At 41.2% G+C, this 57,671-nt stretch carries 60 protein-coding genes, 1 riboswitch and 2 other annotated features (1 of these 63 running past the window's edge); of the genes, 13 read left to right on the top strand and 47 right to left on the bottom strand.

What is annotated here, in order from left to right:
- The 4 genes in view from CEF22_RS09720 to trpE are tightly spaced (at most 10 nt apart) and all read right to left on the bottom strand, a layout consistent with a single transcriptional unit that may run on beyond the window.
- On the bottom strand, positions 1-478 hold the 5' portion of the coding sequence (locus CEF22_RS09720) for a phosphoribosylanthranilate isomerase (RefSeq protein WP_100402707.1). 134 nt of this gene lie to the left of the window's left edge; 478 of the gene's 612 nt are visible here — the first part of the coding sequence; the start codon lies at positions 476-478; its stop codon lies beyond the left edge, outside the window.
- 10 nt (positions 479-488) lie between these two features.
- Entirely contained in the window at positions 489-1,268 is a 780-nt protein-coding gene (trpC, locus tag CEF22_RS09715) for an indole-3-glycerol phosphate synthase TrpC (RefSeq protein ID WP_100402706.1), read from the bottom strand.
- On the bottom strand, positions 1,265-2,878 hold the full coding sequence (locus CEF22_RS09710) for a bifunctional anthranilate synthase component II/anthranilate phosphoribosyltransferase (RefSeq protein WP_100402705.1): 1,614 nt from the start codon (positions 2,876-2,878) through the stop codon (positions 1,265-1,267). The genes trpC and CEF22_RS09710 overlap by 4 nt, the downstream gene beginning before the upstream one ends.
- On the bottom strand, positions 2,875-4,251 hold the full coding sequence (trpE, locus tag CEF22_RS09705; protein ID WP_100402704.1) for an anthranilate synthase component I: 1,377 nt from the start codon (positions 4,249-4,251) through the stop codon (positions 2,875-2,877). Before trpE ends, CEF22_RS09710 begins: the two co-directional genes overlap by 4 nt.
- Before the next feature lie 66 nt (positions 4,252-4,317).
- Positions 4,318-4,523, bottom strand: a binding site (T-box leader).
- A 35-nt stretch (positions 4,524-4,558) separates the two neighbouring features.
- Positions 4,559-4,805: a binding site (T-box leader), on the bottom strand.
- A gap of 381 nt (positions 4,806-5,186) precedes the next feature.
- On the opposite strand from trpE, the gene CEF22_RS09700 reads away from it, so the two are divergent.
- On the top strand, positions 5,187-6,416 hold the full coding sequence (locus CEF22_RS09700) for an EAL and HDOD domain-containing protein (RefSeq protein WP_100402703.1): 1,230 nt from the start codon (positions 5,187-5,189) through the stop codon (positions 6,414-6,416).
- On the opposite strand, the gene panF is transcribed toward CEF22_RS09700, so the two are convergent.
- From panF to CEF22_RS09670, 6 genes are all read right to left on the bottom strand, one after another.
- Positions 6,413-7,852: a sodium/pantothenate symporter gene (gene panF / locus CEF22_RS09695; RefSeq protein ID WP_100402702.1), complete on the bottom strand. Its 1,440-nt coding sequence runs from the start codon at positions 7,850-7,852 to the stop codon at positions 6,413-6,415. The two genes, CEF22_RS09700 and panF, sit on opposite strands and share 4 nt — an antisense overlap.
- Positions 7,849-8,121 carry a YhdT family protein gene (locus CEF22_RS09690; RefSeq protein ID WP_100402701.1) on the bottom strand — a complete coding sequence of 91 codons (273 nt, stop codon included), beginning with the start codon at positions 8,119-8,121 and terminating at the stop codon, positions 7,849-7,851. The genes panF and CEF22_RS09690 overlap by 4 nt, the downstream gene beginning before the upstream one ends.
- A gap of 109 nt (positions 8,122-8,230) precedes the next feature.
- Positions 8,231-8,989 carry an alpha/beta fold hydrolase gene (locus CEF22_RS09685; RefSeq protein WP_100402700.1) on the bottom strand — a complete coding sequence of 253 codons (759 nt, stop codon included), beginning with the start codon at positions 8,987-8,989 and terminating at the stop codon, positions 8,231-8,233.
- Between the two features lie 87 nt (positions 8,990-9,076).
- On the bottom strand, positions 9,077-9,970 hold the full coding sequence (thrB, locus tag CEF22_RS09680) for a homoserine kinase (protein WP_100402699.1): 894 nt from the start codon (positions 9,968-9,970) through the stop codon (positions 9,077-9,079).
- Entirely contained in the window at positions 9,967-11,025 is a 1,059-nt protein-coding gene (gene thrC / locus CEF22_RS09675) for a threonine synthase (RefSeq protein WP_232726194.1), read from the bottom strand. Before thrC ends, thrB begins: the two co-directional genes overlap by 4 nt.
- Positions 11,025-12,326, bottom strand: coding sequence for a homoserine dehydrogenase (locus CEF22_RS09670; RefSeq protein WP_100402698.1), 1,302 nt, complete (start codon positions 12,324-12,326; stop codon positions 11,025-11,027). Before CEF22_RS09670 ends, thrC begins: the two co-directional genes overlap by 1 nt.
- A 293-nt stretch (positions 12,327-12,619) precedes the next feature.
- Here CEF22_RS09670 and CEF22_RS09665 point away from each other — a divergent pair, with 293 nt between their 5' ends.
- The 3 genes from CEF22_RS09665 to CEF22_RS09655 all read left to right on the top strand — a co-directional run bounded on the left by CEF22_RS09665 (position 12,620) and on the right by CEF22_RS09655 (position 15,892).
- Positions 12,620-12,844, top strand: coding sequence for a hypothetical protein (locus tag CEF22_RS09665; protein ID WP_095479241.1), 225 nt, complete (start codon positions 12,620-12,622; stop codon positions 12,842-12,844).
- A gap of 294 nt (positions 12,845-13,138) precedes the next feature.
- Positions 13,139-14,689, top strand: a complete 1,551-nt coding sequence (locus tag CEF22_RS09660) for an AbgT family transporter (protein ID WP_100402697.1) — start codon at positions 13,139-13,141, stop codon at positions 14,687-14,689.
- A gap of 30 nt (positions 14,690-14,719) precedes the next feature.
- Positions 14,720-15,892, top strand: a complete 1,173-nt coding sequence (locus CEF22_RS09655) for a M20 family metallopeptidase (RefSeq protein WP_100402696.1) — start codon at positions 14,720-14,722, stop codon at positions 15,890-15,892.
- A gap of 43 nt (positions 15,893-15,935) precedes the next feature.
- Here the strand turns inward: CEF22_RS09655 and CEF22_RS09650 are convergent, their stop codons facing one another.
- Both CEF22_RS09650 and CEF22_RS09645 read right to left on the bottom strand, forming a co-directional pair.
- On the bottom strand, positions 15,936-17,708 hold the full coding sequence (locus CEF22_RS09650) for a helix-turn-helix domain-containing protein (RefSeq protein ID WP_100402695.1): 1,773 nt from the start codon (positions 17,706-17,708) through the stop codon (positions 15,936-15,938).
- A 97-nt stretch (positions 17,709-17,805) separates the two neighbouring features.
- Positions 17,806-19,254 (bottom strand): N-acetylmuramoyl-L-alanine amidase, encoded by a 1,449-nt coding sequence (locus CEF22_RS09645; protein WP_100402694.1) that lies wholly within the window; start codon positions 19,252-19,254, stop codon positions 17,806-17,808.
- Positions 19,255-19,456: 202 nt separating this feature from the next.
- Here CEF22_RS09645 and CEF22_RS09640 point away from each other — a divergent pair, with 202 nt between their 5' ends.
- On the top strand, positions 19,457-19,636 hold the full coding sequence (locus CEF22_RS09640) for a small acid-soluble spore protein H (RefSeq protein WP_095477767.1): 180 nt from the start codon (positions 19,457-19,459) through the stop codon (positions 19,634-19,636).
- Positions 19,637-19,690: 54 nt separating this feature from the next.
- On the opposite strand, the gene CEF22_RS09635 is transcribed toward CEF22_RS09640, so the two are convergent.
- Both CEF22_RS09635 and CEF22_RS09630 read right to left on the bottom strand, forming a co-directional pair.
- Positions 19,691-20,494 carry an ABC transporter permease gene (locus CEF22_RS09635; RefSeq protein WP_232726094.1) on the bottom strand — a complete coding sequence of 268 codons (804 nt, stop codon included), beginning with the start codon at positions 20,492-20,494 and terminating at the stop codon, positions 19,691-19,693.
- A complete protein-coding gene (locus CEF22_RS09630) occupies positions 20,472-21,251 on the bottom strand; it encodes an ABC transporter ATP-binding protein (protein WP_100402693.1) in 780 nt (259 codons plus the stop codon). The genes CEF22_RS09635 and CEF22_RS09630 overlap by 23 nt, the downstream gene beginning before the upstream one ends.
- A 128-nt stretch (positions 21,252-21,379) precedes the next feature.
- On the opposite strand from CEF22_RS09630, the gene CEF22_RS09625 reads away from it, so the two are divergent.
- On the top strand, positions 21,380-22,387 hold the full coding sequence (locus tag CEF22_RS09625) for an ABC transporter substrate-binding protein (protein WP_100402692.1): 1,008 nt from the start codon (positions 21,380-21,382) through the stop codon (positions 22,385-22,387).
- A gap of 54 nt (positions 22,388-22,441) precedes the next feature.
- Here CEF22_RS09625 and CEF22_RS09620 read toward each other — a convergent pair whose 3' ends face one another.
- From CEF22_RS09620 to CEF22_RS09605, 4 genes are all read right to left on the bottom strand, one after another.
- Complete coding sequence (locus CEF22_RS09620) at positions 22,442-23,170, bottom strand: YqcI/YcgG family protein (RefSeq protein ID WP_100402691.1); 729 nt, start codon at positions 23,168-23,170, stop codon at positions 22,442-22,444.
- 144 nt (positions 23,171-23,314) lie between these two features.
- Positions 23,315-24,343 (bottom strand): CapA family protein, encoded by a 1,029-nt coding sequence (locus tag CEF22_RS09615; protein ID WP_442857404.1) that lies wholly within the window; start codon positions 24,341-24,343, stop codon positions 23,315-23,317.
- A gap of 219 nt (positions 24,344-24,562) precedes the next feature.
- The gene (locus CEF22_RS09610) at positions 24,563-24,826 is read right to left on the bottom strand and encodes a transporter suffix domain-containing protein (RefSeq protein WP_100402689.1); all 264 of its coding nucleotides are present in this window, start codon (positions 24,824-24,826) and stop codon (positions 24,563-24,565) included.
- A 28-nt stretch (positions 24,827-24,854) separates the two neighbouring features.
- Positions 24,855-26,516 (bottom strand): glycosyl hydrolase family 28-related protein, encoded by a 1,662-nt coding sequence (locus CEF22_RS09605; protein WP_332849168.1) that lies wholly within the window; start codon positions 26,514-26,516, stop codon positions 24,855-24,857.
- A gap of 71 nt (positions 26,517-26,587) precedes the next feature.
- On the opposite strand from CEF22_RS09605, the gene CEF22_RS09600 reads away from it, so the two are divergent.
- Genes CEF22_RS09600 through CEF22_RS09590 form a run of 3 tightly spaced genes read left to right on the top strand, consistent with a single transcriptional unit; the run spans position 26,588 to position 30,496 of the window.
- The gene (locus CEF22_RS09600) at positions 26,588-27,580 is read left to right on the top strand and encodes a glycosyltransferase family 2 protein (RefSeq protein ID WP_100403966.1); all 993 of its coding nucleotides are present in this window, start codon (positions 26,588-26,590) and stop codon (positions 27,578-27,580) included.
- Entirely contained in the window at positions 27,528-27,917 is a 390-nt protein-coding gene (locus tag CEF22_RS09595) for a GtrA family protein (RefSeq protein ID WP_332849167.1), read from the top strand. Before CEF22_RS09600 ends, CEF22_RS09595 begins: the two co-directional genes overlap by 53 nt.
- Positions 27,914-30,496 carry a YfhO family protein gene (locus tag CEF22_RS09590; protein ID WP_100402687.1) on the top strand — a complete coding sequence of 861 codons (2,583 nt, stop codon included), beginning with the start codon at positions 27,914-27,916 and terminating at the stop codon, positions 30,494-30,496. Before CEF22_RS09595 ends, CEF22_RS09590 begins: the two co-directional genes overlap by 4 nt.
- A 163-nt stretch (positions 30,497-30,659) precedes the next feature.
- Here CEF22_RS09590 and CEF22_RS09585 read toward each other — a convergent pair whose 3' ends face one another.
- Positions 30,660-30,842, bottom strand: coding sequence for a hypothetical protein (locus tag CEF22_RS09585; protein ID WP_100402686.1), 183 nt, complete (start codon positions 30,840-30,842; stop codon positions 30,660-30,662).
- A gap of 125 nt (positions 30,843-30,967) precedes the next feature.
- On the bottom strand, positions 30,968-31,504 hold the full coding sequence (locus CEF22_RS09580) for a helix-turn-helix transcriptional regulator (RefSeq protein ID WP_100402685.1): 537 nt from the start codon (positions 31,502-31,504) through the stop codon (positions 30,968-30,970).
- A gap of 329 nt (positions 31,505-31,833) precedes the next feature.
- On the opposite strand from CEF22_RS09580, the gene CEF22_RS09575 reads away from it, so the two are divergent.
- Positions 31,834-32,553 carry a CBS domain-containing protein gene (locus tag CEF22_RS09575; protein WP_100402684.1) on the top strand — a complete coding sequence of 240 codons (720 nt, stop codon included), beginning with the start codon at positions 31,834-31,836 and terminating at the stop codon, positions 32,551-32,553.
- Positions 32,554-32,616: 63 nt separating this feature from the next.
- Here CEF22_RS09575 and CEF22_RS09570 read toward each other — a convergent pair whose 3' ends face one another.
- The gene (locus CEF22_RS09570) at positions 32,617-33,243 is read right to left on the bottom strand and encodes a hypothetical protein (protein ID WP_100402683.1); all 627 of its coding nucleotides are present in this window, start codon (positions 33,241-33,243) and stop codon (positions 32,617-32,619) included.
- A 323-nt stretch (positions 33,244-33,566) separates the two neighbouring features.
- On the opposite strand from CEF22_RS09570, the gene CEF22_RS09565 reads away from it, so the two are divergent.
- Positions 33,567-34,124 (top strand): DUF4240 domain-containing protein, encoded by a 558-nt coding sequence (locus CEF22_RS09565; RefSeq protein ID WP_100402682.1) that lies wholly within the window; start codon positions 33,567-33,569, stop codon positions 34,122-34,124.
- A gap of 121 nt (positions 34,125-34,245) precedes the next feature.
- Here CEF22_RS09565 and CEF22_RS09560 read toward each other — a convergent pair whose 3' ends face one another.
- The 25 genes from CEF22_RS09560 to CEF22_RS09440 all read right to left on the bottom strand — a co-directional run bounded on the left by CEF22_RS09560 (position 34,246) and on the right by CEF22_RS09440 (position 55,261).
- Positions 34,246-34,749, bottom strand: a complete 504-nt coding sequence (locus CEF22_RS09560; protein WP_157843209.1) for a hypothetical protein — start codon at positions 34,747-34,749, stop codon at positions 34,246-34,248.
- A 55-nt stretch (positions 34,750-34,804) separates the two neighbouring features.
- Complete coding sequence (locus tag CEF22_RS09555; RefSeq protein WP_100402680.1) at positions 34,805-36,100, bottom strand: sensor histidine kinase; 1,296 nt, start codon at positions 36,098-36,100, stop codon at positions 34,805-34,807.
- Positions 36,093-36,773: a response regulator transcription factor gene (locus tag CEF22_RS09550; protein WP_100402679.1), complete on the bottom strand. Its 681-nt coding sequence runs from the start codon at positions 36,771-36,773 to the stop codon at positions 36,093-36,095. The genes CEF22_RS09555 and CEF22_RS09550 overlap by 8 nt, the downstream gene beginning before the upstream one ends.
- A 62-nt stretch (positions 36,774-36,835) precedes the next feature.
- Positions 36,836-37,363 carry a ferric reductase-like transmembrane domain-containing protein gene (locus CEF22_RS09545; RefSeq protein WP_100402678.1) on the bottom strand — a complete coding sequence of 176 codons (528 nt, stop codon included), beginning with the start codon at positions 37,361-37,363 and terminating at the stop codon, positions 36,836-36,838.
- Positions 37,360-38,286 (bottom strand): FAD:protein FMN transferase, encoded by a 927-nt coding sequence (locus CEF22_RS09540; RefSeq protein WP_100402677.1) that lies wholly within the window; start codon positions 38,284-38,286, stop codon positions 37,360-37,362. Before CEF22_RS09540 ends, CEF22_RS09545 begins: the two co-directional genes overlap by 4 nt.
- Positions 38,287-38,288: 2 nt before the next feature.
- Positions 38,289-38,585 carry a hypothetical protein gene (locus tag CEF22_RS09535; RefSeq protein WP_100402676.1) on the bottom strand — a complete coding sequence of 99 codons (297 nt, stop codon included), beginning with the start codon at positions 38,583-38,585 and terminating at the stop codon, positions 38,289-38,291.
- A complete protein-coding gene (locus CEF22_RS09530; protein ID WP_100402675.1) occupies positions 38,572-39,222 on the bottom strand; it encodes a copper amine oxidase N-terminal domain-containing protein in 651 nt (216 codons plus the stop codon). Before CEF22_RS09530 ends, CEF22_RS09535 begins: the two co-directional genes overlap by 14 nt.
- 80 nt (positions 39,223-39,302) lie before the next feature.
- Positions 39,303-40,124 (bottom strand): energy-coupling factor ABC transporter ATP-binding protein, encoded by an 822-nt coding sequence (locus tag CEF22_RS09525; RefSeq protein WP_100402674.1) that lies wholly within the window; start codon positions 40,122-40,124, stop codon positions 39,303-39,305.
- A gap of 16 nt (positions 40,125-40,140) precedes the next feature.
- On the bottom strand, positions 40,141-40,914 hold the full coding sequence (gene cbiQ, locus CEF22_RS09520) for a cobalt ECF transporter T component CbiQ (RefSeq protein ID WP_100402673.1): 774 nt from the start codon (positions 40,912-40,914) through the stop codon (positions 40,141-40,143).
- Positions 40,914-41,204 carry an energy-coupling factor ABC transporter substrate-binding protein gene (locus tag CEF22_RS09515; protein ID WP_198508050.1) on the bottom strand — a complete coding sequence of 97 codons (291 nt, stop codon included), beginning with the start codon at positions 41,202-41,204 and terminating at the stop codon, positions 40,914-40,916. The genes cbiQ and CEF22_RS09515 overlap by 1 nt, the downstream gene beginning before the upstream one ends.
- Before the next feature lie 2 nt (positions 41,205-41,206).
- Positions 41,207-41,959, bottom strand: coding sequence for an energy-coupling factor ABC transporter permease (locus CEF22_RS09510; protein WP_100402672.1), 753 nt, complete (start codon positions 41,957-41,959; stop codon positions 41,207-41,209).
- A 4-nt stretch (positions 41,960-41,963) separates the two neighbouring features.
- Positions 41,964-42,749, bottom strand: coding sequence for a uroporphyrinogen-III C-methyltransferase (cobA, locus tag CEF22_RS09505; protein WP_100402671.1), 786 nt, complete (start codon positions 42,747-42,749; stop codon positions 41,964-41,966).
- 2 nt (positions 42,750-42,751) lie between these two features.
- On the bottom strand, positions 42,752-43,381 hold the full coding sequence (locus CEF22_RS09500; RefSeq protein ID WP_100402670.1) for a precorrin-2 dehydrogenase/sirohydrochlorin ferrochelatase family protein: 630 nt from the start codon (positions 43,379-43,381) through the stop codon (positions 42,752-42,754).
- Positions 43,359-44,762, bottom strand: coding sequence for a cobyrinate a,c-diamide synthase (locus tag CEF22_RS09495; protein WP_100402669.1), 1,404 nt, complete (start codon positions 44,760-44,762; stop codon positions 43,359-43,361). Before CEF22_RS09495 ends, CEF22_RS09500 begins: the two co-directional genes overlap by 23 nt.
- 12 nt (positions 44,763-44,774) lie before the next feature.
- Complete coding sequence (locus CEF22_RS09490; protein WP_100402668.1) at positions 44,775-45,902, bottom strand: cobalt-precorrin 5A hydrolase; 1,128 nt, start codon at positions 45,900-45,902, stop codon at positions 44,775-44,777.
- Complete coding sequence (gene cobM, locus CEF22_RS09485) at positions 45,902-46,672, bottom strand: precorrin-4 C(11)-methyltransferase (RefSeq protein WP_100402667.1); 771 nt, start codon at positions 46,670-46,672, stop codon at positions 45,902-45,904. The genes CEF22_RS09490 and cobM overlap by 1 nt, the downstream gene beginning before the upstream one ends.
- Positions 46,669-47,370 carry a precorrin-2 C(20)-methyltransferase gene (cobI, locus tag CEF22_RS09480; protein WP_100402666.1) on the bottom strand — a complete coding sequence of 234 codons (702 nt, stop codon included), beginning with the start codon at positions 47,368-47,370 and terminating at the stop codon, positions 46,669-46,671. Before cobI ends, cobM begins: the two co-directional genes overlap by 4 nt.
- The gene (cbiE, locus tag CEF22_RS09475; protein ID WP_100402665.1) at positions 47,367-48,575 is read right to left on the bottom strand and encodes a precorrin-6y C5,15-methyltransferase (decarboxylating) subunit CbiE; all 1,209 of its coding nucleotides are present in this window, start codon (positions 48,573-48,575) and stop codon (positions 47,367-47,369) included. Before cbiE ends, cobI begins: the two co-directional genes overlap by 4 nt.
- Positions 48,568-49,671 carry a cobalt-precorrin-5B (C(1))-methyltransferase gene (locus CEF22_RS09470; RefSeq protein WP_100403965.1) on the bottom strand — a complete coding sequence of 368 codons (1,104 nt, stop codon included), beginning with the start codon at positions 49,669-49,671 and terminating at the stop codon, positions 48,568-48,570. Before CEF22_RS09470 ends, cbiE begins: the two co-directional genes overlap by 8 nt.
- A 2-nt stretch (positions 49,672-49,673) precedes the next feature.
- A complete protein-coding gene (locus CEF22_RS09465; RefSeq protein ID WP_100402664.1) occupies positions 49,674-50,321 on the bottom strand; it encodes a precorrin-8X methylmutase in 648 nt (215 codons plus the stop codon).
- 15 nt (positions 50,322-50,336) lie between these two features.
- Positions 50,337-51,104, bottom strand: coding sequence for a precorrin-6A reductase (gene cobK / locus CEF22_RS09460; protein ID WP_100402663.1), 768 nt, complete (start codon positions 51,102-51,104; stop codon positions 50,337-50,339).
- Complete coding sequence (locus CEF22_RS09455) at positions 51,101-52,012, bottom strand: sirohydrochlorin chelatase (protein ID WP_100402662.1); 912 nt, start codon at positions 52,010-52,012, stop codon at positions 51,101-51,103. Before CEF22_RS09455 ends, cobK begins: the two co-directional genes overlap by 4 nt.
- Before the next feature lie 15 nt (positions 52,013-52,027).
- Complete coding sequence (gene cobJ / locus CEF22_RS09450; RefSeq protein ID WP_100402661.1) at positions 52,028-53,614, bottom strand: precorrin-3B C(17)-methyltransferase; 1,587 nt, start codon at positions 53,612-53,614, stop codon at positions 52,028-52,030.
- Positions 53,615-53,626: 12 nt separating this feature from the next.
- Entirely contained in the window at positions 53,627-54,013 is a 387-nt protein-coding gene (locus CEF22_RS09445) for a (2Fe-2S) ferredoxin domain-containing protein (protein WP_100402660.1), read from the bottom strand.
- 132 nt (positions 54,014-54,145) lie between these two features.
- Positions 54,146-54,340, bottom strand: a riboswitch (cobalamin riboswitch).
- Positions 54,341-54,418: 78 nt separating this feature from the next.
- Complete coding sequence (locus CEF22_RS09440) at positions 54,419-55,261, bottom strand: GHMP family kinase ATP-binding protein (RefSeq protein WP_100402659.1); 843 nt, start codon at positions 55,259-55,261, stop codon at positions 54,419-54,421.
- 254 nt (positions 55,262-55,515) lie between these two features.
- Here CEF22_RS09440 and CEF22_RS09435 point away from each other — a divergent pair, with 254 nt between their 5' ends.
- Positions 55,516-56,085, top strand: coding sequence for a biotin transporter BioY (locus tag CEF22_RS09435; protein ID WP_100402658.1), 570 nt, complete (start codon positions 55,516-55,518; stop codon positions 56,083-56,085).
- A 33-nt stretch (positions 56,086-56,118) separates the two neighbouring features.
- On the opposite strand, the gene CEF22_RS09430 is transcribed toward CEF22_RS09435, so the two are convergent.
- A complete protein-coding gene (locus tag CEF22_RS09430) occupies positions 56,119-56,889 on the bottom strand; it encodes an NRDE family protein (protein WP_100402657.1) in 771 nt (256 codons plus the stop codon).
- Positions 56,890-56,990: 101 nt separating this feature from the next.
- On the opposite strand from CEF22_RS09430, the gene CEF22_RS09425 reads away from it, so the two are divergent.
- A partial coding sequence (locus tag CEF22_RS09425; RefSeq protein ID WP_232726093.1) for an iron-containing alcohol dehydrogenase occupies positions 56,991-57,671 on the top strand: 681 nt, incomplete at its 3' end.

The following is a 57,671-nucleotide window of genomic DNA, read 5'->3' as shown; positions in this document are numbered from 1 at the left end:
CAGGATGAAGTCCCCCCGCTAAAATAAGCCTTGTACGATCGAAGGTTTCACTTGTAAGCAAACTCCAATTAAATGTCGTCCCATTTCCTCCTCGATATGGCCCTTTGGCGCTATCTAACAAAATCAAGTCTGCTGGGTAAGCAAGTACCTCTTTCATTGAAAGCTGCGGTGAATAACTAAAAGCTTTCATGACTGGGCGCGTTAATTTTCTGGCGTATTCTGGCGACTCATCTCCATGTAGCTGAATGATATCGAGAGAAGCGGCTTCAGCGATTTCTTCTACTCGTTTGACGTCTTCATTGACAAACACGCCTACTTTTAACGGACCTTTTTGTAAACGATCTGATATGGCAGCTGCTTGTTCAGCAGACACTTGCCGCTTGCTTTTGGCAAAGACAAACCCGATATAATCCGTCCCTATTTGCTGGGCGTGTAATGCGATGTCCACGTCTTGAATTCCGCAAATTTTCACCTTCACCTTACTCACCTCACAGCCTAATTTTTAACTCCTCGATCGTACGAGGAATGTCACTACTTTTCATCAAGGTTTCACCGACTAAAATCGCTTTAGCCCCCGCATCTCGAACACGCTCGACATCTTCCTTCGTTTGAATCCCACTTTCTGATACGAACACAATGTCTGGCTGATGATATGATTGAAGCAAGCGTTCAGTTGTCGCTAACTCAACTTGAAATGTATTTAAATTTCGATTATTAATACCGATGATCTTTGCGTTGATTGCTAGTGCTCGTTCCATTTCTTCCTCATTATGCACTTCAAGCAGAATATCCAGTGCTCTTTCTGTCGCATACTCATATAGTTCCTGAAGCTGTTGTTGATGAAGGGCTGCCGCAATCAATAAAATGACGTTCGCACCTGCTTGTTCCGCTCGATCGATTTGAATCGGATCGATGATAAAGTCTTTACAAAGAATCGGTACATTCACCTTGGCACGAACGCTTCGCAGATCGTCCATCGTCCCTTTAAAAAATGGTTCATCGGTTAAAACGGAAATGGCATCTGCTCCACTACTTTCATACAGCTGTGCCTGTTGTTGTGGATTGACATTTAAATTGATCGCTCCTTTCGAAGGAGAAGCTCGTTTGATTTCGGCAATTAGATTCATTGTGGAAGATTGCCTACACGATTCATACAAGGAATACTTTCTTCTATTTGAAGGATTCACTTGTCTTTGAACATTCCCTTTCAATTGTTCAACTTCCTCTTTCTTTTTCGCCAATATTCTGTCTAATATAGTGATCGTCATCCTGTAATCCCCACTTTCTGCTGACGTTTTGAATGCTCAATTAAAAAGTGTAATTTGGATAAAGCCGCTCCTGAATCGATACTTTCCTTCGCCAACTGAATACCTTTTTGAATGGTTGACACCTTTCCGTTCGCAAACAATCCAATCCCTGCATTTAATAATACGGTATCGCGTGTAGCTCCTTTTTCTCCTTCTAGCACTCGCTTTAAAATATCCGCATTTTCTTTTGCTTCGCCACCACGAATCGCTTCTAGGCTATATGTTGGCAATCCCACATCTTCTGGAGTAATGATCATTTTTTTCGTTTTTCCTTCTTCTAACAGCATCAAATGATTTTCACCAGCGAGCGAGGCTTCATCCATAAACCCTGCTCCATTAATGACCACTGCTCTTTTCCGCCCAAGACGATCGAGAACACTCGCCATCATATCAAGCATATCCCGGCGATAAATGCCTAGTAATTGCGTATCGAGTTCGACTGGATTCGTTAACGGCCCAATCAAATTGAAGATTGTTGGGATTTTCAAATCTCTCCGCACCTTCATTACTCGCTTTAACTTTGGATGAACATGAGGAGCAAACAAAAAGGCGATCCCATTTTCCTCTAATAAGTAATCGGTCTCTCCTTCTAAATAATCGAGAGAAATTCCTAAATGTTCGAGCACATCGGCGCTCCCGGTTTTACTAGAGACGCTGCGGTTTCCGTGCTTCGCGACTTTCACTCCTGCCCCCGCAAGGACGAACGCGGACGTTGTGCTAATATTAAAGCTTTGCGAGCCATCGCCTCCCGTTCCACAGTTATCCATCACATTCATGAAGCGTTTGCTCGTTCCAAGAGAATTTTTTCTAAGGACATTGACTAAAGAAGCGATTTCATCGACTGTTTCACCCTTTGATTTTAATGCGACTAGAAAAGCGGCGATTTCTCCTTCCGTTGCATCATCTTGTAAAATCTCTTCGATCGCATTCATCATTTCTTCTTCCTCAAGCGCTTGCTGATCTGCCAATTTGAGCAAATAGTTCTTCATGTTTTTCTCCTTTCTGTACTGTTGAAAAAATTGCTGAACAAGCTCGCTGCCTACTTTTGTCCCGATTGATTCTGGATGAAATTGCAGTCCATACACTGGATACTCCTTATGACGAATCGCCATGATTTCTTCATCATCCGTAGAAACAGCCAGTACCTCTAACTTTTGCGGTAAGGTCGCTTTCTCGACAGACAAGGAATGATAGCGCATCACCGATATCGGGCCATTAAACGAGGAGAAAATATCTTTCCCTTCGTGCTTAATCAATGACACTTTCCCATGCTTAATCGTTTTCGCTTGCACGATATCCGCTCCAAAAGCAGCCGCAATCGCTTGGTGTCCAAGACAAATACCTAAAATCGGAATGCGATGATAGAAGCTACGAACGACTTCCATACAAATCCCCGCTTCTTTCGGTGTACCTGGACCTGGTGAAAGCACAATCGCTTCCGGCGCCATCTTTTCAATCTCTTCAAGCGTACATTCATCATTGCGAATCACTCGTACATGCTTCCCTAAAGAAGCAATTTGTTGGTATAAGTTATACGTAAAAGAGTCGTAGTTATCAATTAATAAAATCATGATTTAACCTCCAATAATGCTTTCGCTTTATGCATCGTTTCTTCATATTCTGCTTCCGGGATAGAATCATACACAATCCCTGCGCCCGCTTGGACATATGCTTTATTTTCTTTGACAATCATTGTTCGGATCGCAAGGGCGAAATCTAAATCGCCATTGGATGAAATATAACCGACCGCTCCGGCATATAATCCACGTTTCACACCTTCAAGTTCATTAATGATTTGCATCGCGCGAATCTTCGGAGCCCCTGAAACTGTACCAGCCGGTAAACAAGAGGATAATGCTTCTACTGGGTGAATCTCCGCTTGAAGCATGCCACTGACTTCTGAAACGATATGCATCACATGTTTATATTTTTCAATCTTCTGATATTTAGTTAAATGAACGCTTCCAATTTCGCATACTTTCCCGAGATCATTTCGACTTAAATCTACGAGCATACGGTGTTCAGCTATTTCTTTTTCATCGTTGAGAAGCTCGGTTTCAAGCAATCGATCCTCCTGCTCATTCTTTCCTCTTCGTCTTGTACCGGCAATTGGATTTGTGACGACCTTTTGACCTCTCACACTAATTAAACTTTCTGGAGAAGCGCCGAGCACTGTATAGTCTTTAAAATCTACGAAAAACATATAAGGAGAAGGATTCGACGTTCTTAGCTTTCGATATAAAGAAAAAGGATTGCCAGTAAATTCAGACGATAATCTTTGTGATAACACCACTTGAAAAATATCACCGCGAATAATATGATCTTTCGCTTGATTCACCATTTCGCTAAATTGTTGTTTCGTCAAATTACCTTGGAACTGCAGCGACCCGATCGCCTCTATCGAAGGAGGGTTTGCCTGTACGCTAATCATTTGTTCATACTCGTTGATGCCTTCTTCTAGCTCTGCTTCACTACGATCACCAAAAAGATCAACGGCGACAATCGTCACTTTTTGCAATAGATGGTCATATACCAAAAACGTCGAATAAAACATAAAATGAACATCTGGCATCTGTAGCTCATCTGTTAGCACATCACCGATCACTTCATCGAGAAACATGACATCGTAACCGATATAACCAACTGCTCCGCCGAAAAAAGGAAAAGGCTGCGCTTCGTTTTGCACTTGTAACATCTCTTTTAGCTGTTTCAAGCTATGCCCTTGGAATTGTTCGATCATTTCTGTTTGATGGTCGATGACCTCAATCGCTGTCCCCGTTGCTCGATATTCTTTCGTTGGATTCATCCCTAAAAAAGAATAGCGCCCACTTTGCTCATGCTTATAAGAGCTTTCTAGTAAAAACTTTTTCTCACCTTTCATTTGATGATAGAGCATAATCGGAGTCAGCATATCTCCTTCAAGTTCTTTTAATTTATACATCATCGTCTTTCACCTCATTAAATATTTGAAAATAAAAAAGTCCTCCATAGTCATGCAGTTTTCATGACTATGGAGGACGATCATACCGCGGTGCCACCTCACATTGGAGCAATATTGCTCCCTCTTTTACATTCCTGTTAACGGTGGAAACCGGGTAGTCATTTCCTTCTACCACTCACAAGTCCATTCAGTCAGCTTTCGCGTACCGGCTCTCACCTACCCCGGCTCTCTGTTACGCATCTATCTAACTTACTCTTCTTGATCATCGACTTAGCATTATTTATTTTTAAAAACACAAAAAGCCCCCATCGCAAAGGACGAGAGCCGTGGTGCCACCTTTATTGATTGTTTTCACAATCCACTCAATCTGCATCGAAGCAAAACGCTTATAATGCATGTCTTTTGTAACGATAAGACATTCGCTAGAGCCTACTGCCAATCAGGGTTCGGTCTAGAAGCTCGGAAGGCCATTCACTATCACTCCTGCACTGGTTCTCACCAACCACCAGCTCTCTGAAGCATTCATGATAACTACTCTTCTTCGTCAACGCTCATTTCATGTACGATCAAATTGTTGAAATAATCATATTACATACACATTTAATAAGTCAACTGTTTTTTTAATTTTTTTCAGAATGATAGACCAAAAATATAGATATTTTATATGATAGACCAATAAATTTGCACTCATTAAAAATTTAATAATTGGATCTTTTTCCAACCCAAAAAATCCTTTATAATGGAAAAGCCAGATACTTTTGTCCTAATGAAGAAAAGGAGGTATAAGGTAACCATCCCGACTATTCTCTTATAACTAGAAAATAATTAAAGTTAGGTATGATATCAGGTGAGATGAAAGCAGGAAAGTTTCAGACGTTTTTATACAACACCATTGAACCTTGATAGTAAAATAACTCTTGTATAAGTGGGGTATTTATATGACAGTTTATGTCGCTAGGCAACCAATATTTAACACCGAAGAAGAAACTGTTGCCTATGAATTACTTTACCGTAATCAAAAAGGACAAACATTTGCAGACATCACAAACGGTGATCAAGCCACCTTAGAACTATTAAAAAACAGCTTACTCAACATTGGAATCGATCGATTATCTGAAGGCAAGATGCTGTTTATTAACTTCACTGAAAATTTATTGTTGATTGACCCGCCTGCATTTTTAGAAAAGCATAAGATTGTCATCGAGATTTTAGAAGATATTGAATCTTCCGAAAAACTCATTCAATCTTGCCAAAAACTAAGAAAAAAAGGCTATACGCTTGCTCTTGATGATTATGTATTACATAAAAAAAACAAACAATTAGTTCCACTAGCTAATATTATCAAAGTCGATTTTTTGCAAACACCAAAACATGAACGTCAACGAATGATGAGAGAACTACAAACATATAATATTCGGTGGCTTGCTGAAAAAGTGGAGACGAGAGAGCAATTCCAACAAGCAATAGAAGAAGGCTTCTCTTTGTTTCAAGGCTTTTTCTTTTCCAAACCTGCCTTACTTAGTGGAGATTCGATACCAGAATTTTATAATAATTACGCGGTGATTTTGAATGAAATGACTGCTCCTTCACCTAATATCCTGAAAGTTGCTCGGCTCATTGAAGGAAATTTATCGCTATCTTATCAGCTTCTTAAACTATTAAATAAAACAGCTTTCATTCAAAGGGAAAAAGTTAAAACGATTCATCAAGCGATTATGCTCATTGGGTTAGACGAATTAAAAAAATGGATTACTTTTATCATGATGAATACAAATAAACGAACATGTTCAGAAGAGGTGATGCGAACCTCTCTCGTTCGAGCCAAAACACTCGACCAATTAGCTAGGCACTATTTTCCGGATCAGCTAGCTTCACAATTTTTCCTGCTCGGTATGTTCTCCATGATCGACGCTCTTTTAGAGAAACCGATGGAAAGTATTTTAGCAGAATTGCCGATCGACCTCGAGATAAAAGAAGCTTTATTGTTAAAAGAAAACCCTTTCTCTAGTGCGCTACTATTAATTAAGTCGATAGAAACCGCCAATTGGTTATTAGCGAGTGACTTTTGCTCACAGCTACAATGGGAGGAAGACGTACTGTTCAACTGTTACAATAAAGCGATCCGATGGAGTGATCAATTATTAGAAAAAACACCAAGCTCAAATTAAGCTCGGTGTTTTTCCTGCTTCATTGTAGTAAAAAACGTCACCGCAATAAAGACAATGAATGAAATAAGAATAGGTAAAACAACAGTATGCATCCCTAATGCATTGGGATAAAAGGAGTGAAACAAAATGTAAGAGAGCATCCCTGAAATCATCGAAGCGACCGCTCCTGCTCCGTTAGCTCTCTTCCAATACAACGCAAAAATGACCGGCCAAATAAAGACCGCTTCTAATCCACCAAATGAAAATAAATTTAACCAAATGATTAGATTAGGTGGATTCAAGGCAACAAAGAATATGATGATACCGATGATCGCTGTTACCCACAAACTAAGCGTTTTGATCTTCTTTTCTTCTGCATTTTTATTGATGAAATGCAAGTATAAATCTTTAATAATCGCTGAAGAAACGAGCAACAGCAAAGAATCAACGGTTGACATAATCGCAGCCATCGGAGCGGCAAGTACAATTCCTGCTAGCCAATCCGGCATAATGGTCATCGCCAACTCCGGCATGACTTTATCACCGACTGTAATTCCTGGAACGATCGCCCGAGCCATCACTCCGATTAAATGCATCCCTAACATAATGACACCAACGACAATCGTTCCGATGATCACTGCTCGATGCATCGCCTTGGCATTTTTATAACTCATCGCTCGAACCGCCACTTGTGGGAGACCGACAACCCCAACGCCGACTAAAATCCAAAATGAAGAGATAAACAGCGGCGTTAAACTTTGATCATGCCCATAAGGAGTTAATAGATTCGGATTCTCCGCTCGAAGCGTCCCCATAATATTCTCCATGCCACCACCTGCTTTTAAAGCCGCAATGAATAAAATGAGCGTTCCTACAACCATGATCACTCCTTGAACCATATCTGTAATCGCTACCGCGCGAAAGCCACCGATAATGACATAAATTAATACGGAAACCCCAAAAATGATTAACGCGGTCGTATACGAAAGGCCCGTAATCGATTCAACTAACCTAGCACCACCAATCCACTGAGCCGCCATCGCCGAAAATAAAAAGACAATAATACTAACAGCCGCTAATACAACGACGAGTTGGCTTTTATAGCGAGCATAGAGAAAATCGACCAGTGTAACTGCCTGATATTGTCGGGCCATAATCGCAAACTTCTTCCCTAAAATCATCAGCACAAAATAACCAGTAGCTACTTGACTCATCGCAAGAAGCACCCAAGCTAACCCGTAGTTATAAGCCGCTCCTGGACCGCTTAAAAAACTGGAGGCACTTCCATACGTCGCCGCCATCGTCATTGCCAAAATAAACCCACCAAGCTCTCTGCTTCCTAGAAAATATTCCTGAACAAACGAAGATGAGCTTTGTACATATTTAGATGCATAAACACCGATGAAGAAAATAATAATTAAAAATAGTAATAAAGGTAAAATGACCGCCATGTTCACAGTCGATCACCATCCTCATCGAAAGGTACTTCTTTAAAGAATACCTTTACAACAATTGTGACAAGCACCACCATTAGCACAAGTCCGACGACACAGCTATAAAAAAACCAAGCTGGTAATCCTAATACATATGTATACTCCTCAACTGGTGCTGCCCCAAGCCCGAACGCAAAGCCATACCACCAAATGAAGTTAATGACCACTAAAATAATACCAATCCAAGCCTCTTTTTTAGCGATCACAAAACGTGGATCTTGTCTATTCTTCAATCCGTTTTCCCCCTTTTTCTCTCTAAAACAGTATGGATGACAACCCTTTGTTTACCTTACGATAAGGATTTGTAGGATGCAATACAGTTTTTTTAAAACGGAAAAAAATTCATCTCCATCGCTCGACAAATTCTGTAAGTAATGGATTTAATTCCGTCGAAAATTTCGATGGTAGCTGGTGAGTGGCTTGTTTAATTAATACGACCCGGCTGTTTGGCATCGTTCGGTAATAGTGACTGTACTTATTGACGACCGGTGATTTTCCTCCATATAGCGATAATACAGGCAACTGCCAAGAGGACAATTGACCCGTAAAGTCACTATGTAAAGACAATTGATAAAATCGTTTCCATATATGGCGATCCGCTTTCATCATCGATTGATACATTATCTTCTTCTCTTCTTGCCTCTCAAAATGGCTACTTGAAATCATTTTTGCGAGTACTGAAGGAGCCTTTTCCGTCAACTGAATACCTGTTTGATGTTGAACTTTAAATAAAAGAGCATCCACTTTTGGGTAACTACTAGCAAGGATCACTCCCTTCAATTTATCCGGATAAGCAAGGGCATACTGTTGAACGATCGTGCCTCCTGCTGAATAACCAAACAAAAAGATTTTCTTTTCTTTCACCGCAGATTGAACGGCTGAAATATCTTCTAAAAAGCTATTCATATCGCCTAATAAAGAGGATTCACTATTGCCGTGCCCATTTAAATCGATCAAAATGAGCTTCATTTGCCTCTTTAAAGGATACTGTTTACAAAAAACAAACTGACTCATACCTGGTGGGTGAACGAAAAGAACAGCAGGTCCCTCTCCTGCTGTCTCATAGTAAATTCGGCGGCTTTCGCTTTCAGCATAAGGCACACAACACACACCCTTTCCTTTTCCCTTAGTATGAACGTTGCTTGCTAGACTATGCAAAAAAGGAAAAGCCCTGTGGACTTTTCCTTTTTACACGTATTGAACGCCATGCTTTTCGATTTGTAATTGTTGAATATCGCAATGTTGAAACGCTTGACCGAAGATGCCAGCGATCTGTTCCCCTTTGCCGACTGGCGCAAAAGTTAAAATCGTCGGGCCTGCTCCACTAATCACCGTAGCATAAGCCCCAGCCTCTCCCGCTAATTTTCTAGCATCTGGAAACTCTTTAATGAGGACTGTCCGATAAGGCTCGTGAAAAAGATCTTTTTCCATCATCTGACCAGCTAATGGGTAGTTTTTAACGAATAAGGCCGCCAGCAATACATTAGCGACTGCACTTGCCTCCACAGCTTGCGTTCTTGTAAAGGAATCTGGAAGCACACGACGAGCATCCTCTGTTTTTAATTCATACGGAGGGATAATCACGACAAGATCCATTTCTGGTGCAGGAAGATGAACGATCTCTGCTTCCTCGTTAAAAGATACACCTGCCACCATGCCACCAAATATAGAGGCACCGATATTATCTGGATGCCCTTCAAATCGATTGCCGATTTTTAATTTCTCTTCTTTTGATAGCTGCAAGTTCGCGTAACGATCAGCAATTTCAATCCCAGCTGCGATCGCTGCGGCACTACTTCCTAACCCGCGAGCGAGCGGGATTTCACTTTCCATTACAATATGTAGCGGCGGTAAAGTAGCTCCATATGTATCAGCCGTTTGTTTTGCCACTTGATACACTAAATGGCTTTCGTCGTTTGGAAGGCCCGCTAATATGTCGGAGCGATGTTCAAACGACCATGTCTCTGATGGGGTGATATGAAGGGTTAAATAAAGATTGAAAGCAAGGCCGAGGGAATCAAACCCCGGCCCTAAGTTAGCCGTGCTAGCCGGCACCTTCATCGTTACAGGTGCTACACTCATGCACGAACCACTCCTTCAATATAATCAAACACAGCTTTTTCATCGTTTGGAAGGACAACTGGTTTTTTCGTAATGCGCTCAATCGCTGTTTGTGGGTCCTTTAAGCCGTTTCCAGTCAACACTGCCGCAATTGTTGCACCAGCTGGTATTTCACCAGATTTACGATGCTTAATGATGCCTGCAATCGATGCACAAGAAGCAGGCTCTGCGAAGATTCCTTCTTCTTTTGTGATCATTTCAAATGCTTCTAAAATTTCCGCATCCGTCACTAAATCGATTTTTCCGCCAGATTCATCGCGCGCTGCCACCGCTTTATCCCAGCTTGCAGGATTTCCGATACGAATCGCTGTTGCAATTGTTTCTGGTTGCTCGATGACCATGTCTTTCACGATCGCCGCTGCTCCTTCTGCTTCAAACCCGTGCATTTTCGGAAGACCTGTGCCAAATTTTTCGTGATATTCTTTAAAACCTTTCCAGTAAGCCGTAATGTTTCCTGCATTTCCAACTGGGATCGCTAAAATATCAGGTGCTTTTCCTAATTGGTCGCAAATTTCAAACGCCGCTGTTTTTTGTCCTTCAATACGATAAGGATTCACAGAGTTTACTAGTGTAATCGGCGAGTTTTCGCTAATTTGACGCACCATTTTTAATGCTTCATCAAAGTTGCCTTCAATTGAAACAATCTCCGCTCCATACATCATCGCTTGAGCGAGTTTACCCATCGCAATTTTCCCTTCAGGAATGACGATGATCGCACGCATACCAGCACGAGCCGCATAAGCGGCTGCCGCAGCCGATGTATTTCCTGTTGAGGCACAAATGACTGTATTGCTACCTTCTTCTTTCGCTTTCGCAACTGCCATGACCATCCCGCGGTCTTTAAAAGATCCTGTTGGATTCGTACCTTCTGTTTTCACATAAATGTTGACATCTAATTTTTTTGAAATATTCACTAGCGGAATTAATGGTGTATTTCCTTCCATTAAAGATAACGCTGGTGTGTTTTCTGTTACAGGTAAAAATTCTTTATATTTTTTAATTAAGCCTTCCCACATCATTTTGCACCGTTCCCTTCGACTCTGTAAAAGCTCTCAAGTGATTGTACTACACCTAAATCATTCATTTGCTCTAATACATTTTGATAGTTTTCCATAGAAGCTTTGTGTGTAACAATCACAATTTCTGCCAAACCTTCTTCCTCAAGCGGTAATTGAAGAATTTTCTCAAAACTGATGGAGTTAGAAGAGAATAGCTTCGTTAATTCTGAAAAAGCACCGACTTCATCGCGTACATGTAAACGAATGAAATACTTGGCAAAGCGTTCATTCGATGTTTTCAGTTGTTTTTCAAATTGTGGTGCCAACGCACTATGTCCATTCACACCAAGACGCATGTTTTTCACAACAGCCACAACGTCACTTACAATAGAAGTCGCTGTCGGAAGGCTTCCGGCACCCGGTCCGTAAAACATCGTTTCACCAACAGCTTCTCCATATACATACACCGCATTATACTCATCATTAACGGAAGCAAGCGGGTGATCATTTGATAAAAATGTTGGCTGTACACTAACTTCTGCGCGAGATTGGTCTTGATCAGCGTAACCAATTAGCTTCATTGTATAACCAAGTGTGTTTCCATATTTTAAATCTTCCTTGGACACACTAGAAATACCGCTCACTGATACATCATCAAGCTCAATATTCATCGAGAAAGCTAAGCGAGCTAAAATCGCCATTTTACGTGCAGCATCTAGCCCTTCCACATCAGATGTCGGATCCGCTTCGGCAAACCCTAAATCTTGAGCATCTTTTAACGCTGTCTCGTACGCTAACCCATCTTTCGTCATTTTCGTTAAAATATAGTTTGTCGTCCCGTTGACGATTCCCATAATTTTTTGGATCTTATCTGATGCCAAACCATCAGCTAACCCTTTAATAATCGGAACGCCACCAGCAACACTCGCTTCATAAAATAAGTCGCAACCATTTTCAGCAGCTACTTTTTGCAATTCAGAACCGTAAAGAGCAATTAAATCTTTGTTTGCCGTTACAACTTGCTTCTTCGCATTTAACGCATCAATGATATATTGGCGAGTTTCTTCCACTCCACCCATTACTTCTACGATCACATCGATGTCTGAATCATTGATTACTTCATATGGATCAGTTGTGAGGAGAGTTCGATCTAATTCTACATCACGAGATTTCTCGATGTTTTTGACTAATACTTTTTTAATGGATACAGGGCATCCTACTTGGTGAACAAGTTGCTCTTGATGATGTTGAATCATCTTCACTACCCCTGTTCCAACTGTACCTAATCCTAATAAGCCTACCTTTACGTTGTCTTTCACTATTCCTCACCTCTGTGTATTTTTAAAGTGTACATTTGTTTTTGTATAGTAGACATTATATATGGATTACCTACCTTTGACAACCTATTATTTCAGTAAAATATAATATTTTGCTTTTTTCTAAATTTTATAGAAAGAACATTGGAGATTCAAGTTATTTCTAGCTAGTTCTATCACGTTTTTCACATGATATTGATGATTCTCTTATTTCCTCAAAATGGATTTAATAAAATAGAGGCGCACGGACAATATAAAAGCGTACGACGACTACTTTCACAAAGGGGAAATGACAAATGCCACAACAGCAAGCACAAATCGATATTAATCAACTGAAGCAAGCGAAAGCGAATGTCACACTAACACAAGAATTACTGACACAAGCAATTGAAAAATCCTCCTCTGACGAAATATTAGCTCAAGAAGCGCTAAAACAAGCCGCTACTGAAATTGCTCAAGCTCAAACGGCCGTCAGCCAAGTGCAAAGTGCCATGCTAACTCAGTCAAAATCAAAATCTTAATACTTCCGTCCGGCGCCTTTTTCTAAAAAGGCGCCGGACGATGTTTTTTCCTCTTTCAACCTTCTAACTATTATAATCTCCTGATCAAATTGTTAGTAATGAATAAACTAACAACGAACCCACATTCACAATCAAATGAAACATGGAATAAGAAATTGAGTACAAAACATATATAATTGTGTATTATTACTAAAAAACACCTTTATTTTTGTATAAATCTCCATAGAATCGAGGAAAATACAGACTTATAATTTAAAAAATTCTTAAAATTTAAACATCACAGGAGGTTATGCAATGAATGTTCTAGAAAAAGATAGGCAAGAGGTTACGTTAGTAGAAGGAAAGAAAAAGTTATCTGATAGGTTCTTAGATATCATTGAACGATCAGGCAATAAACTTCCTGATCCGGTTACATTGTTTGTTATCATGTCTTTCATCATTTTATTTGCTTCTTATTTTTTATCGAAATTAGGTGTTTCTGCTGTTACACCTGGTAGTGGTGAAGTGATTGAGGTGGTGAATTTATTAAATCGCGAAGGGCTTATTCAAATACTAACTAACATGGTTGGAAACTTCACATCTTTCCCACCTTTAGGTTTAGTAATTGTCATTATGCTTGGGGTAGGGCTCGCTGAATCAACTGGACTTATTTCGGCCTTAATGAAAAGGACCGTACTAAGTGCTCCTCCTTCTCTTATTTTACCTGTCATTGTATTTACAGGGATGATCGGTAATATTGCTGTAGATGCTGCATTCATCGTTCTTCCTCCGATCGCTGCCTTGATCTTTATGAGCGTTGGCAGAAACCCGATCGTTGGACTAGTTGTAACATACGCTTCTGTAGCTGGTGGATATAGCGCTAACTTGTTAATCAACTCCCTTGACGTTTTACTAGCAGGATTGACCGAACAAGCAGCCAAAATGGTTGACCCTAATTATATAGGCAATGCTACGATGAACTATTATTTCTTAATTGCCTCTAGTTTCTTCTTAGTCATTATAGCTACATGGGTAACTGTTAAATTCGTAGAACCTCGGTTTGGAAAATTTACAGGAACTGTAGAAAAGCTTGAAGAAATTACTTCGGTAGAAAAACGCGGTTTAAGGTTTGCAGGAATTTCGTTTATTGTATATATCAGCCTTATATTAGCTTTAGTTGTTCCAGAAAACGGATGGCTTCGTGACGCTGAAACGGGCTCACTGCTAAATTCACCGTTTATGTCATCACTTGTGCCAATTATGTTGTTCTTCTTCTTTATTCCAGCATTAGCTTATGGCATTGGGGCAAAGACGTTAAAAGGTGATAAAGATGTCGCTGAAAAAATGTTTAAATCAATTGCTGATTTAGCTCCTTTTATCGTACTAGCCTTTGTCGCGGCTCAAATGATTGCTTTCTTTAGTTGGAGTAACTTGGGGCCAATCATTGCTATTAAAGGCGCAGAGCTTCTACAAGCGATGAATTTTACAGGTTTACCTATGATCATCGGTTTCATTATTATTTGCGCATTTATTAATCTACTTATTGCTAGCGCTTCTGCTAAATGGGCTTTATTAGGACCTATTTTCGTGCCGATGTTTATGTATTTAGGTTATAGCCCGGCATTTACCCAAATGGCTTACCGAATTGGTGATTCTGTCACCAACCCGATTACTCCTATGCTAGCTTATTTTGCTATTTTACTAGCATTTGCACGAAAGTTCGATAAATCGATCGGCATGGGAACGTTAATCTCCGCCTTATTACCGTACTCTTTTTTCTTTGCCATTGGCTGGATCATCATGTTTGCCGCTTGGTACTTGTTAGGGTTACCGGTAGGACCAGGAGACCCAATTTTCTTAAAGTAAAAATGATAGATAAATGAAAGAGGGATTATAATGGAAAAATTAACTTTATTATTAGAACAACAATATGATGAAATGGTCTCGATTCGCCGTTATTTGCACGAAAATCCAGAACTATCTTTTCAGGAAGTGAAAACACCTGCTTACATCGCTGAGTATCATCGTCAGTTAGGTCATGAAGTGAGAACAGAAGTAGGCGGCCGTGGAGTCGTTGCGACCCTTCGTGGAGGAAAACCGGGGAAAACAGTTGCTTTACGAGCGGATTTTGATGCCCTTGCTATTCAAGAAGCGAATGATCTTCCTTACAAATCTAAAGTGGATGGTGTCATGCATGCGTGTGGTCACGACGGTCACACCGCTACTTTATTAGTACTAGCCAAGGTACTTAACCAATTGAAAGACGAGCTTGAAGGCACAATTGTGTTCATTCATCAACATGCAGAAGAAGTTGCCCCAGGTGGAGCGATTTCCATGATCGAGGACGGCTGTTTAGAGGGCGTCGATGTGATCTTCGGCACCCATTTATGGGCAACGGAGCCAACAGGAAATATCATGGTCAAAAGTGGACCGATTATGGCTGCCGCAGATGGATTTGAAGTAACAATCCAAGGAAAAGGTGGTCATGGATCAGAGCCACATTTAACAAAGGATGCTGTCGTTATCGGTTCTCAGTTTGTCACGAATGCTCAACAGATTGTGTCACGACGGGTCAATCCTCTACATCCAGCGGTCGTATCCATTGGACACTTCGAGGCATTAAATCCTTTTAATGTGATTGCAGATACAGCTTATTTAAAAGGAACCGTTCGCACATTTGACGAGGAAGCAAGAAGCCTTATTGAACAAGAACTTGAAAAAGTGTTACAGGCTGCTTGTTTGGCAACGGATGCTACTTTCGACTTCCATTATAAACGCGGGTATCCTGCTGTCGTGAATCATCAAGAAGAGACGGACTTTTTAATGGAAATAGCCAAAGATGTCGTTGAAATAAAAGAAGTTCGCGTATGTGATCCTTTAATGGGAGGAGAAGATTTTGCTTATTACTTACAGCACGTAAAAGGAACGTTTTTCTTTACAGGTGCTTGTGATCCACAATGGCAAGAAATCTACCCTCATCATCACCCGAAATTTAATATTGATGAGCGAGCGATGCTAATTGCAGCTAAAACATTAGGTTTAGCCACCGTTCAATATTTAACAACATAATGATTGAAGCGACCAATCCTAATTAGGATTGGTCGCTTTTCAATTACGAATTGTCGATCATGTTTTTCCATTCAAGTAGAAAGAGTGCAGCTTGGATGTTAGTTAAGTCATTTAAGTTATCAAAACTACAATTTAATTTATTTTGTAATTGTTGCAAACGATAGTACACCGTATTTTGATGCAAATGTAAACGCTCGGCAGTGAGAGCAACATTTTTATGACTCTCGAAGTAACTACGCAAAGTATTCAATAACTCATTTTGTACTTCATGCTCTGAATCCGGCAAGACTGGACCTAGAATATCTTCTATAAAATAGTCTCTGCTCTCTTCATTTAAAGTCATTAAATAACGCTTAAAGCCTAACTCCTTAAAAGTTCTTATTTGTGCTTGCTCCCTCTTGTAACCTTCTTCCATAACTAATAATTCAACATCTTTATGAGAAATAGATACATGTTGCAACGTGCGAACGGATCGCCCAATAAATAATTTAGAATTCGGATAAACAAGGAGCAATCGATCAGCTAACAAAGTAATTTGATCAAGGCGATCTACTCCTTCTTCATTTTTTGCCCCAAGAAGAACAAATATCGCTTGATCATGAGGAAAAGTAACAACATAATAACCTTTAGAAAAAAGCTCTGTCATTACTTGTTCAAAAGCGGCTATATGATGAACGGCTTCAATCCCAATATTTTTGTTTTTAACAGCTAAAAAACGATATGAATGCGCTTTTAAAATACCAAATTTCCTCAAAGAGAATTGGACATCTGATGTTAAATTTTGTTGGAGCAACTCAACTAGTAATTTCCCTTTCTCCTCCTTCTCATATTTAAAATGTTCTTGAAACTTCATTTGCTCAATAGCAATAATAGAAGCGGCATGCTTAATTGTAAGTTCCTTTACTATATCTAAAGATGAGGTATGACCCTCGATCACTAAGTATCCAATCGGACCAAACGAAGATTGAATCGATAAGGCATAGCCTCTTTTTTGCTCATCGCTGACAATAGGGAAAAGGTGTTGGGAAGTATTGAGCACCTCACTATGATGACGAAGCCACTCTTGAAAGAAAGGAACATCCTCATTCGAACGAGAGTAAGCTAGTTCTATTCGGAACAATGGATCAAAGTAGTAAATACGACTTTGTACAATTTTAGCTAATCGCTCGACTAGAGATTTTAATCCATTGCCTTTCAGAGCCGCTTCATTTAATTGATTGTGAAGGGTCAAAGTCGTTTCTAACTGCTTTGTTCGAAGCTGTTTTTCATAAAACGTTCGAGCATTCACTATCGAAATGGCAATTTGACTGCCAATCGCTTCAAGGAAGCTCAAATCATCTTGAGAGAAGAAGCCATTATTATGAAAATTATCAATCGTTAACACACCAATTTTTTTCTGTTGATGAATCAGCGGAACAGAGACACAGCTTTTAGGGATAAATGCATGAACAGTTGACTTTAAATAGTACTGAAAAGTTTTGTTTCGCATATTTGACATCGCCGCTTGAATGTTGCTTTCCCCATTAATTAATAAGCTCTTTCCTGTCGCAAATACCGTTCCACTAATGCCCTCACCCGAAAGCAACTTATTATTTAAATACATTTCCTCTTTAAAATTAACAGCGGCTTCAATGTTTAACAATTGTTCTTCTTCATCCCATAAAAGCAAAAAACCTGCATCTGCTTTGTCGATCGCTTCAATGACCTCTTCAATAATTTCTTGGATTAATTGTGTTAAACTGCGATTGTTCGTGATATTTTTAGATACTTGGATGAATGTATGCAGCTGACGTTCTAAATTGTTACTATTTTTCATTTTTCAAGCCTTTCCAAGTTAGTTTACTATTATTATATCTTTACGCAAAAAAAACAGAAAGACCAATATCGTCTTTCTGCTACTAATTTCCACCACTTTATTTCCCTACTTGGTAAAGAGCCTTTACATCATAGCCTTTCGCCGCGTAGTAATCTAATACACCATCGTACATCGCTTTCGCCATAACGTTTTGCCAGTGAGCAGACTTTAACATATCATTTTCTTTCTTATTTGTGATAAAGCCTAATTCAACTAAAGTAGCTGGCATTTTATTGTTGGTTAAGACACCTAAATTTCTTCCTAGTTGTTCGGTACTCTTAATGTCACGATCTCTTGTTTTCAATGCCGCAATTAAACGGTTTTGAATTTTCGATGCTAACAGCTTACTATCAGCCACATAAGGGTTCCCTTTCGCCGCATGATAAATCGTTTCTGTTCCATTCGCCGAAGAACTAGATGCAGCGTTCGCATGAATACTCACAAATGTATTCCCTTTATTATTAATCGCATACGATACGCGATCATTAATTTTAATGTAACGATCATCTGAGCGAGTCATTTTCACTTTAAATGGTGTTTGTTTGAATAATTGATTCAATTTCAAGCTAGTTGATAATACAACATCTTTCTCTCTTAATCCAAAACCAATCGCTCCTGGATCATGGCCACCGTGACCAGGATCAAGAATAATCGTTTGATTTTTTAAGCGCGAATCAACATCCCCTTGATCTGGCTGTTCTGTGTCTGGGTTATTACTTCCATCTGCTGAGCCGTCTTTTAAATAACTCGTGCTTACAAATCCGACAGTATCATCAGATTTGATGTACGTCCAGCCACCCACTTCATGGGCAGCAAGCACTTTGTCATTAGCTTGAATTTTCCCTTTAACCGAATAAGCCGTTGACGGGCCGGAGCGAACGTTTAAGTCATTCGCTTTAGACCAACGCGTGTCATTGAATTGTACAGACGTGTGCAAACGAAATTCTGGTTGAATGGCACGAGCAAGGAACACAGCGAAATCCGCGCGACTAAGAGTCACATTGGAACCAAACGTACCATCCGCCATTCCATTGGCGATCCCACGAGACATTAACGCTTGTTCTGCTCCTCGTAAGGAACCATCAAATGAATAACCAAATGCCTTCGTAATCATCAAAGCCATTTCACCGCGAGTAACAGATTTATTCGGTAAAAACGATCCGTTGCCATTCCCTGAGATAATCCCTTTGTCTACAACAGATTGGATATACCCAGAAGCAAAGCTACTAGCATGTACGTCTTTAAAGTCTGTTGACCGTTTTTCTCCATTTAGCTGTAGCGCTCGTCCGATAAAGACAGCAGCCTCCACCCGGTTCACGGTTTTGTTGGTACCGAACTCGGTTGGTGAAGAACCTTTAGCGATTCCCCCTTCAGCTAAAAAGTTAACTTCCTTTAAGGCTCGGCTTGGCACATCAGTAAAACCTGCCGCTTGAGCAGACGCATTTACTCCAAACAAAGAAATAATTAAAGAAAATGCTAAAGCGACAATAAATGAACTTCTTTTCACTACTTTTCCTCCATTCTCAATAAATAACGAGCTTTCTAGACTTATACATTCATTATTTTACATCTATTTTTTTACTTTGCTAGGATTTCGCATATTTTGTAATATTTTTGTTATATTTGTTATTTGATGAAATATACAATGGTGCATGAGTTTCTTCTTGTTGGTCATAATAAAAAGTGTTCATACAAAAGGAGGAGGAAACATGAATTCACAGCGAGCCAAAGAAATTACTGCTTCACCAGAAATGATTCACGTCACATACAACGGTGTACCAATCTACATTCAAAATGTAGATGCCAAAAATGAAACCGCAAGAATTTATCCACTCGATCATCCGGATAAAGAGCAAACCGTTCCTCTGCAAAGCTTATTGGAGCAATAGCATACAAAAAAGACCTAAGTGTATAAAAAACAACAACTTAGGTCTTTTTTTATATTATTTCTCTCGGATTAGCTTTCGTTCTAATAGCTCGACAAGCTGGTACATAATGGTCGCTAAGGCGGCAATAATGACAAGGCTGAGAAGAACAAGTGTAAAATTAAAGACTTGGAAGCCGTAAATGATCATATAGCCAAGTCCTTGTTTTGAAACGAGGAATTCTCCGACAATCACCCCTACCCACGCAAGCCCGACATTGACTTTTAACGTCGAAATAATGGTCGGAAAGCTCGCCGGCAACACCGCTTCTTTAAAGCAATGAAATTTTGATCCCCCAAATGTTTGAATGACTTTCACATAGTTAGGCTCGACATTTTTAAAGGCCGAATAAATGACAATTGTTGTAATGATGACGGTGATTAAAACGCCCATCCCCAAAATCGATTTAAAGTTCGGTCCAAGGGTGACAATTAAGATCGGACCAAGAGCGATTTTGGGCATCGCATTTAAAATAACTAAGTATGGATCTAACACTCTAGAAAGAAAAGAATTCCACCATAATAAAGCTGCTAGCAATGTACCAAATAAGGTGCCTAGTAAAAAGCCACAGATCGTTTCAAAGAGCGTGATGCCCACATGAGAAAACAGACTGCCATCCCCCACTTTTTCAATAAATAAAGCAGTTATTTGTTTAGGCGAACTGAACAATAACGGATTGATCCATTCCTGTCTAGAGGAGATTTCCCAAAGAGCGAGAAACACCACAAACATCAATATCTGGACCGTTCTTACTCGTCGTTTTTCTACTTTGATTTGTTGAAGAAATTCTTCATGTGACTTATTTACTTTCCTTTTGTTCAATGCGCTCCAACTCCTCCCATATTTGTTGGAACAACACCGAGTACTCTGGATGTTGTCTGGCGGCAAACGGGTGAAGATTTCTCAATGCTTCAGGCACGAGAAAGATCCGTTCAATACGCCCCGGATTTCTAGAAAAAAGAATAATTTTTTCACTCATCGCGATCGCTTCACCAATATCATGCGTTACGAGAATAGCTGTTTTGTTTCGTTCAAGCAGTATTTTAGACACAAGATTTTCAAGTTTCAGCTTCGTCTTATAATCTAGTGCGGAAAATGGTTCATCTAACAATAAGATTTTCGGGTCGGTAGCGAGTGTGCGAACAAATGCCACACGCTGCCGCATGCCTCCTGACAGCTGACTTGGATATTGATTGATCACATGATCTAATCCTACTTCTTTCAATAGCGCTAGCGTATATGCCTTATACTCCTCTTCCTTCATGCCTCTTAATTTTAATCCAAGAAAGATGTTTTCCTTCACCGTTTTCCATGGAAACAAATAGTCTTGCTGTAGCATATAACCGACTTTCGGATGAGGTCCCTCAATCAGCTCTCCATTTAAAACGACGGTGCCTTTTGTCGGAGGTAACAGCCCGGAAATGATCGATAACATCGTCGTCTTTCCGCAGCCACTGGGACCAAGAAAAGAAATGAACTCTCCTTCTTCTACAGTTAAATGAATATTTTGTAATGCCTTTGTCGCCGATTGCTTCGAAAAGTACGTTTGACTGACAGACTGCAACTTTAAAAGGACCACACCAAACCCCTCCCTTATTTATTCAATATATTGTAAAAAGAAAAAAAGGTGAATTTGGTGGACAAAACAATTTATGATTCTTCCTTTCATATATATAGAAAGATAAAAATCCGTTCTTCAAGGAGGGAATGAGGATGAAGAAGGTATCCTTTTTATTGATCGCTTTAGTCGTAGCGGCTGTAGGCTTTTTCATTGGGTGCTCCCCTGCAAAAGAGTCTGAAAAAATGGAAACCGTTCGCGTTGCGGAAGTCACCCGATCGATTTTTTATGCCCCACAATATGTAGCGATTGAAAAAGGCTTTTTTGAAGAAGAAGGAATTACGGTCGATTTAAAAACAACTTGGGGCGGCGACAAAACGATGACGAATTTATTATCCAATAGTGCTGATATCGCTCTCGTTGGTAGTGAAACATCGATTTATGTAGAAGCCCAAGGAGCGAAAGATCGCGTCATTAACTTTGCTCAACTCACACAAACCGATGGAACCTTTCTCGTCGCAAGAAAGAAACCTGAGTTTTTTGCGTGGGAACAATTAAAAGGAAGTACTTTTTTAGGGCAAAGAAAAGGTGGCATGCCGCAAATGGCGGGAGAATTCACATTAAAGAAACACGGGATTAATCCACACAAAGATTTAAATCTCATTCAAAATATTGATTTCGCCAACCTTCCAAGTGCTTTTGCTTCTGGTTCAGGGGATTACGTCCAGTTATTCGAACCACAAGCGAGCCTCTTTGAAAAAGAAGGGATTGGGCATATCGTCGCTTCTTTTGGAAAGGAGTCAGGAAAACTTCCATATACGACCTTCATGGCAAAAGAAAGCTATATTAAAAACAATAGTGAAACACTCGAACACTTTACAAAAGCCATCTACAAAGGACAACTGTTTGTCGATACGCATTCAGCGGAAGAAATAGCGAAAATTATTGCTCCTTATTTTGATGATACGCCTGAAGAGCTGATCGCTACCGTCGTCGATCGTTATAAATCACAAAATAGCTTTGCGACAAACCCTTTATTAGATGAAGAAGAATGGGAGAACTTGCAAGCGGTGATGAAAAGTGCTGGTGAACTTCCACAAACAGTCGATTATTCGATATTAGTCAATACCGACCTAGCAACGAAAGCGATGAAGTAACGAGTAAAAGGCTTTCCATTGGCAGACTATCGCCCTTCGGAAAGCCTTTTATCATTATTTTGGTTGAAACGGACATTTTCCGGTAATCGGGACGATGTCATCTCCAATAAAATATTGCTTCCACTCCCGATGATTAAGGTCACCGTAATGACTAATGTTTGGATGTTTCGGGAGTTGATCCCATTTTTCTACGCGGGCTCGTACTTTTTCTCTCGATAATTGCCCATTCATTGACGTTCCTTCTAGACCGTCAAAGATTCGTCTTGGCTGAAACCCCAGCACAAGGCTGTTGCCTAAATCTCTCGTTTTTCTTTGCTTATAAGCGGGAGCATTGCCGAAGACGAAGAATGGCTCTCCAGCAAAAGAAAAGGCCCATAACGGATGATCAGGATCTTTTGGATAATTGGCTGGCCACGGCTTTGGATCGACTTCATGTAAATACTGCAACAACGCCCAAAAGTAATGGCGGTAATACGTGAGCGTTCTCTCTTCTTCTTCGGGTTCAACAAATAAGAAAAAGCCATGGCGAACAAGCGGCTTGTCAGGATCAAATAACTCAATAAATGACTCTAACGCTTGTGGCAGTCTCGACCAATCATCATGCGTAATATAGGAGTAGCGTAACTCCCCTTTTTTCTCCGCTGTTAAGCCAAATGTACAAGGGAAAGTGCGATCCGTTACCACTTGGTGAAAATGTTGATATTCATTTACAACCCATTGTGGTACGAATTTCTCATTATTCATATCTCCCTGAGTTAATAAACTGTGCGTAGAAACACGCATGTCTCTCACCTCCAACAAATGAGATCAAGTGCTGCTCTATCATATCTATTAATGAAAGTTGAGAAACATGCGGGATAAAATTTTTATGGATTAACATGTAGCTAAAAAGACGTTTCAGCCTGGTCGCGAAACGTCTTTCTTCGATTATTGCACTTCATATTTGGTCCAATCAGACCCTTTAATCTGATTCGATACATCGATAATTTTATTTTTGACTCTTACCGCTTCGTCTCCAGTTAATAATTTAGGCTGATAATTATTTCTCTCAGAAACAGAAGAAATCGAAAATGGCACCACTTTAATTTCCTTTTTATCAGTTAATTGACCGTCTGTTAAATGGAATGTTTGTTGGAATACATAGGTGTCCTTATCACTTGGATTTCTATTTCCACCAAACATAAAGTTACCGAGGCTGTAGACGATAAACTTGCCATTGTACTCTTCAATCCCTTGAACTACATGTGGATGGTGGCCAAGGACTAAATCAGCTCCACTATCGATCGTAAAACGCGCCAACGTTTGCTGTGATGAAGTTGGGACATATTGGCGTTCAATTCCCCAGTGGAAATGAACGATAACTATTTCCGCTCCTTGATTCTTCACCTCTTCAATCCCAGCCTTCACTTTCGATCGCGTTTCTTCGGTGTCATCCCAGCCTTCATAGCCGATCACACCGACTTTCACATCTTTAATCGTTGTCACATATGTATGTTCATAGCCAAAATAACCAATCTTATTCTTTTTTAAGGTAGCGATCGTATCATCATATCCCTTTTGCAAGTAATCAAATGTATGGTTATTCGCTAAATTGACTGATTCAATTCCTGCGTATTGTAGAATTTGGGCGTACGAAGGATCTCCCTTAAATCGAAACTTCTTCACCGCTTTTTCAGTCGCATTTGTCAAAGTTGTCTCTAAATTGACGGTAGATAAATCATCTTGTTTAAACACATCGCCAAGCTCAGCAGCAAAATAAGGCAGTCCATTTTTCTGTGCTTCATCAGGAAATGACCCTGCATATGTAAAACTCTCATCCGTTCCTAACGTGAAATCCCCTGCGGCACTAATTTTGATCGTTGTTTGTACAGGCTCTTTTTTAGGAGCATCTACCTTTTGAGTTTTTTCTTTATTTTCTGTTTCTTTTGTGTATGTTTTATCTGGTTTGATCGTCAAATTATAAAAAACAAACCCTACAATCAAGACACACCAAACAATGAGTACATTCCGAATAGGCTTTTTCAATCGTCTACGCTTCTTTCTTTCTAGTCGACTAGGCACTTCCCACGCCTCCCCTCACCTGTTTATTACAAATATCACCATTATATTACTATGAAGTTACTTTACAGTCAATCTACCAAAAAAGAAAAACTGCCTCTATATGAGACAGTCTCTTTACTCTTTGCTTCTTTTCCACCTTCGAACACTTCTTGACGACCTGAACTTCATCGCCGCCTCTTTTCCAACGAGCAACAGCCCTAGCCAAAAAACGATTTCCGCACAGATGAGTGATCCGGTAATCAACGCGGCTTTCATTGTCGTTGTGACAGATAGGAAGGGAATAATAAATGGAAAAATCCAAAAAACAGCAGAACCCATAATTAGACCCATCCCTATTTTATAAAGAAGTGGATGTGTTTGTTTCTTCGGTTCGCTCATAGAAACCTCCAACGTTTCTGTTTTCACTTTATCGTTTAGTATACACATCTTTGTATCCTGTCGCAGTAATATTTTTCATGTCAACGTTTGGGCTAGCTAAGTGACAACCGCACACTCCGTTAACATGGAGTGCGATGACATGATGAATAAGGATACGTTGAATGTCAGGTCCGACAGTTAAAGCATTAGCAGCTGAATTCTTCATATATATACGACGAATTTGCACATCATCCGCTCGTTGCTCTCCACCAAAAATTTTAATATCACTGCCTGCCGTTTGAAAACCTTGAATGTTCACATGATTTAACAACACGTTTCGCGAACGATATTGCACAGCAATCACAGGTTGATTTTGATAATCATACTCCGGATCGCCAATAACGCGAAACTGGTTAATGACCACATTTTTATAGGCAGAGACGACTAATGCTCGCGGGTGAGAGTCGCGATATAAGTCCGTTCGAACAGGAGCAATTGCCACGATTCGTGAAGCCGTAATATTATAGGCTGTTTTTGATTCAGGGTCCTGTTTCTGATGATGACCAATGTGACGAAAATTGAAGGAGCGATTATCATTCATCGATAAATGACCGACAATATGCACATTTGTCGCCGCTGAAGAGTTATGATGCGCTTTCACTTCCACTCCGCCGAAACAACGTGCCGTTGAATTGTTAACGAGCAACACATTTTGCGACCCGTCATCTACTTCAATGCCATTTGAGTTAGAGTAGCCTTGTTTATGGGCTTTTCCACTAGGATCACACATATGAGAATTGGAGATCCATATGTAATCACTATGATGAGTCGTAATGCCGTCATCCCCGAATCCATAGCCATTTAAGCCATCGAGCCAAATATACTTGCTACCCCCGCGTGCCCGGTAGCCATCACCAGAATAATTGTACAGTGTCGATGATACATCAAAGCAGTGAAGCCCAGGGTTGATCGCTTCTACGTTTTTGACCCAGCCATAAGTAACATTCGCATACGTTAAACAGCTCGCACGATTGCCGCCTACGCTCGTTTTTTCGACTTCCCCAAGCCGCTCCACATGCCAATCAAGACTCATCTCTTCTACAAACAAATGGTGATTCCCTTTCTTATGATCGCTATTCGTCACTACCCAGCTGCTTTTAGATGCGCCTGGATGCAGCTTCAATATCGTTTTCCCCTTACCTTCACCAACGAGCCAAGTCCAGGACGGCAGTTGAAGACCTTTGACAATATACGTTCCTGCTGGGATGATCACTTTCACCTTCCCGTTTCCGATCGCTCGTTGAAATGCTTTCGTGCAGTCCGTTTTCCCATCTCCTACAGCACCAAATTCGGTCACCTGTACTTGGCGAACGTTCTTTTGAAGCTGACGAAATTGTTGCTCCAATCGGCCCTTCCAATCCGGGGATACCATTCCTTGCTCATCTACTGTAATGCCTACATCTCTCGGTGGCTTTCCTTGTTTCTTCGGCATAAATATTCCAATCAAAAAAGATTTCATTTGCTCTAATAAATAAGCGAATGACCAAGGATGACGCTTCTCTTTCCTATTCGGTCGAGGATACCGATGCTTATGTTCATTGAACAAAGCCATCGTTTCTTCAACGACTTCGTTGGTTGGTCGTTTGAAAAATGAGTCAATTAGCTTCTCATTTTGCTGAGGATTGTGTTTATCGCTTAATTCGATTTTCAATGTTTATTCGCTCCTCTCCCTGACTACAATAGAATGAAAGCTATGCTTTAAATACGCTCAAGAAGGTGTTCATCAAGATGAATCAAATCTCTATCATCATTCCGTCCTTCAATGAAGAAGAAAATATTGCATTAATTTATGAAAGTATAAAAAAAGAATTCGCTCATCTCGCCTATGATATGGAAATCATCTTTATCAACGATGCTAGTACAGATCGAACGTTACAGCAAATCAAATTCCTTTCTGCTAAATCAGCGAAAATCAAATATATTTCATTCTCGCGTAACTTCGGCAAGGAGGCGGCGATCTTCGCTGGTTTGCGACATGTAAGCGGGAAAGCCGTCATTATTATGGATGCAGACTTGCAACACCCTCCTCATTTAATCCCTTCACTCATTCAAGGATGGGAAGAAGGCTATGACCAAGTTATTGCTCGCCGCAATCGAAAAGGAGAGCAGCGCCTTCGAACGATTCTTTCCTGCATGTACTACCGTCTGATGAATAAAGTTGTCGATGTGAAGCTTGAAGACGGGGTTGGCGACTTTCGTTTACTTAGTGAACGAGCGGTGACGGCTGTTTTATCATTAAATGAAGGACAACGTTTTTCAAAAGGGCTATTTTCCTGGATTGGCATGGAACAGAAAATCATTGACTACGAAAATATTGTGCGTAAAAATGGGCAAACGAAATGGTCCTTCACTAAATTAATGAATTATGGTCTAGATGGATTAGTCTCCTTTAACAACCGACCGCTCCGCCTATGCTTTTATTCGGGTGCCTTGATTCTTTCGCTGTCTGTTTTATATAGTATCATCACCTTTATTCAAATAGTAAAGAATGGAGTTGCTGTCCCCGGCTATTTCACGATTATTACGGCTGTTCTACTTCTTGGAGGAATCCAATTAGTAAGTCTTGGTGTGATCGGTGAATACATTGGCCGTATTTACTATGAAACAAAAAAACGGCCTCCTTTCTTAATTCAAGAAACCAATATTCGAAATGGAGTTACTTATGAGAAAAACCGGCCAAGAGTTTATCAAGTTCGCCATCATCGGGGGAATTAATACTCTTCATTACTATGCTATTTACTTACTGCTTCATTCTTTATTGCACCAGAATTATATGCTGTCACATATAATAGCTTTCCTGATGAGCTTGGTCATCTCTTTCTTCTTAAATTGTTACTTTACCTTTCAAGTAAAACCGACGTTATCGAAGTTTTTCACCTTTCCTTTGTCGCAATTGTTCAACTTTTGTCTTACCTCCTTCTTCATGTATATGTTGATTGAATATTTACATATTAGTAGTACGGTTACACCGATTATTGTTCTATTTTTATCGGTGCCAGTGACATTTGTCGTGACAGGAAAAATATTAAAAAAAGAGAGGGTCCGTGCATGAACAGAAAATCAATAGGGCTTCTTATCTTTAGCAGTCTGCTCGTGTCGGCAAGTGCTCACTTTTTTTTCTTTCAAGAATGGTTAAATGGAAGATACATGCTGGGACCCAATGATGGCCTGTCGCAAATGCTGCCGTTTAAGCAATTTATTTATGATCATTACACAGAAGGAAACTTCTTCTATTCTTTTCGCTTTGGCCTAGGGGGAGGATTTTATAGTCAGCTTGCTTATTATTTCTCAACATCCATTATCTTCTTGCTGACGATCATCATTGTGTATGTGCTTGAAGTGGTTCAAATTATGGGTCCACCTGATGTAAAGTTTTGGGCGGATGTGGCTATATGGGTGAGTATCATTCGGTTAAGTTTGATTTTATTTGTCACAACTTGGGCGTTTCGTTATTTACACATTGAAAAAACAGCGGCGTTTACTGGCGCAGTCGTGTACGGCCTATCCGTCATGTATTTTCGTCATGTCGTTTTTTGGGAATTTTTTTCAGATGCGATGATCTGGATTCCGCTGCTTGTCGTGGCTACGGAAAAAGTCATACGGGAAGGTAGGCTTGTGTCGTTCATCATTATTGTTGCCCTTATGCTATTTAATAATTTTTATTTTTCCTACATTAATTTAGTGTTTTTAGCGGTGTATATCATTGGTCGCTGGTTCATCCCTTTAACGACCAATGAACGAGGAAAAATCGAACAGTGCAAGCTATTTATTACCTCTGGTTTGATTAGCTTTTGCCTAAGTGCCGTCTCTTTTATCCCAGCATCGTATGGTTTTTTTAATAATCATCGTCCACCTTTTGAAGCAGAGGTCCCTCTGTTTGCTACAGTTGATCATCCATTGTTCGCCAGTCGTTACATTATTATTCCAGCTATATTTGTTTTATTGATATGGATGAAATCACTTTATAAACACTCCCTGTTTCGCCTGTTTGCACTTCTTAGCTTTAGCTTAACCCTTCTCCACTATAGCCCGGTCGCCGGCAGTGCATTCAATGGCTTTTCTGCTCCGCAATACCGCTTTGAATATTTATTGTCATTTACCATTGCCGGCTGTGTCGCAGTTGGCATGCAACATATAAAAAACGTCTATTTGAAAGAAATCGCACTAGCTGTAATCGCCTCACTGACAATTTACTCAATCAGTTCGGCCTTCCTTGACTCCACGACGGCCGTTTCGGTCGTCAAGAAAATCAGTTTTACGTTATTATTGATCACCGCGTTACTACTTGTGCTTTATCGTTGGAAAACATCGATCGTACTTCTACGGTGTTTACAAGGGTGGCTGATCCTTTCTAGCTTACTAGTCGTAAACCTCTATCAATGGACCTTATCAGAACATGCTAGCGTAAAAACAGTCACAAAGGAATTTCTCGAAAGTGCTTCCTATAATAGTAACGAGCAGCAACAACTGATCCAACAAATTCAAGCAAAAACGAACGAACCGTTTGAAAAAATCGACTGGATGGTATCAATTCGTAATAATACTCCTATGGTACAACGTTTTCATGGCACGAGCTTGTATTCTAGTATTTTTAATCAGCAATTATTATTTTTTTATTGGCGTGATTTGCAAATCGATATGGGGAGAGAAAGTGTAAGCCGCTATGCGACGTTAGGCAACCGGACAAATTTGCATAGTTTATTGCAAGCGAATGTTTGGGTACGACCGAAAGAACAGCAAGCAAACGTTCCTTATGGCTTTAAAAAATCGCTAGAAACGAAAAACTATATTGCTTATCACAATTCATTACCTCTTCCTTTTGCCCGTACAACGAAGAAGGTCTTTAGTGAAAAAGAGTTACAACAAGGCTCTATGCTAGACCGTGAGCATGCGATGCTTCAAGGCATTGTATTAAAGGATGAAACGATTCCTCATCAATCTTGGGACACCCCCGTTAACAATCAAATCAATCGAGCAACCATTGAAGCAGTCGGAGGAACGTATCAACGTGACAAACTAGCCATTAAAAAAAACGTCGGAGGAATTGATATCACACCTAAAGAATCTAATAAAAAAACCGCGGATTATTACTTCGGCTTTCATATCGAAAATATCGATGGCTTACCTTTTACGTTAACGGTCAATGATTATGAAACTAGCCGTAAAGCATTCGAATCTATCTACAAAACAAACGTGAATGACTTGATGATTCGAGTGCCAAAGAAGGAGAAAATATCAATTAGAGTGCCAAAAGGACATTACGTAGTGAAATCGATGACTTTATTTGAAGAAGATTATCAAGTATTGAAAGAAGTCGCAACTAAGAACGAACACGCTCCAAACATCATGATAAAAAGAAATAAAGTAACGATCGATTACAACAATCGAACGGACGAACGATGGATGGCCCTACCGATTCCTTTTGAAAAAGGATGGAAACTACGAATCAACGGAGAAAAACAGCCGATCTATGAAGCGAATTATGCATTTATAGGTCTCTCTTTGCAACAAGGAAGGAATCAAATTGAATTAACGTATACTCCCCCTTTCTTTTTCTTTTCGCTCATACTGCTTACCATTGGTTTAGTTAGTGTTTATTATGTGTGGAATACAAAAAGAGGCTGTCATTAAGGAATACTCCTTAGTGACAGCCTCTTTTTTGACGTATTTGCGGCGAAAAACCATCCGGCCACATCCAGATGTTTAACCTCTAACGGCATGTGATTCGACTTACGCAAATTAGCTCATCGCTTGATTAATATAACATATAACTTTGCAAAAGGAAACATATTTATCATTTCTTTTTTTTAAGCTCCATGCTATCTTTTAATTGCTGAACATACAGATCAGCTTTTTCGGGGTTTTCCATGAAAAGCGCTAACACTTCTGTCATCTTACTTCTCAAGTACGAACGATATGGTTCATCAAGTGTCTCAATCCATTTCGTGAAATCAGAACCTGTCCATTTGCTTTTCATTCTACTCACCTCTGCATTTCATGTCGTTTTTTCTATAAAACGCTAGAGTTAAATTATAACAAAAATACATATTAAATAAATGTTTTGTGACAATCTGCCACTTTCGGATAGGGGATCAAAAATACTTATTTATTTTCTATATTTTTAAGCAACGTTGACACCGTCATCGCCCCAGTGATCCTCCCTTCCCGCTTTAGTGAACGAGCATACACATCATAAAGTAAAATACGACCAGAAATCGGAAACCAAATTTTTTCTCGTATAATCATATCTTTTTCAATCACTTGCCTTTTGACATCCATTAAACTTACTGATCCTTCATTCATCATGATTTCATCGTCTCGTTTTCCGATAAATTCTTGCCAATGGAAATTTAAATGAGGGTTGTAGATCCATGTGTACCGTAATTGTAAATCACAGTGAGCTACAACGACTGGAGAGCCTTGGATGGCCTCTCCAAGAGGATTTTCTAAAAATTCTGAATAAAATAAAGAGGGGTGGAACTTTAATAATTTAGCAATCTGATTCGCTACACCGATACTAGGATCTCTTTTTCCTTGTTCAATTTGTGCATAGTAGCTGCGATCAATAAACACTTGCTCCGCTATATTTGCTTGTGTTAGACTTTTATTCTTTCTTAACTGTATTAACCAATCTCTCATCTTAGGCCTCTCTTTTTTTAAGATAGTAAACGCATCTTGCTACCTATATACAATCCAATTCTCGCTTTTGGATGTCATAGTATAAATCAGCTTGACAATGCCAAGTAATTCAAGTTTGGCTGATTTATATTTAAAGGTTTGATTGTTTATTATTTTCCCTTGTTTCGACAAAAAAATCAATTTTCTTTATGTTTTTTATCATTTTTTATCATTCACATGTTTTTTAACGAGCTGTTCGGAGACTTTCTAATTCATTTCTGAAATAAACAATGAATAAATAGGACAAACTTAATCAAAAGCACATTCAAGAAAAGAGGAGAGACAGATGAATGATAGAAAAAAATGAGAGGTCTTTACGATTCGAAGTAGCTTTTAACCGGATTCATCAGCAGTTAAAACAACTTGCTCCCAAACAGGCCCAACATTCCTTTATTGAAATACTTCATACTTGCGCGCAACAACATGCATCCGTCCGTACACATTTAGATGAATTAAAGCAATTTGCTAAGCTAAGGAATGCGATTGTCCATCAGAAAACGGATACTCATTCTTATATTGCTGAGCCACATGAGGAAATAGTCAAACGAATAGAACAAATTGATGCGCTGATCTCCAAACCAGCAGACGCGCTTTCCATTGCTTCTAAACCTGTATGTATGGTAGAACTCCATACTCCTTTAGCTGAAGTATTGCAAATGATGAAGCAGTTCTCCTATTCCGAATACCCCGTATTTACTAAAGGTGTCTGCAAAGGGCTTCTTACTGGAAAAGACATTCTAAAATGGATGGCCCATCAACAAATAGATGGCTCCACCAACCTATTTGAAGTGACTGTTCAAGATCTTCTTCCTGAACAAAGTACATCTACATTAGCTTTTATAAAGAAAGAGGCTAATGTTTTTGACGTAGAGTACTTATTTGAAGGCTATCAACAGAGTAATAAAAAACTCGAAGCCATTCTTATTACCCCAAATGGTACGTCAGAAGAACTTCCCATTGCGATGATCACCTCTTGGGATTTAACGAAAACGAATGATCAAATCATTTAAAAAGCGAACAGGGATAAATCCTTGTTCGCCTCCTTGCAAAACTAGCCAATGACCTCTCTCTTCCTATTCTACAAAATCAAATTCACTTAATTGGTCAACATGACTAGCAATCATCGCTATAATCGTATTGGCTTCCTCTTTACTAAAGACAAAATTCGTAACATCTTCTAGCAACTCTTCGTCAGCCGTTTGAATACGATTCGTTCGCCTCAATACCCCATCTCCAGTTTCCTGAACGACACCGAATTGATAGGTAACTTCCAATTCATCCTGATAGGCATAGGCCGTCACTTCTGGTGTTGTCCATTCCACGTCTATTTTCTCATAGTCGTCATCATCAGGTTGGAAATCATCCATCACAAAAGAGTGATCGTCGATTCCTTCAATAAATTCATGGAAGCTTTCATGTACCTCATCAACGATATCTTCCATATCCGGCAAGATCGTTTTAGACATATAATCGACATCCAACTCAAACGTTTTTACATAAAATTCTTCATTGTACGGATCGAAAAATAAAGAACAGAAATATTCTCCTTCATTTTCATCCGTTTCGACAAAAAACTCTATTTTAGGATGCTTAGATGCTCGATCTACTGTCATATGGCCAATTTGATCATATTTTTCACAGATCGCCTCTAAATGTTCCTGCAATTCTTCACTAACTCGGTCAAACCATTCCAAAGACATCTTGCATCCCTTCCTTTCGAATAATCAACTTTTATCCCGCATTAACGGGCTGTAAGACTCCCACCTCAACCCGGCAGAAGAAGCGCAGACATGTAGGTGGGAGATCAACAGCCCGTAAACGCCCGATCCGTTCAACTAACAATCCGTGGGGGATGAAGAAAACCCCCACGGATTGAAGTTTCACTTTATTATTTCTTATTAGCGGTTAATTATTCTATTTTTCAACTTCATCTAAAACTTTTACATACTCTCTTCTTTTGCCACTATAATGAAAAGAGAATATAATGAAATTTAAACACATCTTATTATAAGGAGACCAATGGATGAATAAAGAAGCATTCTGGCATTTGATTGAAGAAGCAAATAAGCATCAAGAGGAAAAAATAGAGTGGATAGAAGAGTTTCTATCCGAACAAAACCTCGAAGAAAGTATCGACTTTGAAATTCACCTGACCAACCTAATGAAAGAAGCTTACACATCAGACTTGTGGGGAGCAGCTTATATCATAATGGGCGGCTGTTCTGATGATTGCTTTGATTATTTCTTAGGGTGGCTCATTTCGCAAGGTGAAAAGACATACACTCAGACTTTAAAAAATCCTGAATTTTTAAGTGATTACATCAATGAGGAGACCCTTAGCGAAGAAGGTCTGCCTCAATTAGAAGAATTTTTAGAGCTTGGCTTTGATGCTTTTTCTATTCATCATACGGGAGAAGCGGAATGGAATGATGAGCTTTACGAGGCGTTTTTAGCAAAAATGAAAGAAAAAGGCAGTAATTGTGATCATACATCTAATATTACGTTTGATTGGGAGGACGAAGAAGACTTGGCTCCGAAATTCCCCAAACTTTGGGAGCGTTTTGGCGAAAACCCACTATAAACAATGAAGCTGTCCAAAAGTCCGATTTTGACTAATAAGCATCCAAATTTAAAACCTAAGAGCGTTGATTGAACAGCATTCTTGGGTTTTAGTTTTTTCACTTTTTGGGCTGGCCCCATATTTATGAAAGAGCGAGATGGATCAATGTCAGAACAGCGGCTAATCCAAGCACGCCCATATGAGTGAATCGAATGCCTTTTGATCTTTTATTAGCTGATAGAATATAACCGATGACGGCGGCAACCGCCATGAGCGCTGTCGCACCGATCCCCATATATTCCCTCAGTTCTAATTCTCGTTCAGCCAAAAACATGACAATCCCATGAATAGATGCCATTAATAATGTCAGAACCCCGACCGACATATGCCATTTCCCAGATAATCGAGCGGCTTTCGCTGTATGGGCTGCTTTGTCCGGCCAACGTTTTTTCACTGGTTTAATTAGCTTTCTTAAAGGAAAGAGGGTGGCTGCTAGTCCAAAACCAGCTATTCCTGCCCATCCAATCAATTCGCCTCCTTCTTTCAGCACTTCATTTTCTCCATCCTCATGACTTTCACCATAATGTTCATGTTCATCTGCATGAGCAATATTAATGAAGCCCGGAGAACTAATAAAAAGTAACATTAAGGTAGCTGCTATCATTATAACTATTTTCTTTATCCACATGATCTTCACTCCGTTATTCTTTGATTGGTATTTGTAGATGAAAAGTCGTGCCTTTTCCTACTGCACTCGAAACGTCAATTTTTCCCCCGTGTGATTCCACAATCCATTTGGCAATCGATAAACCGATACCGTTGCTGCCCAATTCTCTCGACCTTGCTTTATCCACCCGGTAAAAGCGATCAAAAATACGCGACAGCTGATCACTAGGAATCCCAATCCCAGTATCTTCAACAAGGATGTCAACATCTTTTCCTTCACGACGAACGGTTAGAAAAACTTTCCCGCCCGGTTGATTATATTTAATCGCGTTATCGATCAAAATGTATAGCAGTTGAGTGATTCGTTCTTTATCTGCCGTCATCGAAATGGGGGAACAAATCGAGTATTCTATCGAAATGCCCATTTGATTGGCCAGCGGAAGAAACGAACGAACAAGCTGTTCAAGTACTTCCTTTAAATCAAATACCGTAGGATAAAATTCGCTCTTGCCTGAATCCGAACGGGCCATCGTTAATAAATCAGACACGAGCCTCGTCATTCGTTTCACTTCCTCTTTCATGTCTTGCATAATTTGTTGTGAGAAAGTAGATAAATGTTGTTGATCTTCCGCTTCAATCACTTCTAAAGAAGATTGCATGATCGCCAGTGGCGTCCGCAATTCATGAGAAGCATCACTAACAAATTCTTTTTGACGTTGAAACGAACGTGATATCGGCACCATTGCTTTTCCAGCCATAAAGTAGCCTAACCATAAAGATAAGAGCAGAAATAGAACGACTAAACTCATTAAGACCAGGACTAGTTTATCCAATACATTTTGCTGTGCTGTCACATTAGTACCAGCAATCACAGTACCGACGTATTCCCCTTCTCTTAGCACAGGCTCGGCCGCAAATAAGATCTTTTTCTCGACTCCATTTTGATCGATAATCGTTTCCCGATGAACTTCTAGCTCATCCGGATGCCATCTTTTCAACTTTTCCAATACAATAGACGTGACATAAGGGAGCCCTTCTTCAGCATCCAAAAGTTGACCATCTTTCGAGACGATATAATAAAAGGTTTGCACGTCAGAATAGTCATGTTCATGCTCATCTTCTTCTTTCTTGTCCTTGTCTACATGTCCTCTCAACAAATCCCTTCCATGTTCTGCCCGTTCCTCGTGTACAAGCCGAATGACCGCTTCTCGTTGATCTTGAAAAATCGAGGAGGATAATAGCGTGTATGTAATCACAATGAAAACGAGCAGAAACATCATCATCAGTCCAGTAAATAAAACGGTTAAACGCTTTCTTGTCCGATTAAACATCCAATCTCACCAATTTATAGCCAATCCCTCGAATGCTATGAATCAACCGTTCACCGTTCGGATCTTCCACTTTCTTTCTCACTAGTCGCACGAGAGCATCCAAATTATTAGCGGACACATCAGCGTCAATGCCCCAGATTTTATCAAGAAGCACTTCCCGAGGTAACACTTGTTCCTCATTTGTCATTAACAATTGTAATAACTGATACTCTTTTGGCGTTAATTGAATTTCTTTTCCTTGACGACAAACTTTATGATTCGTTTGGTCTAATGTAAGATCTCCTACTTGGATCACGTTATCCATAAAAGATAGCTTCGATCGTCTTCCGAGTGCTCGCACTCTCGCTAACAGTTCGTCAAATTCAAATGGCTTGACGATGTAATCATCCGCTCCGGCATCTAACCCCTCGACTCGATCAAGTACATCATCTTTCGCCGTTAGCATCATAATTAACCCTTGAAAATTAGTAGCTCTTAACTGCTTACACACATCAATTCCGCTCATTTCAGGCATCATCCAGTCCAAAATCACAAGATCGTAATCAATCGAGGATGTGTAGTCAATGGCAGCCGCTCCATCGGTTACCCAATCAACAGTATGCGTTTCTTTCCCTAACATATGTGCTACTAAACGCCCTAGTTTTTTATCATCTTCTGCCAATAATATATACATATCATTCACATCTTTCTTTTTCTTATTATTGTACACAGAAGCAAGTAGAAAGAAAAAATGATTTATGATCTCGCCGTCAATAATCGAACAAAAAATAATACAATAACGATCGCAAAGGTCGTCGCATAGAATACGATCACCCATATAGTCCCCGAATCTGTTCCAATCAGCACCCCATGAATGAGCGCTAAAACATAAGCTGGTAAAGCAAGAAAATGAATCACCCTCCACCATTTCCTTCCTATTTTCTTCATCACATCAGAAGAAAAAAAGAGGAGCACTACGATATAGAAAGCGAGCGTTCCAGCTGCGGAGGCTAGTGGTTCATTAGCGGCTGTAAAAGGAATCAGTAGTTCCGTCATCGTATAGGGAACATAATGATCAAACAACAGCATCACCGCGTGAAAGGCAGAAAGCAGTAACGCGAGCCAACCAGCTGTTTGATGGATTATTAATAAGATCGGTCGTCCCTTTTTAGAGGAAATATTCCCCTTAAACATCAGGCCTGCTACGTTAGCAATAAATAATAGTAAATAAGCGGTCATGCCCGAAGCACGAATCCACTCCCACGTACTGTAAATCATGTTCATGACAGCATCAACTTCTTTGTATAATGTTTGATTGTATGACTTACTTTTACTTGACCATTTTCATGAATGATGAGCGCAGCGGCGTGTGGAAAATGATCAAGCATCCACGAAAGGGCGTTGTCAAACGTGAAAATGCATAACACCTTAGCGATGACTTCCGCTTCCGCTGTTGTTTTGGCGAAAACAGTAGCTTGGACGATGTCACTGTTTGCCGGCAAACCGGTCTGACCGTTAAGCAAATGATGCCTTTGAATAGCCCCCTGTCTCCAAGATCGAAATACTTTGTTCGAGGTCGCTACACTGCCTTCCCTCATATAAAATTGAGCAATATCGACGGCTTCTTTTTCTGGGTGAGCAATGCCGATGAGTGTCTCTTGATCCCCCCACATCGTCAAGTCTCCTCCTGCGTTGAGTTGTCCCTCTGCCACCCCTACTTGCCTCATAATTCTTGCCCCTCGATCGACGGCCCACCCTTTCGCTAATCCACCAAGATCAACTTTTTCTTCTGTTTGCTTCAAGATCATACAACTAGCATCGTCAAACTGAAAAGGAGCGACTTCTCTTTGCTCGATGACAGGATCGTAACTTTCCTCTATTTCAACCATTTGTTCAAATGAGCGATCATAGCCGATTTTTTCCATGATCCTACCAACTAAAGGATTAAAGTAACCATTCGTGATCATTGAATAATGCATCGCTCGTTTGATCACTTCAAATAGTAATGGACTTACTTTCACAACGGTCCCCACTTCCGCTTCATTGAATTGAGCTAATTCATTAGCTGGCAGAAACCGTGAACACGTTTGCTCTACCTCTTGAAACCATCGCTTGATTTTCTCTTTGCTTCCCTCTTGCCAAGAGAATTCTTCGATGACATGAACATCTGTGTTCATCGCTCGAAATGAATAACACTCTCTATTCATTATCAAGACCTCCTTGTTCGCTGATCCGCCTGGGCTCTTCCGCCTTCTCCTTTTGGTGTGAAGGTCGCCGAATGAGCGGAGGCGTCTACATCCCAATTGGCATCTTCCCAATCTAACGTGGAAATCCACTCTTCTCTTGCTTCTTTTTCTTGTGAATCAAGGGACTTGATTTCCGATGCTGAATAATCTTGTTCCTCACCCTTCGGAACGTCTGCTCCTTGTACGGCATTTAAAAAAATCGCTAAAGAACTCACGCTGCCAATCCCTACAGCCCATTTCCACCATTTAGCTTTCGCCATTGATACTCTCTCCTTTCTTCATGAAGATTCTTTCATTGCTCCAGCTAACGTCCCATCCTAACGCCTCGCCAATCACATTCACTGGAACGTACATCTTTCCATTAAAGTTAAAGGCTGCAGTTGGCATCGGTGTTTTAGCCATATTTTCATAAACGGCTCTTGAACCCTCTTTAAAAATTAAATGAGTGTCTTCATCTACTACTTCGACCACCTTGCTTTTCTTATACTCATATACTTCAGCCTTCAAATATTGAGCAGCTTGCTTTAACGGGACGAGCAATTGTCCTTGATAAGGAATCGCATCAATCGATATTTCTGTTTCATTTTGTTGCTGTAGCTTCACTTCTTGCTGCTTCGTTAATGGCAACGGTTCATTCGCTAAGTTAACGACCGAAGCTCTAGACCATGAATACCAGCTCTCTTCAATAACTGGTTGCCTTCTTTCTTCCTGTTCATACCAGTCGTCATCATACTCGTCATCATACTCGTCATCATCTTCATATTCTTCATACTCATGCTCTTCATGTTCATACTCCTCATACTCATACTCATCTTCATCGGCATAAGTCGCATGGACGGGCAAGGTCACTAATGAGACAGCCAATACAATCCCCAAATACTTACGGTTTCTGTTCATTCTTCTCACCTTCCATTTTGATTTCTAGCTCTACTATAAAAAACAAAACTGAAAATAAAATGAAAAAAACAGTTGAAAGCTCAACTGTTTTGAATGATTTGCAGTAATTGTTCTTTTGTTTTTGGCATAGGGACTAGTTGACCCGAATGGGACGCTCGCCAGACAGCAAACACCTCTACGATCCACGGCTGCTCTAAGTGACATTTTTTCAACAGATCTGTTTGCCTAAACAGTTCCTCTGGCGGTCCAACTGCTTGCAATCTCCCATTATAAAGAATAATGATTTCATCGGCCCATTCATAGGCAAGATTGACATCATGAGTTGATAAAAGAATCGTTTGTCCTTCCGCTTGAAGCTCTGACACAAACTCCATCATTTTTTTAGCATACAAAGGATCGAGCCCCGCGGTTGGCTCATCTAAAATGAGTAGTTTTGGATTCATCACGGCAACTCCGGCAATCGCTACTCGTTTTTTTTGCCCTAAACTTAAAAAATGAGGCGGTTTATTTTTCAATTCCATTAGTTCCGTCTCTTCCAGTGTGGCTAATGCCGCTTGCTTTGCTTCTTGTTTAGAATAGCCTAATTGCAACGGGCCGTACATCACGTCCTCTAGCACCGTCGGAGAAAAAAGCTGAGCATCTGGATGTTGAAACACGATTCCCACTTGTCTTCGCAATTCTTTCAGCTCTTTCCGTTTATAACTGAGCGGCTTGCCTTGAAAGTGAATCTCCCCCTCTGTCGGCTGAAGCAATCCGTTGAGATGAAGAAAAAGTGACGATTTTCCTGCACCATTATTGCCGAGAATCGCAATTTTTCGTCCAGATTGAATCGTTAACGTCAGCTGATCTAATGCCTTTGTTCCATCTGGATACACGTAACTCACATTATTCACTTCTAACATACTCGGCGCCTCCCTCCTAAAAAACATATACGACCACACATGAAATCAAAAAGCAAACAGTTATCGCGCCCCATAAATCTCGGCGGGTTGGATAAGAAATCATTTGTCCCACTTCAACCTCACTCCCCCCTCGTGCATCGATCGCCATTTGTACTTGCTTTGCCTCGCGCATCGTTTGGACAAATAAGTTGGCGACAAGCATCGATATAGAGGAAAAGGTCGAACGAAGACCACTATAGCCCGCGCGTGACCGTTGAGCGTTGTACGTTTCTGCCGCTTTTTCAATAAAAACGAAAATAAAGCGATACGTTACGGCGGTTAGCTCAACAAACACTTCTGGTAATCGCAGTAGCCGAAGTAACGTAGCAATCCCGTGAAACGGCGTCGTTAAAATAAAGAAGTACATGCAACTAACAGCAGCATAAGCAGAAACACATAATAAAACAGCCTGCTGCAACGATGAATAAGAAACATACATAAACCACCCTGCGATGCTTGTCGTTTGCAAGAGGGCGTCTACTTCTGTTCCTTCACGTACAAACGATAGCAATAACGGAAACAGACTGAACAGCAAAAAAATCAGCGGCAACAGCAGCAACTTCCGATACGTTCGAAAGGGAATTTTCGCATACGATACGGAAACAACCCCCATTAACACAAACACATAGACAGACAAGACGATTTCTTTTGTGAACAGAACTAACAATAAATGCGAAAAAGCAAAAGCGGCTTTTTCACCTGGATGCAAGTGAGAAAGCCGGCTATGGTTGGCATAATAATCGATAATCATTAGCTTTTATTGCTATATTTCTCTTCTAATTTTTTTCTCGCACGACCTGCTCCAACAAAGTAGCCGATAAACAGCGCTCCACCAGCAGCTTGTAAAGCAAATAATAAGCTTTCCACTTCTCCACTCGGCGGCTCCCAAATGACATCAAACCACGGTTGATAATCTGGACTAATTTCCGTAATTGCTTCCTCTGCTTGACCGTCTGCTCCGAGAAATTCGGCGTCTTTATTGATGACAAGCGGCACAACTGCAAGCAACACGACAATCGCAAATAATAGTAAATTTTTCACGCTTACGCCTCCTTCACAGCTACACTTAATTGATTTAATTCATTTTTGTTATATTTCACAAGCCAATTCATGACGATTACGGTTAAAATCCCTTCTGCAATCGCTAATGAAATCTGTGTCACAGAGAAAATACCAGCAAATTTCGCAAATGAAGCCATCACGCCACCTGTTTCTGCTGGGAAAGCAAGTGCTAATTGAAAAGAAGTGACTGTATATGTAGCTAAATCACCGATAAACGCAGCGAAAAAGACAGCTAAAATAAAAGAAAGATTCATTTTTCGACCAAGCTTATACATTGCATACGTCATAAATGGACCAACAACCGCCATTGAAAAAGCGTTCGCGCCTAACGTCGTTAAGCCTCCATGAGCTAACAGCAACGCTTGAAACAACAATACAATCGTTCCTAACACCGCCATCACAAGTGGACCAAACAAAATCGTTCCAAGACCGACACCAGTTGGATGAGAGCTACTTCCTGTGACCGATGGGATTTTGAGAGCGGATAATACGAAGGCAAACGCCCCTGCTAAACCAAGCATCATTTTCGTTTCGGGATGCTGTTTAATCGTTTTTTGAATCGAGCGAATCCCAGCCGCGATAAATGGAATCGTTAACGCCCACCAAAGAATGGCCCATTTAAGTGGTAAAAACCCTTCCATAATATGCATTGCAGCAGCCGGTTGAAATGAATTGATCCAGAAAAAACAAGCCAGTGCCAATATAACGACTGTGGTTCTTTTCAAAATGAACATAATTTCACTCTTCCCCCTTCATTAATGTAGAAATATGTGGGTCCTGATCAAACCATCTAATCTTCTCTCGTTGTCCAACGACTTCTCCAACAAGTACAATCGCTGGATTAGAAATTTGATAATCGCGTGCCTGTTGTTCAATAGAGGCCAGGTCCGCTGTAATCGTACGCTGATTGTTTGTCGTGCCCCATTCAATGATCGCAACCGGTGTGGAGGCAGCCTTACCGTGTGCTATCAATTCTCCACAAATATGCCCAAGATTGCCTACACCCATATAAAAAGCAATCGTATCTATCCCTTGAGCTAATGCTTGCCAGTTCACAAAGTCTTGACCTTTTTCCGCTCGACCATGGGCTGTCACAATCGCGAAAGTAGTCGCATGATCACGGTGAGTTACCGGAATCCCCGCATAGGCAGGAGCGGCAATCCCAGCTGTAATACCGGGAATGATTTCAAATGGGAGATCGGCGTTAGCCAACTGCTCTGCTTCTTCTCCGACACGACCGAATACGCAAGGGTCGCCCCCTTTTAGACGAGTAACGATCAAACCTTGCTCTGCTTTTTCGACTAGTAGCTGGTTAATTTGCTCTTGAATGAGTGCATGTTTCCCTGGAAGCTTTCCGCAAAAAATTAGCTCGGCTCCTTGTTTGGCGTGTTGCAGTAGCTCTTTATTAACTAGTCGATCATAGGCAATCACATCGGCCTGCTGAATACATTCTAGTCCTTTGACTGTAATGAGCTTTGGATCACCAGGTCCGGCTCCGACTAAATACACTTTGCCTTTCTTCACATTTATCCCCTCGAATCTATTAAGTTGTTAAACAAAGTGATTCGTTCTTGATCATCCGCACCTCTCATTTGTTCATATAGATCGGATTGAATCAGCTCTGTTAATAATTGTTTTCTTTTTATAGGGTCATTCACTCGACTTTTAATTTGCTCACGACACTCAGCTAAAAAGTCAAGAAAGTGAATAAATTGATCATCATATTGATGAGCTAGTTCTTGAATAATTTTTTTGCTAAGCCCTGGACTTCCCCCGCTTGTACTCACCGCAATCGCGAGCTTTCCTTTTTTCAAAGAGGCCGGTACAAAGAAGTTACTAGCATTGGGATCATCGACAATGTTGACGAGCTGTTGATCGGAAGCACATTGTCCAATATATTCATTGACTTTCCGATCATTCGTTGCTGCAAAGACGACGAGCGCTCTCTCTACATCTTGCTTTTGAAACGGTTTCTGTTGCCAGTCAATCGAGTGATGTGCGATTAATTCCGCCATTTCAGGACTTACTTCAGGGCTCACCACTTGAACGACCGCTTTTGCTTCAACTAAAGAAGCGACTTTACGAGCCGCGACTTTTCCGCCACCGATCACGACGACCCGTTTTCCTACTAATTTAAGCATCGCTGGATAAAGCATGATTAGAAATCCTCTCTGCTTCGTATTGCTCGGCCGCTTTCACAAAACGATGAGCTAAAGCTAAGTCGGAAGCAAAGTGAAAATGAGCGTAACCAGCTACGACATGTGGCAACACAAATCCTTGTTCCTTCGTTCCAAAGCGTCCATTTGTTTCGTAAGCGGCTACAATTGGTTCATTTGCTGTAAACTTAGAATAATGGAATTCATGTCCTCGCCCTTTCGCTCCCTTCGGCAAAAGAAAATTAGACTGTAAGCCCGTTAATTCACGATAACCGAGAGCGGCTAATTTTTTTTGCATCGTCGCTACACCAGGAATGATCCCAACCATCGGATAAACCTCACCATTTGTATCTTCAATCGATTGTGTTAAGTACATAAAGCCACCGCATTCTGCTAATGTCGGTAAACCAGCTTCAATCGCTTGACGAATCGACTGCTTCACTTGTTCATTCATCGCTAATGTGGACGCAAACTCTTCTGGAAAGCCGCCACCTAAATAAAGGGCAGAAGCTCCTTCAGGTAGCGGTTCATTTTTTAGCGGAGAGAAAAATTGCAGTTCCGCCCCATTCGCTCGAAGTAACTGTAAATTTTCTTCATAGTAAAAATTAAATGCCGCATCTTTGGCGACAGCGATCGTTACGGTCGCTTCTTTCGCTTCGATAAACATCGAATGTTCGGACTCTTGAATCATCGATGTCTCCGCTAACTTCCAAATCGCTTCTACATCGACAGTAGCGGAAATTAATTGACCTAGTGTATCAAAAAAGCCGTCGAGCTCGCCTCTTTCAACGGAAGGAATTAATCCTAAGTGGCGTTCTGGGATAGAAATATCATTCTCTTTCTTCAAGTAGCCAACAACCGGAATACCGCATTCTTGTTCAATCGCCGATTTGACGATATTGAAATGACTTTCACTGCCGACGCGGTTGGCGATGACACCGACAATTCTGCCGCTTGTCGCCATCGATTGAAAGCCTTTGACAATAGCAGCGGCACTTCTAGCCATACTGGCACAATTAACGACAAGCAATACAGGACAATCAAGAATAGCACTTAAATCAGCCGAACTACCGTCATTTTTCAACGGGTCTTTACCATCAAAGTAACCCATGACGCCTTCAATGATGGAAAGGTCGGCACCCTTCGCTCCTCTGGCGTAAATATCCTTCACCGTCTCTCGTCCGGTCATCCAGCTATCTAAATTTCTCGACGGCCGGCCGGTGACTGCCGTATGATATGTCGGATCGATATAGTCAGGGCCACACTTAAACCCTTGAACGCTCGCGCCTCTTTCTTTAAAGGCGGCCATGAGCCCAATCGTGACCGTTGTTTTTCCTGCGCCGCTTCCAGTTCCGGCAATCATGATTCTTCTTTGGCTCATTTAGTCCCCTCCTTATTCATATGAAATCAATCCAACAGAAATCGTGACGTTGCCTGATTTCTTCTTCACAAGCAGCAACTCATCATTTCCACTCGCCAGCATCGCCGCTGGTTCACTCACTCCATAGGCACCAGTGAATTTATAAACGGTATCAGAGGGCTGAACTAATGATTTCGTATTGAGCTCAGCTGGCGGGTAATAAATAAATTCCCATTGATATTTACGGGCGACTTCAAGCAAACCGACTTCATCTTTTTTCAAATCAATCGTCGCCACCGTTTTGACGCTTTTTTTGCTAATCTTCAGCTCTTTTAACGTTTCTTCCATCACTTGTTCAATTTCCTCTGCGGCCGTTCCTCGATTACAGCCGACCCCAAGCACGATCACTTTCGGACGATATAATACACCGTTTGTTAAAATCGTTTCCTCTCGTTGTTCAAGTAGGCGATGGGTCACAACGAGTGCGGCATCCGGTTGGAGTGTAAATGCTTCGTCGATGGAGGAGCATAAATGGATATTCTTTGGCATCGCTGTCTCATGCATCCACCAATTGCGCTCGCCTGACTCTTGCACAACGACCACTTTTTCTTCATTCACGACGGATGCGCTAACTGGCGTTAACTTTTCATCCGATTCCCATTCCCAGCCGAAGCGGCGACCAAATAAGTCAACAGGAATCGTTTTTTGTACATCGGAAGCGGTCGTCACCACTGGATAGGCATTGAGCAAAGCAGCCACTTCTCTCGTCAGTTCGTTCGCACCTCCGAGATGCCCCGATAATACACTAATGACGTGTTCCCCGCGATCATCAACAACCACGACAGCTGGATCGGTTTTCTTATCCTTTAAAATGGGGGCAATCATCCGAACAACCGCTCCTAATGAAATAATGACAATCAGCCCTTGATAATGAGCAAACAGGCTTGGAAGCAACAGGCGAACGGAGCCTTCAAATAACGTAATGCCACGTTCTTCTTCATCGCCTTGTTCGTGTTTCTTCATATAATATAGGTCGCTATCAGGAAAAAGCTTAGCGATTTTCCTCGCCAGCTGCGTACCATGCTTCGTAATCGCTACGACCGCATATTTGCCCTTAACGGTAATCTCCGGTGTGACATGCTCTTGTAACTGAATGCTCATTATTTCACCCCTCGACGGAACCCGTGAGTGAACTCTTTATCGTACAATTTCGAGCGAAAGTCTTTTTCGTGAATGTTTGGATCTAACGCCCAGCCAGCTAAAATCATCGCCTGCTTGCGAATGCCGTTCACGCGCATATCTTCATCCAATTTTTCAATCGTTGTGCGAACAATTTTTTCATCGGGCCATGTCGCTTTATAGACGACTGTGACAGGCGTTTCTGGTGACCAGCCAGCACTGACTAATTCTTTCATCACTTTTTTTGTTAGTGTGGCACTAAGGAAGAAAGCGATCGTGCAATGATGCTCAGCTAGCTTCGCTAATTGCTCGCGTTCTGGCACTGGTGTTCTTCCTTCTGCTCTCGTTAAAATGACCGTTTGCGTTAAATCAGGAATCGTTAACTCGGCTTGTGCACTAGCTGCAGCGGCAAAGACAGAGCTTACACCCGGCACGATCTCAATCTCGACACCAGCTTCTTTTAATAACGCTATTTGCTCCATAATCGCTCCGTATACAGCAGGGTCTCCTGTATGAAGACGAACGACTTTTTTTCCTTCTGCTAGGCGTTGCTTCATAATGTCAACCATTTCTTCTAAGTGCATACCTGCTGTTTTTAAAATTTCAGCCCCTGGCTTTGCGATGTTAAAATGTTCTTCACTCACTAGCGAATCGGCATATAAAATGACGTCCGCTTCTTGCAACAGTTGATGTCCTCTAACCGTAATTAAATCCGGTGCACCTGGACCTGCTCCGACGATATATAGCTTCATTTTCTCACCACCATTAACGTTAAATATTCCGGTTCCGCTCCTTCAAGCTCATCCATCGACCAAACAATCTCTTCTTCCGATGTGACCTTAGTGACAACTGATGCTTTATCTGTCAAATTCAACTCTTTTAAAATTTGAAGCATTAAGTCGATCACTTTGGCGACTTTAATAAAAATCACGCAATCATGCTGTTCAATCGCTTGTTTCATCGCTTCATAATTGTCATTGGCTGGAACAATCGCAACGATATCATCACCATCGGCTAACGGTAAAGACAGTCTAGCAGCCGCTCCGTTAATCGAAGAAATCCCAGGAATAATCTTCATCGGCACATCGCCATAACGCTCCTTCATCACGTTCATCATATGTATAAATGTGCTGTACAGTAGCGGATCGCCTTCTGTAATAAAAGCCACATCCTTGCCTTCTTGTAGCTTCTCCCATACTAAATCAGCTGTATTCGACCATTCCCGCTCTAAAATGACAGGGTCTTTCGTCATCGGAAAGACGAGCCCAAGCATCTCTTTCTCCGCTGGATTGACATACGCATCAATAATTTTTCTTGCATAGCTTTTACTGCCTTTTCTTTTTTTTGGATAAGCAATTATCGGACATTCTTGTAGAGCGCGAAATGCTTTTACTGTAATTAATTCCGGGTCTCCTGGGCCAGCGCCCACACCGTATAAAATCCCTGTCATTCTTTTCCCTCCACTCGCTTCGCTGTAATAATATAAACGGGGTTTAACCCTTCCATTCTCGTTAAATGTAAAATCGGTTTACTTCTCGCGATTTGAGCTAGCGTAAGCTCCGTTTCAAAGTCTCTCTCCTTCAATGCTTGAACCGCTTCATATAAATTTTCAATCGTAACGACATTCATAACAATCGTTCCGTTCTCTTTCAAACGAGAGCAGCATTCATCAAAAATGCCTGCGATATTGCCTGCCGTACCGCCGATAAATACCGCATCTGGCGCAGGAAAATCCGCTAAGCCATCCGGTGCTTTCCCTTGAATCGCCGTGACATCGGTACGAAATTTAATAAAATTTTCACAAGCATTTTCGAGATCCGCCTCATTTTTTTCAATCGCGTAAATGGCTCCATCGGTCGCTATTTTCGCCGCTTCAATCGCAATTGAGCCCGTGCATGTGCCAATATCCCAAACGACGCTCTCTTGATGAAGACTCATTTGCCCTAGTGTGAGGACACGAATTTCCTTTTTCGTTAATAGCCCTTTATCCGGCTTGCGTTGAACAAATTCCTCATCTGGAATACCGAGAGACCACGACTTTATGTCTGTCTCACTTTTTAAAATGACGACGTTTAAAGCAGAGCATTTTGCTTGTTCCATCTCGTCTAATGACATCGAGCGACATCGCTCATTTTCACCACCGAGATTTTCAGCGATAAATGCTGTATATTCCGTCATGCCAAATGTTTTTAAATACGTTGCAATAGCAGCTGGTGTATTCGCATCATCCGTTAATAGAGCGACCAACTTCTTTCCATCGATTCGTTGGGCCAGTCCTTTTATCGGCCGACCATGCAAGCTAATAATCGTGGCGTTTTGCCAAGCTTCACCCATTCGAGCAAACGCCAGTTGGACAGAGCTTGGTTGCGGATAAACCTCCGCCTCCACCGATTTTGATAGATAACTACCGATGCCATAAAAGAGGGGATCTCCCGAAGCGAGCACGACCGCTTTTTCTGACTGCTCACTTAGTCGCTCTTTTAACTGACGTAAATTCCCTTTAATCGTGAATGTCTCACCTTGATAATCGGGGAAGAAAGCGAGTTGACGCTCGCCTCCAGCAAGAAATTGTGATTGTTGAATCCATTGTTGATAGATTGGCAAAAGTCCACTGCGACCTTCATCGCCAATTCCAATAATTTTCACTTTAGCCATGACGCTCCGCCTTTCCTAAACATTCACCTTTTAACGTATATAAAGTCATATCAACGCTGAGTCCACCGCTGACTTCTTCCATTGCGTGCTGACAGCAACTATCACATAATCGATCAAAAAACTGATGATGACCGGCAGCTAACATCATATCTGCGGCATGAGAAGCGGTATTAGCAGACTTAATTTCTTCCACTAGCTCGTCTGAAGCCCCTGAAAGACGGGCCGTTTCTGCTAAAAAGCCGAAATCGACCGGCGCACTTTTCGAATGAACCATCATCACCCCTTGAGCGACTTTCGAAAATTTGCCCATCATGCCGACCATCGATACTTTTTTAATGCCGAGCCGTTTGCAATGCTTTAACGTAAAGCCGACAAAGTCACCCATTTCGATAAAAGCTTCCTCCTTCAAATGAGGGAGCTGCTTCATCGCATATTTTTCACTGCGTCCACCCGTGGTGACAGCGACATGATCACAGCCGCCTGCAATCGCTACTTGAATCGCTTGAATGATACTCGCTTTATAAGCGGCAGTTGAAAACGGCATCACAATCCCGCGCGTTCCTAAGATCGAAATCCCACCAAGAATCCCGAGACGAGCATTTAACGTCTTCTTCGCCATTTCTTCGCCACCTGGGACGGAAATAACGATTTTTACGCCTGTTGTCCGCTGAAAATCAGTTAAAATTTTCTCTGCTTCTGATAAGATCATCTTCCTAGGAACAGGATTAATTGCCGCTTGGCCAACCTCTACCGCTAACCCCGGCTTCGTCGCTCGACCGACTCCTTCGCCGCCATCAAGTTCAATCCCTGGTTCATCTTTTAACGTAACCTCTGCATAAATGATCGCTCCATGCGTGACATCCGGATCGTCACCTGCGTCCTTTTTGATCGCCGCAATCGCCCGTCTCTCATCCATTTCACAATGCTCCACAGTAAAAGTCGCAAACACTTTTGCCGGAAGATAAATTGTCGCTTCTTCCTGTTTTTCTCCCGTTAATAAAGAGATCAAGGCCGCTTGAACAGCGGCCGTCGCACATGCACCTGTTGTATATCCTTTTCTAAGTGGCTTTTCTTGCTTGGTGTCCTGTGCTTTCATCATTATTCTTTTTCTGCAAGCAGAGAAAGGGCATTTATAGCCGCCACAGTGACTGTACTTCCACCTTTTCTGCCGATATTTGTAATATAAGGAATGTCTAATTTCGCTAACTCTTCTTTTGACTCTGCAGCCGAAACAAATCCAACAGGCAGACCGATCACCAAGCTTGGCTTCGCGATTCCTTCTTTCACAAGACGAATCAATTCAAGTAAAGCCGTTGGAGCGTTTCCGATACAATAAATCCCACCATCCGCTTCAGCTACTGCTTTACGCATCGAAATGATTGCTCTTGTTGTGTTTAGCTTTTTCGCTTCTTCCATCACATCTGCATCAGAAATATATACATGGATGCTGCCGCCGTGCTTTTCGATGCGGCCTTTACTAATACCGACTTGCACCATCTGTACATCACAAATGACTCGTTCGCCATTTTTAATCGCTTGAATGCCGGACTCAATCGCTTTCGGATGGAGTATCATACTTCTTCCGAGTTCAAAATCCGCTGATGCATGAATGACACGCTGCACAACTTTATATTCTTCATAAGAAAGATCATGCTCACCAAATTCTTCCGTAATCATTTCAAAGCTACGACCTTCAATTTCCATCGGTTGAACTGTCTCCGGCTTAAAATCTGTTTTAAAATCCATGTTTGATCCGCTCCTTTAAAGGTTAAATGTATGTAAATAATCAACGACTTCGTCAAAACTGGAGCACCGGTTTTGATACTCCATTTCCGGGCGCTCGATCACAATCGTTTCGATTCCTAATTCTTTAGCGGCCTCTAGCTTTTGGTCAACGGACCCGCGGGCACCGCTCGCTTTCGTGACCATACATGTCACTCCGTATTGCTGATACAACGCTTGATCAAAGGCGGTCGTAAATGGCCCTTGGATCGCCACAATATTTTTTTGCGGCAAGCCAAGCTGCTCACATTTTTCCATATTATCTTTGCGTGGAAGCATTCTTGCGACTAAGCGAATGTCTGGATGAGACAATAATTTTCCGGTAAAAATAGCTAACGTTTTACTACCGGTCGTTAACATCACCGTGCCTTTTCTTTTCGCCGCTTCTTCCGCTGCTTCCTCATACGTGGATACATAAGTGATCAATGAAGAGTCTTCAAAGCTTTGTTCTTTTCTTTCAAATCGAATGTAAGGGATGTTAGCCGTATCCGCCGCTAACATCGCATTTTTCGAGGCTTCTTCGGCAAACGGATGGCTCGCATCTACAATTCCCTTCACACCCTGTTCCTTCATAAAGGCTTGCATTTGCTCGGCATCCATACGACCAGCAACCGCTTTGATCCCCGCTTGCTGTAACTCTTTCAACGCATTCTCTGTCACCACGGTAGCGATTAACTCTCTTCCTTGCTCTTGAAGCGTGATCGCAAGCTCTCTTGCATCACTTGTTCCGGCAATGAATAAAATCATTTCGTCGTTGTCACTTCCTCTTCATGGTCATGGTCGTGATGATGGTGGTGATCATGGTCGTGATCATGATCGTGATCGTGGTCATGATGGTGATGATGATCAATATGCTCCATCGCCTCAAAACGATATTGACACGTATCACAGTTCATATACACTTCTCCACCTAGCGCTTCATCAATCCGATCTTGAACGACCAGCTCTAGCTTTGGATGGAAGCCGAAATATTCAGCCAATGCAAATTCGACTCCTGGATAAGCTGATTGAAATTGAGTCATCATTCCTTCTAAGCGCTTAATTAAAATGCCCGTAAAGAGGAAGTATGGCAGTACAATTACTTTTTTAGCACCGAGACGAATCGTTTTTTCCACTGCTTCTTCTAAGCTTGGAGAAGTCACACCGATAAAAGCGGGCTCCAAAATCGAGTAAGAAGCTTTTTCCCATAATAATCTCGCAATCTTATAAAGATCACTGTTCGCATCTGGATCACTGCCTCCGCGTCCGAGTAAAATGACCGCTGTCCCTTCTTGTGGCTCGGCGACATTCTCCCCTGTTTCTTCAATTCGACTTTTGCAAATTTCAATCGCTTCATGATGAATGCCAATCGGCTTTCCATACGTGAATTCAACGGTAGGATACTTTTCTTTCGCTTCATCAATTGCCGCTGGAATATGAATTTTTGAGTGCCCTGCTTGAAGGAGCATTAATGGAATTAAAGCGATAGATGTCGCTCCTCTTGCGACACAAGCATCAATACCTTTTGCAATATCTGGACGTTCAAATTCTAGAAAACAAGTTTCAAGAATCAATTGATCATCTAATTTAGGCGTTAATTGATTAACAAATATTCTAATTTGCTCATTGCCTTCTGGATCACGGCTACCATGACCAACAAATAATACAGCTTTCATATCTGATCGTCTCCTTTAGTCCCCGCACGGTGCAGGTTCAATCATAATTTTCGGTTCCATATTGCGATACTCAAAGCCTTGAATATTTTTCACGCGTTTGAAAAATTTGAACAAGCGCTCGTTCGGATGACCTTTTGCTTTATACTCAGCAATAATCCGTTCGATTAGTGGCACAATTTGATTCGGTTCGATACCTTCCGCAACTGGCTGACCAGCATGAGCCGTTCTTCCGACTGGCTTCGCACCGAGGAATAAATCAAACTTTCCTTTTCTGAATACAATTCCGATATCATCATTGACCGCTTGATAACAAGCCATGCCACAACCGTTGACACCAATATTCAACGATTTAGGCATCTCCATCCCACCGAGTTTTTGTTGCAGCTCCTCTGCGTATGGAATCGCATCCTTCTTTTCACCATCACAAAAGTCACACGCTTTAATCGCTAACACATCTCCAACTGGAGAAACGATAAAGCCAGCTTGTTGCAATTGCTGCGTTAATTGCTGCGGCTCTTCCGTTGCTACACGTAAAACAATTTGGTGGTGAGGCGTGTATTCAACAGAGCCTTCCTCTCCGGCGACCGCTGATAGTACAAGCAATTGCTGCGCGGAAAACTTTTTATTCGCTACCCCTGGACTAACAGCGACTTCAAAAATTGATTGAATCGGTGTTGGAAATACGACTTCTTTTGTCGGCATCTCTTTGTTTTGATCGAGTAATTGCAAAGCCTTCATGCCGAGTTCAAATAAAGGCGGAGCTTCTTCCTTACCTTCATGAAGCGCCCACGGCTCGTTTTCACGCTTTAATCGTTCGTGCGGTTTCAATGGTTGCTTTTCAGAAGTCAACGTATACTTTCGCTGATAGCCTCGTGGCGTGATCATTTTATCGTCATAAATAAACGTCGTAGAATTCCCAATCATGACCGTTGTCAGCATCCCAATATCATGCTCGAGCATGTCCGCTAACGTCGTTAAAATGACTTGTTCTCTATCTCGATATGCACTTTTCACAAGGCCAACAGGTGTATCAGGAGAACGATATTTTAATAAAATACGCTGCGCCTCAACAATTTGCCTTGTGCGCTTTCCGCTTTTCGGATTATAAAGAGCAATAACGAAATCAGCTTGTCCTGCCGCATCAATCCTCTTTTCAATTATTTCCCATGGAGTTAAATGGTCACTTAAACTGATCGTACAAGCATCATGCATAACAGGTGCTCCAAGTAAAGACGCACAAGAGTTAATCGCTGAAATACCGGGGATAATTTCTACTTCGACTCCATCCGCTTCTCTCCAGCCTTTTTCGACAAGCACCTCATACACAAGACCTGCCATACCATACACACCAGCATCTCCGCTCGAAATGACCGCCACTTTCTTTCCTTCTTCGGCATACTTCACCGCCGCCTGTGCGCGACTCACTTCCTCGGACATCCCTGTGCTGATCACTTCTTTTCCCTCAATAAAAGCAGCAATCAATTCAACATACGTCTTATAACCGATAATGCAATCGCTTTCTTGCAACGCTTCTTTCGCTCGCTCGGTAATATGCTTTTCACTGCCCGGACCGAAACCGACTAATAGTAATTTCCCTTTCATCAGACACCCTCCTCACTGAACAGTCTTTTTAACTTCACGATCTTTTTCAATTCCTTTTACACGATCATTCATAAGTTCCATTCCACTGCCTTTATATGTATAAGTTAACGCTTCTTGCACAGGTTCACCGTTTTGCAAGTGCTGATGGACAATCTTTTTCGCCATGAACTCATCCACCTCGTGATACCAAGCTCCTTCTGGGTAAACAACGACGACGCAAGCATCTTTGCAACGACCGTTACATCTTGTTCTTGAGGTGTGTACACGAACATCGAGCTCTCGATCTTTAATTTCCTCGCGAATCGCCTGCGTCACTTCTTCTCCGCCTTTACGCATACAACTCGAACCATTGCAAATCAATACATGATGATTCATTTCCTTCAAATTCCAAGTCGTCATATGATCGCTCCTTTTCTATAAAAAAATCCTTAACTTCCAAAAGAAGTTAAGGATTTTGCGTAATGATCCGTACGCTGCTCATGTGCAGCTAGTCCGCTCGATACAGCCATCCTACTCTTCCCTCCGAAGAATGATGAAGAAAAGATAAAAGCAGGTCTCCTGGCTTACGGGTCTCCTTACTCTTGTCCCTTCCCAGCGCAACAAGCACCAGTGGTTATTGACAATTTCATCACCGCTTACAGTAACGGGGGCTGCATCGGACTTTCACCGATTTCCCTATTATCCCTTTTGAATCAACAAAAGGGCACTCTTACCTTATTATTTAATTAAAATATGTCATTTATTTGAACAACTGCTTTAAGATTATCAGTAAATGCCTCATGTTGACAAGAATTTTTTTTATTTTTAGAAAATTATTAATGGATGCCACCCAGTTTGCATGTGAACTTTTGCGATCACCTCTTGTCGCTTTTCTAAAAGAAAAGGATCTTGCCGATCAAGCAGTAAACCGATCACAGTCCCGCTATGCCCAATAATTACGCCTCCATGTAACTCCGTTGCCAAATCTACAAATAAACGAATATTTGGCTTCGGTAAAAAGCGTTCATTCACTTGCGAGCTAGCTGTTGCCGCTTGCAAAATTCGTGCAACATCTCCGTCTATAAGCCCCAACTTCATTTCGGAAAAAAGCTGTTCTAATAATTGTTTTTCCGCTTTGCTGTAATTCTTTTTATCGCGATGAAAAGCCCTTGTATTGACCTTTCCTCCACTATCAAAACCGATGCAAACAAGTTCAGGTGCGTAAGGAAATTCATGAAAAAGCTGGCCTGTTTGCTGATTGACCGCTGTAATCCCTCGATACATCACCCCATCTGTCGGCTCAATACTTGCTGCGATCACCGCCTCCTCTTTTGCTGACAATGTGACGCCAAGACTTGCAGTAACCGCTCGAATCGTAGCAACGATATCCGCTGAACTGCTCGCCATTCCCTTTCCTACTGGAATAGATGAAGTAATAGACAAATATCCGCTTGGCGAGCGCCCCAACATTCGCAGCGTCTGTTCTGCTGCCATTAACGCTAATTTTTTCCCTTTCGTCTCTCCGATTAACGAACCCACTCGGGCAGGTGTAAATCTCGCTTCACTATATAAAGGGCTTGGAAAGGTGAATAAAAATGGTTGCCCATCAATTTCTCCTTGTGCTAACTCTCCAAACGTACCAAAACATTTTCCTATCCCTATTTGCATGTATAAACCTCTTTTCTACGCTGTCGATTTGCTGATATTTATAACAATTTATTATAATCCTATTCTTTTTTTCTTCCAAGCGGTTGTGGTTTTGTCTCTTAGTGACTGAATTTCAATGATTTTAATTTTGAATTTTGCACATAATGAAATAAGTATAGTAAACCAAAATAATATTTGGTTGACAACTTATGTTACCATACATTAAAATAACGTTAACATTTTTTATCGTTTTGTTATTATAGGAGGTTAGAAAAATGAGTACACAGCATGAAAAATTAAGAATGATGCTGACGACAGCTTTGTTCGCAGCGATTATTGGCATTATGGCTCAAATTACGATTCCACTGCCATTAGTTCCGATCACAGGGCAAACGCTAGCTGTCGGTTTAGCCGCTACAATTTTAGGCTCACGATACGGCGCGTTATCAGCGATTGTTTATATGTTCATTGGGGCGGTGGGCGTTCCTGTATTCTCCGGTATGAGCGCTGGAATGGGCGTCATTTTCGGTCCGACGGGTGGTTATATTGTTAGCTTCATTTTTTCTGCTTTTATTATCGGTTTATATATTGAAAAAACGGCGGCCACTGTGACACAAGCATTTATTGCGAATGTCATCGGTATGTTGATTAACTTATCCTTTGGAACCGCTTGGCTCAAAGTAATGGCTAGCCTTTCTTGGGCGGAAGCATTTGCCGGCGGATTTGCCCCATTTATCATCGGAGGCATTATCAAAGCGATCTTAGCTGCTTGGATCGGTATTCTCGCTCGCAAACGATTGCAATCAGCTCGCCTTTTACCATCATCAGCTAACGTATCTATTTAATACAAAAATGAGGCTCATCCAAAAGGATCGGCCTCATTTTTTTTCGATCACAAAATGAAATTGTTCTTCTGCTGTCCATCGTCCGTTCGTATACGTTCGCTCAATAAACTGCACGCGGTCGTTGCGATCAATCGTCAGCACCGTAGAAGAGCGTGTGCCATACTGTTCACTGTTAATAAACATCGAAGACAACAGCCGCTCCCACTGTAAAGAAACACCAGTTTGCGGAAGCTCTTCGTCGGCCATCTGTTCTTCGGATTGTAAGGAAGCAAATAAACAATTGGCATCAGCAACAATTTTATTATGTACACACGATTGTAAACTCTGCTTTCCTCGCTCCGTTTTTGGCCAAGGTGTGTTTAAAAAAGCGTTACTTAAGCTATGGATGCCTGGAACCATCTTGGTAATCTCATCTTGCCGATTATTATAGTACCATAACAAATCAGCCGTCCCGACGATCACATTAAAGCTGGGATAATAAGCTTTTTCCTCGCTTAACCGTTGCAAAAACAGCTCCGCTTCCATCTGTCCGCTTAAAAACGAACGAACAATGTCTCCACGTGACCATTTTCCTTCCGTTGATTCTGTCGGATCACGGAAATTGGTTAATGCGGCAAATCTCCCTGATGTCGTCACACCAAGCCATGTGCCCATTTTTTCTAAGTCCCGCCCGGCTAATATTTGAGGCTCATCCTCCCAAAAATGAGCTCGTTTCGTTGGACGAGCGAAAAATTCATCACGGTTGGCAGCAACAATTAATTTATAATTCGGGTGCTGTTGAAATTGAAAATTAATTAAACACATATCATCATCCCCTAAAAATTGCTCGAATTTTATCAAAAACATAAAGGAAATTTCGGTGATTATAGCGAATAAACAACGTTTAAAAGGTAGGTGCTACTAAGATGAACAAATTTGTAATGCCTGAAGTCATTTTTGGAAATGGCGCCATTCATCAAGCTGGAGAATGTTGCTCTCGTTTAGGTGCCAAAAAAGTGTTAATCGTCGCTGATGAGGGTGTCATTCAAGCAGGATGGCTAGAAATTGTGATCAAAAGCTGTGTTGATGCTGGTTTGAGCTATGCATGTTATCAAGATATTACCATTAATCCGAAAGACTTTGAAGCAGAAAAAGGAGCAAATGTTTATATAAATAACGAATGTGACGCTCTTATTGGCGTCGGTGGTGGAAGTGTCATTGATGTGGCAAAAGCCGTTGCCATCTTAGCTTCAAATGGAGGAACCATTTCCGATTATGAAGGAGTCGACCGCATCGAACTTCCCCTTCCACCGCTTGTGATGGTGCCAACGACTGCAGGGTCCGGCTCGGAAGTATCTCAATTTTCTGTAATTGTTGATTCAAAAAGGGAAAAAAAAATGACGATCGTTTCTAAGTCGCTAGTGCCGGATATCGCCTTGATCGACCCTGAAACATTAACAACGAAAAATGCTAAATTAACTGCCTCTACTGGACTTGATGTGTTGACACATGCAATTGAATCATTTGTTAGTTTAGCGGCGACGCCATTGACCGATGTACAAGCAAAAAATGCGATGATGCTTGTCGCTGAATATTTACGCCCTTCT

Source organism: Bacillus sp. FJAT-42315, from assembly GCF_002797375.1.
In the GTDB taxonomy this organism is placed as follows: Bacteria; Bacillota; Bacilli; order Bacillales; family Domibacillaceae; genus Bacillus_CE.
The sequence above is the reverse complement of the archived record's forward strand: the minus strand, read 5'-3'. Positions and strand labels throughout refer to the sequence as shown.

Bases quoted from the DNA above. Each gene is read 5' to 3' on its own strand.
- trpC (WP_100402706.1), bottom strand. From the start codon at position 1,268: ATGACGATCACTATATTAGACAGAATATTGGCGAAAAAGAAAGAGGAA.
- CEF22_RS09710 (WP_100402705.1), bottom strand. From the start codon at position 2,878: ATGATTTTATTAATTGATAACTACGACTCTTTTACGTATAACTTATAC.
- trpE (WP_100402704.1), bottom strand. From the start codon at position 4,251: ATGATGTATAAATTAAAAGAACTTGAAGGAGATATGCTGACTCCGATT.
- CEF22_RS09700 (WP_100402703.1), top strand. From the start codon at position 5,187: ATGACAGTTTATGTCGCTAGGCAACCAATATTTAACACCGAAGAAGAA.
- thrB (WP_100402699.1), bottom strand. From the start codon at position 9,970: ATGAGTGTAGCACCTGTAACGATGAAGGTGCCGGCTAGCACGGCTAAC.
- thrC (WP_232726194.1), bottom strand. From the start codon at position 11,025: ATGTGGGAAGGCTTAATTAAAAAATATAAAGAATTTTTACCTGTAACA.
- CEF22_RS09665 (WP_095479241.1), top strand. From the start codon at position 12,620: ATGCCACAACAGCAAGCACAAATCGATATTAATCAACTGAAGCAAGCG.
- CEF22_RS09660 (WP_100402697.1), top strand. From the start codon at position 13,139: ATGAATGTTCTAGAAAAAGATAGGCAAGAGGTTACGTTAGTAGAAGGA.
- CEF22_RS09655 (WP_100402696.1), top strand. From the start codon at position 14,720: ATGGAAAAATTAACTTTATTATTAGAACAACAATATGATGAAATGGTC.
- CEF22_RS09650 (WP_100402695.1), bottom strand. From the start codon at position 17,708: ATGAAAAATAGTAACAATTTAGAACGTCAGCTGCATACATTCATCCAA.
- CEF22_RS09640 (WP_095477767.1), top strand. From the start codon at position 19,457: ATGAATTCACAGCGAGCCAAAGAAATTACTGCTTCACCAGAAATGATT.
- CEF22_RS09625 (WP_100402692.1), top strand. From the start codon at position 21,380: ATGAGGATGAAGAAGGTATCCTTTTTATTGATCGCTTTAGTCGTAGCG.
- CEF22_RS09620 (WP_100402691.1), bottom strand. From the start codon at position 23,170: ATGCGTGTTTCTACGCACAGTTTATTAACTCAGGGAGATATGAATAAT.
- CEF22_RS09610 (WP_100402689.1), bottom strand. From the start codon at position 24,826: ATGAGCGAACCGAAGAAACAAACACATCCACTTCTTTATAAAATAGGG.
- CEF22_RS09595 (WP_332849167.1), top strand. From the start codon at position 27,528: ATGAGAAAAACCGGCCAAGAGTTTATCAAGTTCGCCATCATCGGGGGA.
- CEF22_RS09590 (WP_100402687.1), top strand. From the start codon at position 27,914: ATGAACAGAAAATCAATAGGGCTTCTTATCTTTAGCAGTCTGCTCGTG.
- CEF22_RS09585 (WP_100402686.1), bottom strand. From the start codon at position 30,842: ATGAAAAGCAAATGGACAGGTTCTGATTTCACGAAATGGATTGAGACA.
- CEF22_RS09580 (WP_100402685.1), bottom strand. From the start codon at position 31,504: ATGAGAGATTGGTTAATACAGTTAAGAAAGAATAAAAGTCTAACACAA.
- CEF22_RS09575 (WP_100402684.1), top strand. From the start codon at position 31,834: ATGATAGAAAAAAATGAGAGGTCTTTACGATTCGAAGTAGCTTTTAAC.
- CEF22_RS09570 (WP_100402683.1), bottom strand. From the start codon at position 33,243: ATGTCTTTGGAATGGTTTGACCGAGTTAGTGAAGAATTGCAGGAACAT.
- CEF22_RS09565 (WP_100402682.1), top strand. From the start codon at position 33,567: ATGAATAAAGAAGCATTCTGGCATTTGATTGAAGAAGCAAATAAGCAT.
- CEF22_RS09560 (WP_157843209.1), bottom strand. From the start codon at position 34,749: ATGTTACTTTTTATTAGTTCTCCGGGCTTCATTAATATTGCTCATGCA.
- CEF22_RS09555 (WP_100402680.1), bottom strand. From the start codon at position 36,100: ATGTTTAATCGGACAAGAAAGCGTTTAACCGTTTTATTTACTGGACTG.
- CEF22_RS09550 (WP_100402679.1), bottom strand. From the start codon at position 36,773: ATGTATATATTATTGGCAGAAGATGATAAAAAACTAGGGCGTTTAGTA.
- CEF22_RS09545 (WP_100402678.1), bottom strand. From the start codon at position 37,363: ATGAACATGATTTACAGTACGTGGGAGTGGATTCGTGCTTCGGGCATG.
- CEF22_RS09540 (WP_100402677.1), bottom strand. From the start codon at position 38,286: ATGAATAGAGAGTGTTATTCATTTCGAGCGATGAACACAGATGTTCAT.
- CEF22_RS09535 (WP_100402676.1), bottom strand. From the start codon at position 38,585: ATGGCGAAAGCTAAATGGTGGAAATGGGCTGTAGGGATTGGCAGCGTG.
- CEF22_RS09530 (WP_100402675.1), bottom strand. From the start codon at position 39,222: ATGAACAGAAACCGTAAGTATTTGGGGATTGTATTGGCTGTCTCATTA.
- CEF22_RS09525 (WP_100402674.1), bottom strand. From the start codon at position 40,124: ATGTTAGAAGTGAATAATGTGAGTTACGTGTATCCAGATGGAACAAAG.
- cbiQ (WP_100402673.1), bottom strand. From the start codon at position 40,914: ATGATTATCGATTATTATGCCAACCATAGCCGGCTTTCTCACTTGCAT.
- CEF22_RS09510 (WP_100402672.1), bottom strand. From the start codon at position 41,959: ATGTTCATTTTGAAAAGAACCACAGTCGTTATATTGGCACTGGCTTGT.
- CEF22_RS09500 (WP_100402670.1), bottom strand. From the start codon at position 43,381: ATGCTTTATCCAGCGATGCTTAAATTAGTAGGAAAACGGGTCGTCGTG.
- CEF22_RS09495 (WP_100402669.1), bottom strand. From the start codon at position 44,762: ATGAGCCAAAGAAGAATCATGATTGCCGGAACTGGAAGCGGCGCAGGA.
- CEF22_RS09490 (WP_100402668.1), bottom strand. From the start codon at position 45,902: ATGAGCATTCAGTTACAAGAGCATGTCACACCGGAGATTACCGTTAAG.
- cobM (WP_100402667.1), bottom strand. From the start codon at position 46,672: ATGAAGCTATATATCGTCGGAGCAGGTCCAGGTGCACCGGATTTAATT.
- cobI (WP_100402666.1), bottom strand. From the start codon at position 47,370: ATGACAGGGATTTTATACGGTGTGGGCGCTGGCCCAGGAGACCCGGAA.
- cbiE (WP_100402665.1), bottom strand. From the start codon at position 48,575: ATGGCTAAAGTGAAAATTATTGGAATTGGCGATGAAGGTCGCAGTGGA.
- CEF22_RS09470 (WP_100403965.1), bottom strand. From the start codon at position 49,671: ATGAAAGCACAGGACACCAAGCAAGAAAAGCCACTTAGAAAAGGATAT.
- CEF22_RS09465 (WP_100402664.1), bottom strand. From the start codon at position 50,321: ATGGATTTTAAAACAGATTTTAAGCCGGAGACAGTTCAACCGATGGAA.
- cobK (WP_100402663.1), bottom strand. From the start codon at position 51,104: ATGATTTTATTCATTGCCGGAACAAGTGATGCAAGAGAGCTTGCGATC.
- CEF22_RS09455 (WP_100402662.1), bottom strand. From the start codon at position 52,012: ATGAAAGCTGTATTATTTGTTGGTCATGGTAGCCGTGATCCAGAAGGC.
- cobJ (WP_100402661.1), bottom strand. From the start codon at position 53,614: ATGAAAGGGAAATTACTATTAGTCGGTTTCGGTCCGGGCAGTGAAAAG.
- CEF22_RS09445 (WP_100402660.1), bottom strand. From the start codon at position 54,013: ATGACGACTTGGAATTTGAAGGAAATGAATCATCATGTATTGATTTGC.
- CEF22_RS09440 (WP_100402659.1), bottom strand. From the start codon at position 55,261: ATGCAAATAGGGATAGGAAAATGTTTTGGTACGTTTGGAGAGTTAGCA.
- CEF22_RS09435 (WP_100402658.1), top strand. From the start codon at position 55,516: ATGAGTACACAGCATGAAAAATTAAGAATGATGCTGACGACAGCTTTG.
- CEF22_RS09430 (WP_100402657.1), bottom strand. From the start codon at position 56,889: ATGTGTTTAATTAATTTTCAATTTCAACAGCACCCGAATTATAAATTA.